Origin of the sequence: Flavobacterium sp. 9, assembly GCF_002754195.1 — a bacterium.
Classification (GTDB): Bacteria; Bacteroidota; Bacteroidia; order Flavobacteriales; family Flavobacteriaceae; genus Flavobacterium.
Window position 1 is genome coordinate 519,043 of record NZ_PEEU01000001.1, and the last position, 57,671, is coordinate 576,713.

The window sequence follows — 57,671 nt, forward strand, 5'->3', positions numbered from 1 at the left end:
TAATTTAGAAAAATATAATGCTGCTCTAAAAGATGGCTTAAAGGGAAGTTGGTAAATATTATACTCAAAAAAGACAGAGAATCATAACGTTTTTAATCTTTCTGTTAATACTAAAATTTACTTTATCAAAAACCAAATCTTCTAATAAAACCCAATGCCCTAGCCCTGATGGGAGGGAAAATCCTTTTACTTTTTTCTTTAAAAAGTAAAAGATTTGGAAGGACAGCAGGAAATAGCTTCAAATTAAAATTCCAAACAATAAATTCCCAAATTCTAACCTTTTAATGTGTTTATTGCTATTATAATTTTAGTTCTATAAGCATTCTCCCGAAGTGTCGGGATCGCTCAGGATGACAATTTACCTTATATAAAACACTGTTATTTAATGTCTTTAGTAAATTATTTTTAAAAATAAATGTCAAAAAAATTGCGAAACCGAATAGTTGCATGTATATTTGCAACCGATTGGCTTCGTAATTAAAACCGGAATATTATGAGACGAGATATTTTTCAGGCAATTGCCGATCCGACAAGGCGGTCCATTATTGCCTTAATTGCAATGCAGGCAATGACTCCAAATGCCATTGCGGAGAACTTTAACACGACCCGACAGTCTGTTTCTAAACACCTGCGGATACTTGTAGAATGCGACCTGATCAAACAGGAACAACAAGGCAGAGAAATTTATTATTCACTTGAAATTGAAAAAATGAAAGAGATCGACAAATGGATTAACCAATTTAGAGCTATTTGGGAAACCAAATTTAATCAGCTTGACGAAATACTATTAACACTTAAAGAACAGAAAAAATGAAAAAAGATTTGCAATTTGATTTTACCGTTGACAAAGCCATAAAAACGGTATTTATTACGAGAGAATTTGCTGCAGAACTTCCGTTGGTTTGGGACGCTTTTACTAAACCGGAACTTCTGGATCAATGGGTTGCGCCAAAACCATGGTCGTCTAAAACAAAATACATGAATTTTGAAGTTGGCGGACGAAGATTCTATGCCATGGTAAGCCCCGAAGGATTGGAGCGTTGGGCGATTCAGGAATATACATCGATTACGCCAAAAACAAATTTTAAAATGTTCAACACTTTTGCTGATAAAGAGGAAAATCGCGAATTGCCTGGTTCTAATTGGGATCATACTTTTAGCGAAGAAAATGGCATCACAAAAGTGAATATTGCCATTTTTAATGAATCTCTTGAACGTCTGGAAAAAATGATTGAAATGGGCTTTTCAGAAGGCTTTAAAATGAGTATCGATAACTTAGAAAAGTTATTGGAAACGTTGTCTCAGAAGTGATTTTAAAAAATATAGACAAGAATAAAAAAAAACATTTTTTTTTCAAAAAAAACAGCTATATACAACCTTAAAAATTCAGCTTATAAGACATTCAAAATGAATAATTATAATGTTTACCTTAAGATGACGGCAATATAAAATACCGTCATTTTTTATGATATAAAATGAGATAAAAAAAAAATAACCCTATAAAGATTTTAAAATTTAACATTAGAAAAACACAACAAAAAAATTAAACCTTTAGTCAAATTGCTATTTTAATTACTATATTCGTTTGTCAGAAAATTATCTACGACAAGATTCTAGATCTTTTCAAAACAACGAAACATTTATAATACCATTAAAAGACTAAATGAAATACAACTTTACTCTCATCCTTATTATCACCCTTTTTAATTTAGCACATTCACAATCGATCGATGCAAGTTTAGTAGAGCTAAATTTCCATGAAGACAGTGATCCTCAAAACTTTACAGCTACTAAATCCGGCTTCTATTTTTCAGCCACAGATGGTTACAATAAAAAAAACGGTCAGGAATTATGGTACTCTGATGGCACAAAACAAGGAACGCAAATGATTAAGGATATTAAAACCGGTCTAAATTCTTCAAACCCAAGTTCATTAGTTGTCATCAATGACATTTTATATTTCACAGCTTCTGATGATTTACATGGTACTGAATTATGGAAAAGTGATGGAACTGAGCCTGGAACTAAAATCATTAAAGACATAAGACCAAACAATAGTGATGATTATTACGGTCCATCAGGTTTATTAAATTGTAATGGTAAATTATATTTTATTGCCACGAATGAAACTAATGGCTTTGAATTATGGACAAGTGACGGGACTGAATCCGGAACTCATATGGTCAAAGATATAAATCCTAATGGAAACAGTAACCCCAATAGTTTATTTGTTTTTAAAAATAATCTATATTTTGTAGCTGACGATGGGGTAAATGGAACTCAACTATGGAAAACTGACGGAACAGAATCTGGAACTTTAATGGTTAATAAAATTAATCCAAAATATTCTGCATTCCAGTTTGGAAATCAATTTCTAGTTATGAATAATAATTTTTATTTTTTCGCAAATGATGGTGCAAAAGGTTTTGAATTATGGAAAAGTGATGGCACTGAATCTGGAACGACCATCGTAAAGGATATCATGCCGGGTTCTAATTCCAGTTCATATGTTATAAAAGGAGCAGTATTAAATAATTTAATAGTTTTTGAAGCTTATGATGGAATTAATGGATCTGAAATATGGAAAAGTGATGGAACAGAATCTGGAACTTCACTGATTCGTAATATTAACAACACAACAGCTAACAGCATAAAGTATAATAATAAGTTCATTGAATTTAATAATGAAGTATATTTTATTGCAGACGACAATATTCATGGTTTCGAAATATGGAAAACTGATGGAACATTGAATGGTACAATTTTATTAAAAGATATTAATAATGGAGATGCATCGTCATATGTAGAAAATTTTTATGTCGATAAAATAAATAATAAACTTCTATTTTATGCTACCACCACCAATTACTCAGAAAGAAAACTTTGGTCTAGTGATGGTACATTAAATGGTACATTTGAATTAGCAAATATTAAAGCCAAAAACATTTCAGGATTCATACCAAGCTTCGTTACTGTTAATAATGTTACCATTTTAACAGGTGAAAATGAAACAAATGGAAATGAATTATGGAGTACAGACGGAACAGTGGCTGGAACTTCTTTTTTTGCAGATCTAAATTATTCAAATAGCAGTAGTCCTTCTAAATTTACAGATGTTAATGGAAATATGTTTTTTAAAGCACAAGGAAAAGAATATGGAAAACAATTATTTAAAAGCGACGGAACTATTACTGGAACTCAATTAGTTAAAGATATAAATCCAGGCTATGATGCTATCGATGATCTCTCTGAAATGAAAGTAATAAATGGTACTTTATTTTTTAGTGCAATTGATGGTACCCATGGTTATGAATTATGGAAAAGTGATGGAACGGAAAATGGTACTGTTATAGTAAAAGACATAAATCCTGGTAATAACAGCAGCATGCAAAATTACAATAACAAACAGTCATTTACTGTAATCAATAATATTTTGTATTTCAATGCTACTGATGGAGTAAATGGTTTTGAATTATGGAGAAGTGATGGAACGGAGTCCGGAACTTATATGATCAAAGATATAAAAGCTGAAACAGGCATTTCTTTTGATGGTAGTTATCCTCGAGAATTTACTTTACTAAATAATACAATTTATTTTATTGCTAATGATAATGTTGGTACTGGAATATGGAGTACAAATGGAACTGCGTCAGGAACAGTTAAAATAATAGATTTAAACGATATCAGAATCTTAAAGACAGTAAATAATAAATTAATGATTTTTGCTTCAACAGGAAATTCTGGACCAGATGCTTTATGGATATCAGATGGAACTACAGCTGGAACAAAACATATAAAAACGTTTGCAACTAATGTAGATAGTGTTATTCAATATAGTACAATTTTCAATAATGAATTATATTTTGTAGCTACGAGCCCTGATAGCTTTTTTAAAGCCCTTTATAGAACTGATGGAACTGTTGCTGGTACAATTTTATTATTTGATGGAGCAACTCTTCCAACATTGCCAAATCTTAGCATCAAGCATATTTTAACATGTGGTAATTATGTATATTTCACTATTCAGGATTTCTATAATACTGATAAAGAATTATGGAGGACGAATGGTAAAATAACCGAAAAAATAGCAGGATCCGACACTACAGATTTTATATATATAAGGAACTTGACTTGTTACAACGACAATCTATTATTTCTAGCTGAAATGTTTCCTCATAAAATATGGCTGATAAATGATAATATGAATAAACCCGTGGATCTAGACATAAATGTCTTAAATGGTTCAAATCTTACCGGATATAATTCAATATTGGACTTAGGAGCAACAGCCAATAATTTATATCTCCAAGCTAACAATGATTTCAGTGGTAATGAACTTTACATTGCTAAAATAAATAACTCCTCATTGGGTATTGAAGATCATTTAAATCCTAAAAGTGCCGATCTAAAACGAATAAATGTATATCCTAATCCTGCAAATAAAGCAGTAAATATTAAATCTCTTGATAATTCAGAAATAAGTAAATTTGAAGTATGGGATTTAGTAGGTAAAAAAATTCACGCACAATTAAATGAAGACTTAAAAAGTGAAATAAAATACGATGTGAGTAAATTACCTACTGGAATCTATTTCATTAAAGCAACATTCTCAGATGGAAAAATAAGTAATTCAAAATTGATTGTTAAACATTAAAATAACAATGTAAAGTTCATAATATCTCCTAATCCGTAAGGTCAAAAGACTTTACGGATTTTAAAAAAAAAATAGATCACACACTTAACTTCGGCAAAGCAAGGATATCTTCTTCACAACTTAAATAGAAGACTTTTCAAAAGTAACATTAAAATACCAACCTTTTAGATTGACAAAAATTTTCCTAAATTTGAAATAAACTTTCTCTACAAATGATTGATATAAAAACATTTGATCAGGCAACAGATTTAGAAAATCCGAGACGTGTTTTAAAATACATTCTCCTTTTTTGTACTTCAGGATCCGCTACGATTTCGGTAGATGAAAATGAATTTCTATTGACTGAAAATTGCGTTATTACGATAACTTCGGGACAAATTCATTATTTAAGGGATTTGCAAAATGCAACCGGATTTGTTTTGGAATTTACTTATGATTTCTTTTGTAAAGATGATACTGATATGGAATTGATTTTCCATAATGGTTTGTTTTGTCATTTTGCAATGAACGAAATGATTCAAGTTGAGAATCCTAAAGTTATTATGCGGGAATTAGAAGAAATCAAGAAAGAACTGATTGAAACTCCATATCAATATCAGATTTCAATTCACAGCCGAATCGAATTGATCTTAATTGAAATCAACCGCACCAAAATCAATCGTGGCGACGAAATCTACAAACCCGATGCTTTATTTCTTCATTTTCTGGAAACAGTTTTAAAGAATTTCGACAAGAATCTTTCTGTAAACGAAATTGCTGCTTTAATCAATACAACGGAATCAAAACTAAACGAACTTTCGAAATTACACACCAATAAAACTGCTCAAAATGTAATTTTTGGATTAATTATTTCCGAAGCTAAACGTCTTTTTACGTATGAAAAACTATCTGTAAAAGAAGTCGCTTATGCATTGGGGTTTAATGATCCGTTTTATTTTTCAAATTTCTTCAAGAAACACACCAATATCTCTCCAAAATCTTATAAAGAAAAACTTGTTCTTTCTTAATTACATGCTTTTTCCAAGATTCTCTATTCTTTAGCAAGCGTACTTGCAACATCTTTGTATCAGTAATAATTACTTATAAAATAGTATATGAAAAGATATCAGGATTATGCAGTTTTGCTTTTGCGAATTGCCTTAGCAACAGGGTTTTTATCTGCCGTTTCGAGTCGGTTAGGATTTTGGGGGAATTATTCTTCGGGTTGGGAAAGCTTTTTAGTTTATACGGAAAAAGTAAATTCTTTTGCTCCAAAAAATTTTATTCTCCCAATTGCGATTGCAGCAACTATTGCCGAATCGGTTTTGGGTTTACTCCTACTAATTGGTTATCAGACAAAATATGTTTCGATTGCTGCGGCACTTTTAACTTTTCTATTTGCGCTCGCAATGACGTATTCTTTTGGTGTAAAAGATCCTTTAGATTATTCGGTATTTGTATTTTCTATGGCCGCTTTTCTTTTATCAACTGTGGAAAAATACAGATGGAGTTTAGATGAAATTATTTCGAAAAATAAAACAAATTAAAAATTATTAAAATGGAAAAACAAATCACAAAAAGCAGCGAAATAGATTGGAAACCGCTTGCTGAAGAAGGTATTAAAACAGACGGTATTTATATAAAATTTTTACGTTTTGATGCTGTAACAAAAAGGCCTCCAACATTTTTATTAAAATTTGATACAGGCGCTTCGTATCCAAATCATATTCATCCTGCGGGAGAAGAAATCTATGTTCTTGAAGGTGAAGTTCGCTCTGGAAAAGACGAATTAAAAGCCGGAGATTATTTATACATGCCACCCGGAAGTACACATTCGGTATTTTCAAGAACTGGTTGTACTTTATTATTTAATGTTCCGGAAGAAGTGGTTATTTTAAAATAAATCGATTTGAATTAGAAACAAAAAAGCAAGCTTAATTAGCTTGCTTTTTGTTTTATTAATTGCTTAGAATCTAATAGCAATTTTACCAATTGTTTTTCCGGATTCTAATAGTTGATGTGCTTCTTTGAAGTTTGCAACCGTCAAACCATTCAAAGTTGTTTTTAAAGTAGACTGAATAGTTCCGTTATCTAATAAATTCGCCAGTTTATTTAAAATATGATGTTGTTGAATGATATCTTCTGTTTGAAACATAGAACGCGTAAACATTAATTCCCAATGAAAACTGGCGCTTTTGCCTTTTAACTGACGAAGATTTACTGACTCTACAGGATCACTAATTGAACCAATATGTCCCTGAGGTTTTATCAACTCCACAAATGCATCCCAATATTGGTTTACATCGACAAAGTCTAAAATAAAATCAACATTTTGGAAACCTGCATTACGAACTTCTTCTACCAAATTTCTATGGTTTACCACAAAATCTGCGCCTTGTTCTTTACACCAATCAATTGATTCAGAACGAGAAGCTGTAGCGATTACAGTCAATCCGGCAATCTTTTTTGCCAACTGAATCGCGATCGATCCAACTCCGCCTGCTCCGCCAATTATTAAAATAGTTTTGCCTTTATCTTTTTCCGGATCAATACGAATTCTGTCAAATAAAATTTCCCAAGCTGTTAATCCGGTTAATGGCATTACAGTGGCTTGTTCTATAGAAATTGATTTTGGTTTATGACCAACAATTCGTTCGTCGATTATTTGATATTCGGCATTACTTCCTTGTTTATTAAGATCTCCGGCATAATAAACTTCGTCGCCAACTTTAAACAAACTTACTTTATCGCCAATCGCTTCTACAATTCCAACCGCATCCCAACCAATAATTTTTGGCGTTTCGAGAACAGTATCTTTTGCACTATTTTGACGTATCTTAAAATCTACCGGATTTACAGAAACTGCTTCAATTTTGACTAATAAATCGTGTGATCCCGGAACTGGTTTTGAAGTTTCAAATTCAATAAAACTATCTTCCTTTTCCATTGATAATGAGGTTTTAAATCCTATTGCTTTCATATTATTTGTCTTTTTATTTAAACTTATATTACAAAGATACATACAAAGAAACGTCTTGAAATTGTACAAATGCACTATGATTCTGTACATCTTTATCGTTAATTAGCTTTGCTGGATTTTAATAAAATAATGAAGTTTAAACAGCTTCTTTTCTTACAAAATTCAATTTTAACAACGATTGCCATAATTAAATCCTATTTTTGATATTCCTTTCAGGCAATTTGTCAAGCAACTTCATCTTTTAAATTAAATGAATTAAACGCATTATTGCCATATAAAACTATTGTAACCTTATATTTTTAAGTATGAATGTTCTACTCATTGAAGATGATAAACGCATTAGCGAATTTATTGTAAAGGGTTTAGAAGAAAACAATTTTACGGTACATCTGGCAGAAACTGGCGAAATTGCCCGAGAACTTGTCCAAAATGATACGTGGGATATTATTTTAATGGATATTATGCTTCCGGGAATTGATGGCATTCAGCTGACTAAATTAATGCGTTTCAAGAAAATTCATACACCAATATTAATGCTCAGCGCGCTTAGTGATACTGATGATAAAGTAAATGCACTCGATTCTGGTGCCGATGATTATTTGGTTAAACCTTTCCATTTTAAAGAGTTAATTTCGAGAGTAAACGCATTAACGCGAAGAACTAAATTTAATTACGACAAGGAAGAAACTTTATACACTTTAGGAAGTTTAACCATAAATCCCGAAGAACATAAGGTTGCCGAAAATGACGAATTGATCGATTTATCTCCAAGGGAATATAAATTGCTATTGTTTTTATTAGAAAACAGAAATAAAGTAATGTCCAGAACGCAAATCTTAAATGCCGTTTGGGCATTAATTATGATAATAATACCAATGTTGTTGATGTTTATATTTCTTATTTGAGAAACAAAATTGAGCAAAACCATAAATTTATCCATACCATAAAAGGAACCGGATATATGCTTAAAGAACAATCATGAAAATACGCAATCGGTTTACATTAATATCCTCTTTCACTTTTAGCATTGTATTTGTCATTGCTTCAATCATCACGTACTTTTCATTCTATAGTTATTCTGAGAAAATTGTTTATAATGAACTACAAAAAACCTGTTTGTTAACTGGTATTTTTTACCTCGAAAAAGACGAATTACCTCAAAATCAACATTTGATAATTGGTCAGCAATTCCGCGAAAATTCACTCGAAATTATAACACGCGTTTACAACAAAAAAAATCAGATTGTATATGGCGATAAAGAAACAGATAAAAACATAAATGCAGAAAAACTGGATTATATTCGAAAGAATAGAAAACTGAGTTTTAAGTCTAATCATCATTTTTACTTTGGAAGTTTTTATCATGATAATCAAGGTGATTTTGTTGTTTTTGTAAAGAAAAACGATGTCGAATTTAAAACCATTACAAACAGATTATTAATCATTATGATTCTGGTTTTAATTACCGGATTAATTACCATTTATATTGTAAGTCGCGTGCTTTCGAATCTTGCCTATAGTCCAATAAAAAACATTATCAATCAGGTAAATGATATCGAAGCTTCGTCTCTTGATCGGCATATTGTTTCGCCAAATACCAAAGATGATATTCAGGAATTAATCGAAACATACAACAATCTGTTTAAGCGACTTTCGGACACATTTATCATTCAGAAGAATTTTATAAACTATGTTTCGCACGAATTCAAAACACCTTTAACTGCAATCTCTGGAAATCTCGAAGTATTTGCTCAAAAAGACAGAACGAGCGCAGAATACAAAGAAATGTCTGAAAAAGTATTAGAAAACGTGTATCAAATCGAAGATACAATGAACACGCTTATGTTACTTTCTGGATTGAAAGGCAACACTGAATTGAACGAAATTTTTAGGGTTGATGAATTGGTTTGGGATATTAACGATCAATTACCCGAAGTTCATAAACTGAAAGATGCGCAGATACAAATTGCCATTGAAATTGTAAACGATAAACTTCTCTCGATAAAAGGAAACAGCAACGAAATCAAAATTGCTTTATACAATATCATAGAAAATGCCGTGAAATATTCGAACGGAAATCCTATAAAAATAAGTCTATTACAAGAGAATAATCAGCTTAAAATTGTAATCGAAGACCACGGAACCGGTATTAACGAAGACGACTTAAAATTCATCAAACAAACCTTTTACAGAGGTAAAAATGTTAATGATATAAAAGGAAGCGGCGTTGGACTTTCTCTGGCAAACATTATCTTCAAACAGAACAATATCGATTTTACAATTACTTCAAAAAAAGATGTAGGAACTACTGTAATACTATTATTTCCGCCACTCTAATCGTTTTCTAATGTAGTTGCAACTCCTTTCTAACTGACCTCAAATTAGGGTTTAATATGCCGCAGATAGCTTTGCACCATATTAAAAACAACTTAATTTGAAACGTATACTTCTAACCCTGCTCGTTATTGTATCGCACAAAAGTGTGGCACAAATTGCTACAATAAACGATACAATTGTTCTTTCCCGAACTCAAGCTGAGGCTTTGTTTTTGGAAAAAAACATTTCTCTTATTTCCGAAAAACTAAACATCGACATTGCTGATGCACAAGTTATTCAGGCTAAATTATGGCCGAATCCTACTCTTACAATTGGTGAAATCAATCTTTGGCACAATGCCACAGCTGCTGAAGTTCCTCCGCTTTGGGGAAATTTCGGAAAAACATCTCAAGTTACAGCAGAATTAGAACAACTGATTCAAACTGCAGGAAAACGCAAAAAGATGATTGCCATGGAAAAAGTTGGCGTTGATATCGCCAAAGAATACTTTAAAACTTTTTTACGAAATCTAAAAATTGAGTTTAGAGGTAATCTTACTGAACTGCAATATACGCAAGCACAGGAAGCCATTTATACAAAGCAACTTTCGTCGATGCAAACTTTAATCAAAGCTTATAGCAATCAGGTTGCACAAGGCAATGTTGGCAGAGGCGAATACATTAGACTAAAAGCTTCCGAATTACAATTCGTAAAAGAAATCGCTGATCTCAAAAAAGAAAACAATTCATTGCAAAAAGAACTTAAAGTCTTAATGAATCTTCCTGCGACAAGCTTTATCAAACTTACAGATGAAGGTTTTGTTCCTGATAATAAAAATATCGACAACATAAATCTGGGCAATCTTATGGCTTCCGCAGTAGAAAATCGTCCTGATATGAAGGTTATTAAACTTGGAAACGATTACAACGATAATAAATATAAATATGAAAAGGCAATGCGAACGCCAGACGTTACACTTGGTATTAGTTACGACCGTGGTGCAAGTACGATGAATGATTTTGTGGGACTTGGTTTTGCGCTCGATCTTCCGTTTTTTAATAGAAATCAAGGAAATATCAAAGCGGCTAAAATAGCAATCGATCAAGGTAAATTACTTGCCGAAGAAAAAACTATAAGTGTTAAAGCAGAAGTTTTACAAGCTTATGAAGATTTAATTGTGACAAAAAAATTATACGAAAGTGTCGATGCTAATTACGAAGCAGATTTAGACAAACTTCTGGAAAGCTATCGCAAAAACTTCATGCAACGAAACACAAGCATGTTAGAATATCTTGATTTTGTTGATGCTTATTTAGACAACAAATCGATTCTGTTAAACTCTAAAAAAGATCTTAATAAAAATCTTGAAGAACTGCGTTATATCGCCGGTCAGGAAATCAATTAAATCTAATTCTCTAAAAAAATAATAACAAACATAATGAAGAAACTTATTTTACTCCCGATACTTGGGTTAATGCTCGTTTACGGATGTGGCAAAAAAGAAGAAATCAAAGATACAAAAGAGGAAAAATTTTGTATTGACAAAAACTTAAAAGAAAAAATCACAATCGAACCTGTAGAAAAACGTGCGGTTACGGAATCTATAAACCTTACCGGAAATATAACTTATAATGGCGATCACGTAGTTCAGTTTAATAGTCTTGTTGAAGGTATTATTACCAAAACTACTTTCTCATTGGGCGATTATGTGAGAAAAGGACAAGTTTTGGCAGAAATAAAAAGTACGGAATTAAACAATATGCAATCTGAGAGTAAATCATTTCAATCTCAAATAGCAGTCGCACAACGCAATTTGCAAGCCACAAAATCAATGTTTGATGACGGAATCTCTTCACAAAAAGATTTAATGCAAGCACAAAGCGAATTGGATGTTTTAAAATCTTCTCTTGAAAACGTAAAAGCAAATCTTGCCATGTTTAGTGCAAGCAGCGAAAGAGCCGTTTTCCAAATAAAAGCGCCAACTGAAGGATATATCGTAGCAAAAAATATTAGTCCGGGAATGCAAATTACAGATTCCAGCGAACCTCTTTTTACTATTTCTGATCTTAAAGAAATCTGGGTTTTGGTAAATGTATATACCAGTAATCTGAAAAACGTAAGCGAAAATATGTTGGTTGATGTTACAACTCCCGCATATCCCGGAGAAGTTTTTAAAGGGAAAATAAAAATGATGGCCAAAGTTTTTGATGCTGAAGAACATGTTCTAAAAGCAAGAATTGTAATGGAAAACCAGAACTTAAAATTAAAACCCGGAATGACCGCTGATATTATTATCGATAAAAGTAAAGGTGGCGAAATGTTAGCTTCGGTTCCTGCAAAAGCTGTCATTTTTGATAATAATCGCGATCATATTTTGATCTACAAAGACGATTGTACAATCGAAACCAGAGAAATTAATCCTGTTATAAAAAACAACAACTGGGTTTATTTTGATAAAGGAGTTAATGAAGGTGAAATGGTGATTACTAAAAATCAACTGTTAATTCACGAACGATTAAAAAACTAATTATCCCTAAAAACGGATAAATACCATACAAGACATGAAAAAATTTGTACAAGGTCTGGTTGCTTTCTCGCTAAAAAACTCCCTTATAGTTTTTTTCCTGACAGCCATACTACTAGTCGCCGGAATAGTTAGCTATATCCACACGCCCATCGAAGCTTTTCCCGATGTAACGAATACAAGAGCAAGAATCATTACGCAATGGCCTGGAAGAAGTGCCGAAGAAGTAGAGAAATTTATCACGCTTCCGATTTCGAAACAAATGAATACAATTCCTAAAAAAGCTGAAGTACGCTCTATTTCGCTTTTTGGATTATCAGTTGTAACGGTTTTATTTGATGATGATGTTGAGGATTTTTACGCACAACAATATGCTTCAAATCGCCTTAGCGGATTGGATTTACCGGAAGGTGCAGATGTTGATATTGAACCACCATCCGGAGCAACGGGTGAGATATTTAGATATGTAATCAAAAGTGATTTACCTATTAAGGAAATCAAAGCCATTCAGGATTGGGTAATCGAAAGAGAACTAATCGCTGTTCCTGGAGTTGCCGATGTAGTGAGTTTTGGTGGAGAAGAAAAAAACTTCGAAATCAAAATTAATCCAACGCAACTTGAAAATTATAATTTATCGGCACTTGATGTTTACGAAGCTGTTTCTAAAAGTAATGTAAACGTTGGTGGAGATGTTATTCAACGTGGCGATCAGGCTTACGTGGTAAGAGGTGTTGGTTTGATTAATAAAGTAGAAGATATTGGAAATATTTTGATCGAAACCAAAGGTTCATCGCCAATATTAGTAAAACACGTTGCCGAAGTTTCAATATCTGCCAAACCAAGATTAGGACAAGTTGGTTTAGATGGTGATGATGATGTTGTAGAAGGTATTGTCGTGATGTTGCGTGGAGAAAATCCGGGTGAAGTTATCAAGAGACTTAAAGACCGTTTGGCTGAAATTAACGAAAGAGTTTTGCCGGATAATGTAAAAATAGTTCCGTTTATTGATCGTACAAAATTGGTAGATACAACGGTAAAAACGGTTACAAAAAACCTTGTAGAAGGGATTTTATTGGTTTCGTTAATCGTATTTATTTTCCTTTATAACTGGAGAACTTCATTGATTGTGGCTTCTGTGATTCCGCTTTCGTTTTTGTTTGCAATTGTAATGTTGCGAATTCAGGGATTACCAGCGAACTTAATTTCTATGGGAGCTCTGGATTTTGGATTGCTCCTCGAAGGAACATTGGTCATCGTCGAGCAAGTATTTGTATCACTCGAGAAAAAAGCACATAAAGTAGGAATGGAACGCTTTAATAGTATGAGCAAAATGGGGCTTATCAAAAAAAGTGTTGGTAGTGTTGCTACTTATATTTTCTTTGCCTTGATCATTTTGATTGTTGCTTTGATGCCAATTTTCTCTTTCACTAAAGTGGAAGGAAAAATGTTCTCTCCCCTAGCCTTTACGTTAAGTTATGCGCTTTTAGGATCGTTGATTTTATCTCTTACGTATGTTCCTGCAATGTGTAAAGTCATGTTGACGAAAAACATTGTAGAGAAAGAAAATATGATTTCGCGCTTCTTTAGAGAAAATCTGTATAAGTTATTTCAATGGAGTACGAGACATCGCAAAACAACATTATATGCTTTCTTAGGTTTACTGGCAATATGTTGTGCTAAGTTCGCTTTTTATGGTTCAGAATTTATTCCGAAATTGAATGAAGGAGCAATTTATGTACGAGCAACTTTGCCTAATAGTATCAATCTTGATGAAGCCGTTCGACTTACAAAAGAAATGAAAGGCAAAATCAGGAAGTTTGAAGAAGTAAAATTCGTTCTGACACAAACCGGACGACCAAATGACGGAACGGATCCAACCGGATTTTTTAATATTGAATTACACATCGAATTAAAACATCAGGACGAATGGAAACGTGACATTAGTAAAGAAGAACTGATAGCCGAGATCAAGAAAGAACTTGATGTATATCCCGGAATTGGTTTTGGATTTAGTCAACCGATTCAGGATAATGTTGAAGAATATGTTGCGGGAGTAAAAAGCCCGTTGGTGATAAAGATTTTCGGAAATGATCTTTTTCAATTGGAAGAAATGGCTGCAAAAGTTGCCAAATCTATCAAAGATGTAAAAGGAATTGAAGATATAAATGTCTATAAAAATATCGGTTTGCCTGAATTAAGAATTCAGCTTGACGACGAAAAAATGGCGCGTTACGCGATTACAACCGCCGATGCGCAAGCCGTAATACGAATGACAATTGGAGGACAAGCAGCAACTAAATTCTATGACGACGAAAAGATTTTTGATATCACTTTACGTTTTGAAAAAGAATATCGTGACTCAAAAGAAAAAATTGAAGATATTTTGATTCCAACCATGAATGGTAAAAAAGTTCCGCTAAAAGAAATTGCTACCGTAGAATATAAAACGGGACCAACTTTTATTTATCGTGAAGGAAACAGTCGATATATTGCCGTAGGTTTTAGTATTGAAGGACGAGATTTAGGAAGTACAATTGATGAAGCACAGAAAAAAGTAGCTGCCGAAGTAAAACTTCCAAAAGAAAATACAATGAAATGGGCAGGAGAATTTGAAAGTAAAGAAAGAGCTTCTAAACAATTGGCAATGATTGTTCCTGTAGTTTTAGTATTGATTTTATGCTTGTTATATTTCAACTTTGGGAATTTCAAAGATACTTTAGTTGCCATTAGCGCAATGCCTTATGCTTTTATTGGAGGATTCTTGTCGCTTTGGGTAACAGGAACCGTATTTGGAATCTCGGCAGGAATTGGTTTTATTATTCTGTTTGGAGTCAGTGCAATTGATAGTATTGTCCTCATCGGAATGATTAGAGAAAATATGCGAGCCGGAATGCACCTTAAAGATGCAATTTCAAACGGAATTTACAGCAGAATTCGTCCTATTGTCATGATTGCTCTTATGGGATCTTTAGGATTATTGCCCGCAGCATTATCAACCGGAATGGGTTCTGAGGTTCAAAAACCATTAGCCATAATGATTGTTGGCGGATTGATAACCTGTATGTTTTTATCATTGACGGTATTGCCTCAAGTATTCTACTTGGTATATCGCAAAAAAGACGCTGGTTATAGTGATTCAAAATCTTAATCAAATCTAAATACACCTTTGAACAATATGTTTAAAGGTGTATTTTTTTATTATGCCAATAACTACTCATCATGAAATACAGCTATTATTTTGCGATAATTTCTTTCTTATTAATTTCTTGCGAATCAAAAATTCCCATTGAAATTAAACAAAATGAATCTAAGGAAATGGTACAAATTATTCCAAGTTCAGTAAAAGACAGCGTTCTTATAGCTATCCCAACAGAATTTGAAATAAAAATAAATTCTTCTGTTAAATATATTACCTGGCATTATGTAGGCGATGGAAAAACCTTGTGGAATGATGCTTTTGACTATCAGATTTATGAAGCATCACCATTATATCAATTGGATGTTTATGAAATATTCACGCAGAAAAAGACTCGGATTATTAAAAAAGAAAGAAAACATCTTATTGCTCTAAAAGAAGCTTTATCGTTATTAAAAAAATACAATGCTCAATCTTTGGATAATTTAAAGTTTGGAGAAATCATAAAACTGAGCTCTTACGATAAATTCAAAAAAGAAAATAAAGTGTTGGTTGATGATTTCAGAAAAATTAATGACTCGATTAAATTTAGGGTTATGAAAGGAGATGGAAGTTTTTTTTATTTGCGTAAAAAAATCGATTGGTAATTTCTTCAAATATTTAGAGCGACAATCTATATAAATAAATCTTAAAATTTAAATTTCGTTTTGAATATATGTAGTTAACTACATATATTTGTCAAAAAATATTCTCACGGCTTGATATAACTTAAATCGGCGGTGCTTGAAATACAAAAAACGAATGAAAAACAATACACCTCAAACCACTTCAGAAAATACCATTAAAATTGAAAAAGTTCAAGATCACAATCTAATTGAAACTGCATTTGCCATTAGAAGACAAGTTTTTGTAGAAGAACAAAACGTGTCGCCAGAACGTGAATCAATGGATGATGATGAAGCAATTCATTATTTAGCAACAGTAAACGGAGAACCAGCCGGAGCTGCAAGATATCGAAAAATGGAAAAAGGCGCAAAAATTGAAAGAATTGCGGTTCTAAATACCTTCCGTGGAAAGCGAATTGGGGAAGCTATTTTATTAAAAATTCTAGACGATTTAAAAAACGAAGAGAAAGTATATTTATACGCTCAGGTAAATGCAAGTCAGTTTTATATTAAAAACGGATTCAAACAAACTGATAATTATTTTCTGGATGCCGGAATTGAGCACGTTGAAATGGATTTTATAAAATAATTTTTATTAAAAGCTCCGGAGGAGCAACATATTTATAGCAAATATAAAATATTCAAAACAGAGCCCCAGCGGAGCGATACCGAATACAATATATATCACCCGCCGCCGCGGATTCTGAAAAACACAATACATGAATTCTATAAATATGTTGTCCCTCTGGGACTTACTATATTAATAATAATCTAACACATATTGTTCAGATACTCAAAGATTTTTTAAATTCTGATGGTGATGTTCCTGTGCTTCGCATAATGAATTTATTAAAATGACTACTGTCAATAAATCCTAAGTCATTGCTGATTTCTGAAAAAGTCAGATTGCTTTTGCTCAGTTTTTCTGTTACAACTTTAAGTTTAGTTTGTTCGATATAATCTCTTAAAGTAATATTTAAGTGAGTTTTAAAATATTCGCCAATGTAATTAATCGAAACATTAAAATGATTGGCCATTTCTTTTTTCTTCAGCAGATGCGGGTTCGCAATATTCGATCTGATATAACTTAAAATAGTATCAATCTTTAAAACTTCGGTGGTTTGAAACTCTAGATTGCTTTCATTTATAATTGCATTTCTTCGGATTATTTGAATTAATGACATCATCAAACTCTTGATTATGATTTCGTTTTGACCTTTTGGTTTAGCTACTTCATCCAGAATTTTTAGAATAACAATTTCGCAAAACGTTTTATCTTCTTCCAGGAAAATTAGATTTCCATTGGTTTGATTGTGATAATAAAACAACTTTTCGATTTCTTCAATTTCTTTTTTATTCGAAAAAAAACTAGGCAAAAAACGCAGACAATGAAACTTTGTTGGTTCAAGTGTTTTGAAAGAATGATAATCCTTTGGCGTAAGCAAATAAATATCATGCTTTTGATAATTATGAGGAATCGAATTTAGTATATGATTTCCGGTTCCGTATTCTATATATAATAGTTCGAAAAAATTATGTCGGTGGACTTCCTTTTTCCAGGTAAGTTCTTCGACCGAATAAATTTCGAAATCTTTGTATATAAAAAACGTGTCTTTCATAATCCTATATTTTTACAAATATAACCTATATTTTTACATCAATTAATGATCTTGAACCTATTTACTTTGCATCAGAAATTAAAACCTAAAATACTACAATATGAACTCAGATACAATAAAAATAGGAATTCTTGGAATTGGTGGAATCGGCGGATTTGTTGGCGCACCTTTAGCCAAAAAATATAAAAACACTTCGACAAATATTATATTTATATGTCGAGGCGAAACTAAAAAAGCGATTCAAAATGATGGTTTATTATTTGAATCTAAAGGTATAACAGAAACTATATTTCCAGATTTAACATCAGATAATCCAACAGAAATTGGTGTTCTGAATGTACTGATTCTTACTTGTAAATCTTATTCTATAAACAATATATTAGAAACTTATAAAGATTGCATAAACGATGAAACAATTATAATCACTTTGCAAAATGTGGTCAATGCCAAAGAAATAATTCAGAAAACTTTACCAGAAGCTAATCATATTATGGAAGGTTGTATTTATGTAGCTTCGAATGTAAAGAAACCAGGGCACATTCAGCATGTTGGCGGACCTGGAAAAATTTTCGTTGGAGGAAAAGAAAACAAAGCATTGATTGATTTATTAATTGCCGGAGGTTTAGACATTACATATGTTGCCAATATCAACGAAATTTTATGGAAGAAATATTTATTTGTTGCGCCAGTTGCTGCAATAACGTCGGCATATAAAGTTACGTTTGGTCAACTTCTCGAAGATCAAAATCTAATGCACATTCTGGAAAACATGATGATCGAAATTCAGTCACTTGCCGCAAAAAACAATATCATTTTGACGAATGAAGATATTCAAATTTCTAAAGATTTATTGACTAAATTTCCGTTTGAATCTAAATCGTCTCTTCAATTGGATTTTGAAAATCATAATCAAACCGAGAAACAATTTTTAGTGGATTATGTTATTGAAAATGCTGTTAAATACGGAATTGAAACTCCTTATTATAATGGCGTGAATGAAAAAATAAATACTCTTTATGGGGTTTCTTAACATGAGAGTAAGAGTTTTATCTTAACTTTGTTGATCAACTTTAGTAAATTAACATCATGCAAGCAATTAACATCACAGCATATATGGAAGACGCTTCTCAAATAGAAGCTGTAAAAGCTTTTATGAAAGCGCTAAAGATAAAGTTTGAAATAGCGAATGTAAAATCCTATGAATTATCTGCTGAACAACAGGAAATTTTAGATAGTCAAATTAATTCAGACAAAAATTTATATACAGATGCTGAATCTATATATACTGATCTAAAAAAGAAATATGAATTATAAGATTATCGTTTCTCCAATTGCATTAAAAAACATTGAAGAAGCTATTGAATATTATATTTTAAAATCAACTAAAAAGGTAGCTCTAGACTTTCTTAATGACTATAAAAGTATTTATAAAGCTTTAAAGATAAATCCCTTCTATCAATTTCACGACAACAATTATCGATTTTTACCTTTTAAAAAGTTTCCATACGTAGCTTTTTTCATTGTTGACGAATTATCAAAAACTGTTTTTCTAAATGCAATTTTTCATACTTCTCAACATCCTGAAAAATATCCCTCAAAATAAAAAAGTATAGACGGGTTAAAACTAGAAATCTTATAAAAAAAGATATTTTCTCGCTTAGCCCTGATCGAAACGGCATCCTTTTATCCGCCGCGGCGGATAAAAGATATAGTGTAGAGCAGGAAAAGAAGTCTTGAAATATCAAAAATGTTCTGCTCCTCAAAAAAAATAAAATTAAAAAAACCTTATAATTAAAGGCTTTTAGAAGTTTTTAATACTTGTCTATACAACAATAAGAAAATATTATGACAAAATTATTTCATTATTAGAAAAACCGTCATACATTTGCTTAACGGTGTTAAACAATTTAATACTCATTAAAAATGGCAAGTAAAGATCGAATTTTAAGACAAAAAGAAGAAACAAGAACTAACATTCTTGAGGCTGCTTATGCTATCGTTAAAGAAGAAGGATGGCAAGGTCTGAGCATGAGAAAAATTGCTGACAAAATTGAATATACGGCTCCTATTATTTATGAATACTTTTCAAATAAAGATGCCATATTAAATGAACTAACCGGAAAAGGTTTTCTTAAGCTGGCGAAAGAACTTCAGCAAGCTCGAGATAAATTTGAAAAACCCGAAGATCAATTAGAAGCCATGTGGATGGCTTATTGGGATTTTGCTTTTACAGATACCGAAATGTATCAGGTAATGTTTGGTGTGCAAATGAACTGTTGTTCTCAAAGATGTTCTGCTGCCGAAGCACCATATAAACTGTTTACTGCAGTTATTGGTGAAATAATGAAAAACAGTAATCCAAGCGAAGATATAATCAAACAAAAGTACTTTACTTTCTTCTCTGTTATTCATGGTTTAATTGCAATCAATATCATTAACAAAAGTGATATTATGGCAACTATAAATGCTCAAATCTTAAAAGATGCCATTAGTGGTATCATAAAATCAATACAATAAAAAAAATTTCATTTTTACTTAACAGTGATAAATGATTTAATTAAGTAATATAAAGTACTTTTGCACATACTACTTAACAACGTTAGATAATTTAATAGAGTAATATGGAGAGTTTTTTTCTCGTTTTACTTAACAGTGATAAATAATTTAATACCAATTACAGAATAGAATTGGAAGGCATCATCGTATGAATTTCTGTACCAATTCACTTAACAACGTTAGAAAATTTAATAGACTTAAATATGAATGCCGAAAATGTCAGAATACCACAAAATTTAAATAATAAGAATGTCCAACAAATTAAAACCAATATGAAAATGAAAAATGTAATTATAACCAGTTTTATTCTGGCACTTGTGTTAAGCAGTTGTGCAGATAAGTCGCAAGCTCCAGCAGCTCCAGCGCCACCATTATTACCTGTTTTAGCAATATCAAGCGAGAACACTACTACAGATGCTGAATATCCTGCTTCGATACAAGGAACTGTTGACGTAGAAATTCGCCCACAAGTAAGCGGAAACCTTGAAAGAGTTTTTGTAGACGAAGGGGCTTACGTAAATAAAGGTCAAACTTTATTCAAAATAAACGAACGTCCTTTCCGTGAGCAATTAAACAATGCTTTAGCAAATCTCCATGCTGCCGAAGCTGCTTTAATAAACGCAAACTTAGAAGTTGATAAATTAACTCCTTTAGTTCAAAACAAAGTAGTTTCTGATTATCAATTAAAAACTGCTAAAGCTTCTCAAAAAATTGCCGCTGCAAATATCGAACAAGCAAAAGCAATGGTAGGATCTGCCAAAATTAATTTAGGATATACAAACGTAACAGCCCCTGTTAGTGGTTACATTGGGAGATTACCTAAAAAACAAGGAAGTTTAGTTTCTGCAACAGATGTTGAACCTCTAACAAATTTATCTGATGTTCATGAAGTATTTGCTTACTTCTCTTTAGGAGAAACAGATTTCATCAACTTTAAAGCACAATATGCTGGAAGCAGCCTTGGCGATAAAATCAAAAAATTACCTCCTGTTACTTTAATATTAGCAGATAACAACGCATATCCTCAAACCGGAAAAATTGATATGGTTGACGGTCAATTTGACAAAACTACCGGAGCGATTACAATTAGAGCAACTTTCCCTAATGCTGGCGGAACTTTACGTTCAGGAAACACAGGAAGAATTCGCTTAGGTCTTCAACATGACGATGCTATTTTAGTTCCACAATCGGCTACGGTTGAAATGCAGGATAAAGTATTTGTTTTCACCGTAGGAAAAGAGAATAAAGTAAACAAAATGCCTATTACAGTTATTGGTAAAAGTGGTACAAACTACCTTATCAAAGACGGTGTAAAATCTGGTGATCAAATTGTTTTAAGCGGTATCGATAAACTTCAGGAAGGACAAGTAATTCAGCCTGAAAAAGCATCTACTGCAAAAGTTGCCCAAATAATTAATAAAAAATAATTTTTACGAAAATGTTCAAAATATTTATACAAAGACCTGTACTGGCAACCGTAATCTCCATTTTGTTGGTGATCCTGGGTGTACTTGGACTTACGAAATTGCCCTTACAACAGTTTCCTGATATTGCGCCGCCATCGGTTTTGGTAACAGCGGTTTATCCGGGAGCTAACGCAGAAACGGTTCTACGTTCTGTGGCACCATCTCTGGAAGAATCTATAAATGGTGTTGAGAACATGACTTATATGAGTTCTACAGCCAGTAATGACGGATCTCTTGCTATTACAGTTTTCTTTAAATTAGGAACTAACGCAGATCAGGCAGCGGTAAACGTACAAAACAGAGTTGCTCAGGCAACAAGTCAATTGCCTACAGAGGTTGTACAACAAGGTGTAACGACTGCAAAACAACAAAACAGTTTCATCATGGCGATTGGTATGTATACCGATGATGAGTCAAAATACGATCAGACTTTTGTTGCCAATTATGCTCAAATCAATATTATTCCAGAGATCAAACGTATTCCAGGAGTTGGTTCTGCAAGTATTTTTGGAGGTGTAAAAGATTACTCTATGCGTGTTTGGTTGAATCCAACACAAATGTCAACTTACAAAGTGACGCCAAACGAAATCATGAGCGCTATTCAGGATAAAAGTTTGGAAGCTGCTCCGGGTAAATTTGGAGAAAGAAGTAAAGAAGTTTTTGAATACGTTATTAAATACAAAGGAAAATTAACCAAACCAGAAGAATATGAAAATATTGCTATACGTTCTAATGCAGATGGTTCAGTACTTCGCTTAAAAGACGTTGCGAGAGTAGAACTTGGCGCTTATTCATACAACAGTTTAACCCGATTAAATGGGAAAAAAGGAGTTGTAATTGGTATTATTCAGTTAGCAGGTTCTAACTCAAATGATATTCAGGTTGCGATTAACAAATTGATGGTGAAAGCCTCAAAAGATTTCCCAAAAGGAATTAAACATAACATTTTCTATAGTACAAAAGTATCTCTGGATCAATCTATAGAACAAGTTGAACATACTTTAATCGAAGCATTTATATTAGTATTTATTGTAGTATTTATATTCCTGCAAGATTTTAGATCAACATTAATCCCGGCTATTGCTGTACCTGTAGCAATTTTAGGAACGTTCTTCTTCATGCAGTTATTCGGATTTTCGATCAACCTTCTTACGCTTTTCGCTTTAATTCTGGCGATTGGTATTGTGGTAGATGATGCGATTGTGGTCGTCGAAGCCGTGCATGCTAAAATGGAGCACAAACATTTGTCTCCAAAAGTAGCAACTCATGAAGCAATGCACGAAATAACGGGTGCTATTATCTCGATTACGCTGGTAATGGCTGCTGTATTCCTGCCGGTTGGTTTTATGGAAGGCTCAACAGGAGTTTTCTATCGTCAGTTTGCCTTTACGATGGCGATTGCAATTGTAATCTCAGCAGTAAACGCTTTAACTTTAAGTCCTGCACTTGCTGCTTTATTCTTAAAAGACAATCACGGAACAAATGGTGATGGATCTCATGAGAAAAAAGGATTTAAAGAGAAATTCTTTAACGGATTCAACAAAAGTTTTGATTCCCTAACCAACCGTTATGTTGGAGGTTTGAAATTCTTAATTCGTAACAAATGGGTTAGTTTAGGAGGTTTAGCTTTAATTACATTTGCAACTATTGTAATGGTTAAAACAACTCCAGCAGGATTTATTCCAACAGAAGATCAAGGATTTATTGCAATTGCAGTAAACACACCTTCAGGAACATCACTTGACGGAACTCAAAAAGTAATGACTCAGGCAGAAAATACTTTAAGAGGTTTAGACGCATCACGATTTGTAACAGCAATTTCAGGTTTCAACTTATTGACCAACTCTACAAGTCCATCTTCAGCAGTAGTTTTTGTATTGCTTAAACCAAATGAAGAGCGTGGAGAAATCAAAGACATCAACAAAATTATGGCTGATGTTCAAGGAAAATTAGGAGCAATTACTGGAGGAAGTTTCTTCGTATTTAGTTTCCCAACCGTTCCTGGATTTAGTAACGTAGAAGCTTTAGATTTAGTTCTGCAAGATAAAACTGGAGGAAAACTGGATAAGTTTAGTGGAATTTCTCAAACCTTCATCGGAGAATTGATGAAACGTCCTGAAATTGCAGTAGCATTTACCTCTTTCAAAGCCGATTATCCTCAATTACAATTGGATATCAATGACGAAAAAGCAAATCAATTAGGTGTGAATGTAAAAGATATTTTACAAACCATGCAAACCTATTTTGGTAGCGCGCAAGCCTCTGACTTTAACAGATTTGGTAAATATTACAGAGTTGTTGTTCAGGCCGATATTGCTGACAGAGCAGATCCGTCATCAATTGACAGAGTTTTTGTGAAAAACAAAACTGGCGAAATGGTGCCAATAAATACTTTAGTAAAACTAAGCCGTATTTATGGTTCAGAAACCGCTTCGAGATACAACTTGTTTAATTCGATTTCGATTAATGCAATCCCGAAACCTGGATTTAGTTCCGGAGACGCCATTAAAGCAATTGAAGAAGTTGCAGCACAACAATTACCTGCAGGTTATAGCTATGAATTCTCAGGACAAACCCGAGAAGAAATTGCATCAGGAGGTCAATCAGCAACAATTTTCTTACTGTGTTTGATATTCGTCTATTTCCTACTTGCTGCACAGTATGAAAGTTACATATTGCCATTGGCTGTAATCTTATCAATTCCTGCAGGTATTTTTGGAGTATTTGTTGCCATCGGATTAACAGGAATCGAAAACAACATTTATGTACAAGTTGCATTAGTAATGCTTATTGGACTGCTCGCCAAAAACGCGATTCTAATCGTCGAGTTTGCCGTCCAAAAGCGAAAATCAGGTCAGGCATTAGTTAAAGCTTCAATAGATGCTGCCAAACTACGTTTGCGACCAATTATCATGACGTCACTAGCTTTTGTTGTGGGATTAATCCCGATGATGAGCGCCACAGGACCGTCAGCACAAGGTAACCACTCTATTAGTATTGGTGCCGCCGGAGGTATGGTTTCCGGAGTAATCCTTGGGTTGTTAATCATCCCTGTTTTATTCATCGTATTCCAATATCTACAAGAAAAGGTTTCTGGAAAACCAGTAGCCGTAACTCATAACGAAGAAAAATAAAAATGGAAAACTATATAACGACAATCCTAATAGCCATAATTGCCGGCATTGGATACATATCCTATAAAATCTCAAAAGATCTTGATAATAGAAAAGATACTTGTACAGAAATTTAATGACAAAACATAAAATGAAAAATTATATAACCAAAATCGTGATGATCGCCATTTTGATCACGACTATAATATCCTGTAAAGTTTCGAAGGATATTGAAACTCCAAAAGATGCATTTCCTGAAAATTTCAGGAATGCATCGGTTTCAAAAGATACAACAAGTATTGGAGATGTGGAGTGGAAAAACTTCTATACCGAAAAAGATATTATTCAATTGATTGATAGCGCCGTTGCAAGAAACAATGACTTGCAGATTGCTGTTAAAAACATCGAAATTGCACAATACAGATTCACACAATCAAAATGGGGAAATGTTCCTCAGGTTAATTTATCTGTAACTGCAAGCACAAGCAATCCGTCAGACAATAGTTTTACAGGAAAGAATTTAGGTCAGGCTTTAGGCCAAAACCATATTGACGATTATTCTGCAGGAGCAACACTTTCGTGGGAAGCTGATATTTGGGGAAAAATCAAAAATCAGAAAAAAGGAGCTTATGCAGGTTACCTTCAATCAGAAGAAGTAAAAAAAGCATTGCAAACTACAATCGTAGCCAATGTTTCTAAAGGATATTACAATCTTTTGATGTTGGACGCACAATTAGAAATCGCCAAACAAAACTTTAAATTAAATGATAGTACAACAAATATCATTAAATTAAAATACGATGCTGGTCAGGTAACTACATTAGCAATTCAACAATCTGAAGCACAAAAATTAGTTTCAGCACAATTGATTCCTCAATTAGAGCAAAATATTGCGATTCAGGAAAATGCACTAAGTGTTTTGACAGGAGCTTTTCCAAATTCAAAAACAAGAAGCATTCGTTTGGCAACTTTAGAAGTTAAAAATAACAATGCAATCGGAATTCCGTCTTCATTAGTAAGCAGAAGACCAGATGTAAAAAGCGCCGAATTAGCTTTGAAAGCAGCAAATGCAAATGTTGGAATTACAAAAGCCGACTTATATCCGTCGCTTAAAATTACCGCTCAAGGCGGAGTAAACTCGTTCGAAACCAGTAATTGGTTCAACATTCCGGCTTCATTATTCGGAACCGTTGCAGGAGGTTTAACACAACCTTTGTTGAACAATAAAAAGGTAAGAACACAATATAATATTGCCGTTGCCGAAAGAGAAAAAGCAGTTTTAAGTTTCAGACAATCTGTTTTGGTTGCTGTTAGCGAAGTTTCTGATGCTTTAGTAAAAGTTGAGAAATTACAACAACAAGAATCATTTCTAAAAGAGCGTGTAAAAACTTTGCAACAAGCTATTAAAAATGCCAATTTGTTATTCAAAAACGGTATGGCCGAATATCTGGAAGTTCTTTCAGCGCAAGAAAATTTATTGCAAAGCGAACTAGAACTGGCAAACATAAAAAGAGAGCAACTTTCTGCCAATACAGATTTGTATCGCGCATTAGGCGGTGGTTGGAAATAATACCCGTTAATTATTTATTTTTTGAGATGAAAACGCTGTGAGACTTTTAGTTTCATGGCGTTTTTTTTGTTGTTGAGATATGGCACGCGGATGATACGGATTCGCTATCGCGAAGACGCGGATTTTTATTTTTATTTTTATTAATGTGATAATGATTGTCGATATACTTTGTGCTCCTTCGACTTCGCTCAGGATGACACACGTGATTATTTAAAGTTTCCTATTGTCAGTCTGAGCGAAGTCGAAGACCCGCAACGTAAACAACCTGTATTAAATAAAAAATCAGTAAAAATCCGCGTCTTCGCGATAGCGAATCCGTGTCATCCGCGTCCCATCTCTTCACTTTATTTCTTTAATTTTCATATTTAAGTAAAAATGAATTTCAAATTATAAAAAAAAGGAATACTTTTAAAATAAAATTCCTACTATCAATACATTCAAACTATGAAAAAAATTGCATGCATCGCTCTCTTCGCTTTACTATTCACAAACTGTAAAAAAAGCATTTCCGATGAAGAATTAAAATCAGAAAAAAAACCAGTAACAACCAATATTACTGCAAAAGAAGAAAAAGAGGAAAAAGAAGATTGCAAAGATATTGAAGTAGAAATGGGATCCGGAAAAGAGTGTATCATAACAAATACAGATCTTGAAAAAGCTTACGGAAATATTATCAAAAAGAAAGAAGTAGAAGAAACAGAATATTTTCTAAGTGCAATTCCAAGTAAAAACGAATCTGTTGATGTAAATAAAAAAGGATTAATCTCAATTGATTATGAAATCACTTCAGGCAAAAAAGTTGCTATTACGATGAATTATGAAGGCGGAGTAACAGAAGTTACTCTTGAAAAAATAAATGATACTATTAAAAAAAGTATCTATCATTACGCTGACTAAAATAAATTATACAAAAAAGTATAAAAACCTTTTGAATGAAACTGCTATATAACTTTTACGTTTTTAGCAGTTTTTTTATAATAATTAAATACTTTTGATAGTATATAATATTCCGTAAATGTCAATCAATCAAACCAAATATCTCCACGATTTAAAACTAAAATTCGAAAGCTACGCTCCTATTTCTGAACAATCCTGGCAATTGATTGAAAATATTATTGAATTTCAATCAATAAAAAAAGGAGAAATACTTTTGAGAAATGGTCAAATCGCAAAAGAAATTCATTTTATAGCCAAAGGTGCTTTGCGAGCTTTTATCACCGATGCTGCGGGAAATATTTATAACAAAAACATTTTTCTTGAAGGCGATTTTGCAGGTTCTAAAGCTTCATTATTGCAACTAACTCCTTCTGAATTTACGATAGAAGCACTTGAAGATTCTACTTTGATAAACCTCAATTATAAAAAGTACAGAACATTAATTGACCAAAATGATGATCTGAAAAACTATTATATCGCCTATTTAGAAAAAAACTGGGTAATAGAAAAAGAACAACGCGAAATTTCGTTAGTGATGGAAAACGCAACCGAAAGATATCTGCATCTTTTATCTAAACATCCGGATATTTCAGAGCGAATTCCGTTACTTCATATTGCATCACATTTAGGAATTACACCAACACAATTAAGCCGAATTAGAAAAAGTCTCGAAAAAGATTTGTAAATCAACATATGTAAAGATTTCGCTCGAAATCACAACTTATCTTTGTCTTATATTTTTATAATTAGTATCAAAATGAAAGATCTAAACTTAATCGAAGATAACATAAACAATCTTACCGGATTATGGAAAACCGTTGGCGCTCCTTTCCTATCCTATCATAAAAATGAAACTTTCGAATATTGCAAAATCGAAAATTCAGGCTGGCCAAATAAATTGTGGTTTCGTAAAGATATTTCTAAAAAAGACCTTCCACAAATTATCAAAACTATGCAAACAAATTCAGGCTTAGTTTTACCCTATTGGAATATCTTCGGAACAAAATCCTATGAAATATTGGAAGCCTATGGTTTTGAAATAAAAACCGAACAAGTAGCAATGGCGCTTAAATTAGATCAAAAATTTACACTAGAAAATAAGCTAAGTTTTAAAAGAGTTTCTACTGAAAAAGATGCTAAAATTTGGGCAGATTTATATCCAAATGCTTTTGGTTACGTGATCAGCAAAGAAATCCTGATTCACAATCATGATGATGTTCATTTTTATTTGGTTTCCATAGAAAATCAGCCAATTGGTACTTTCATGCTTTATCAAACCCAAAACAATATCGGAATTCATGGCGTTGGCGTAATCCCCGAAATGCGCAGAAAAGGCTTTGCCGAAGAAATCATGAAATTCGCCCTTAATCTTTCTATAGATTTAAAAGCAGATTATGCTTTGTTGCAAGCTTCTGCAATGGGAAAAGATATTTATACCAGATTAGGTTTTGAGGATTTGTTTGTGATTAAGAATTATGTTTTGAAAGAGTAATAAATGGCACGCGGATGACGCGGATTCGCTATCGCGAAAACACGGATTTAAAACGGATTTTTCTTTTTTTATGTGCCTTTTTATACGCTCATTTTTATGTCATCCTGAGCGTAGTCGAAGGACACGTGAGAAGCTCGACAATCAAAATCACCAATCTTTGTAGAGTTACTTGTGCGTCCTTCGACTACGCTCAGGATGACAAACCATGTGGTTACAGAATCAAAAAAAATCTTTACTCTATAATCTTTATCCTTTACTCTTTCCTCTAAAATCTAAAATCTAAAATTCCCCAACTTGTCCAAAATGCCCCTAAAATAGTCGTAAATAAGTATTCTATCAGAAAAATAAGATTTGTAAGTTTGTAATACATTAACTGATAACCATTTAAAAATAACAAATTATGAAGAAAGCAAAAATTATTTTTTGGATTACAACTATTATTATTTTCTTATTTGAAGGCGTTATGCCAGCATTATTTTCCCAAAGTCAGGAAGCAAAAGAAGGAATCAGACATTTGGGATATCCTGAATATTTTGGAAATGCATTAGTTGTTTTTAAAATATTGGGAGTTTTAGTGCTAGTGATTCCGTCAATTCCTAAAAACATAAAAGAATGGGCTTACGCCGGATTTGGTTTCGATTTCATATTCGCATCAATAAGTCATGCTGCAGTTGACGGCGTTAATTTTCAGTCGTTTTTTCCATTAATATTTTTAGTGATACTGGCGATTTCATACCATTATTATCATAGAATTGAGCGATACAAGAATATCGCTCTGTAAACTTTTAAAGTGATGATAGAAGTTTTCAAAACAAATGTTCAGGAAGTTGAGCAATCCATTATGATTGTGGGTAAACTTCTTGAACATCTCCCAAATAGCGCGATCAATTTTGATTTAGAAGATTGCGACAAAATTCTGCGAATCAATGCTGCTTCTATCTCCAATCAAAAAATAATAGAACTTCTGGGTTCTTACGGTTACCATTGTGAGGTACTTTTATAATTCATAAAAAAACACAATATACTGATTATCAAAATTTTAAATTTTTATTGTACTTTTGAAATACTATCAATCTTCAAATTTCAAAAAATGAATTTACCAATCAATCATCAAACAATAATGCCTTATCTAATCTTAGATGGCGCTTCTGAATTTATTGATTTTACTCAGAAAGTTTTCGATTCAGAAAAATCTAGTACAAACGTTTTACGCAATGACGGAACTATTATACACGCTGAAATTATCCTTCACGGAAGTACAATAATGGTTGCTGATCAAACAAAAGACTGGACAAAACATAATTCTAACTTGTTTGTCTATGTTCCTAATGCAGACGAAACTTACCAAAAAGCATTAGATCACGGTGCCACAAATTTAATGGGTTTGAGCAATCAGGATTATGGCAGAACATGTGGTGTAACAGATCCTTTTGGAAATGTTTGGTGGATAACATCCATTATCGAATAAAAAACACAACCTCTAAATCACAAAAAATGGATGCAGCAATTCAAAAAGATACAGTTGAAACATTTAAAAACCTAAATGCGATACTTTCTTTATTTTCGCAAGAAGAATTTAATATTGTTCCTGCCAAAGATAGTTGGACTGCCGGACAAACGGCTCAACATCTTGTACTTGCCTGCTCCGGTTATCCTCAATTATTTCTGGGGAAAACCGAAGAAACCGACCGACCTTATCATGAAAAAGTCAAAGATATTGAAGCATTATTTTTAAACTTCGATATAAAGATGGATGCGCCGGAATTTTTAAAGCCGGAACTTATTGATTACGACAAAGATTCAATATCAGCTATCTTTCTTAATACCGAAGCGGATCTATTACTTGCTACAGAAACTTTAGATTTATCACAAACGTGTCTTGATTTTGAACTTCCCGGTTTTGGAAAATTTACTATTTTTGAATGGATTAGTTTTGCTTTGACTCATATTCAAAGACATACAAAACAGTTGAATGACATTTATAAACAAGTTTCCAAATCTTAAATCATTATATGAAGTCTAAATCAGGAAGTATATTTTTAGCAGGTTTAATTGCGGGAACACTAGATATTCTCGCAGCAATCTTTTTCTATGCCGTTCTATTTCAAAAAACAACTGCCATAAAAATTTTGCAATCTATTGCAAGTGGAATTTTCAAAAAAGAAGCTTATAGCGGCGGCTCACAAATGGCGTTATACGGATTGTTATTACACTATTTTATAGCTTTTGTTTTTGCCTGGTTTTACTTTACGATATATCCATATTTCACATTCTTAAAAAAGAATACGCTTTTATCCGGAATCGTTTATGGAATCTTCGTTTGGATTGCAATGAACTTAGTTGTATTACCGGTTGTATTTCCAGTTTTACCAGAGAAACATTTAGACTTTCCATTAATATTATCAATCCTGATTCTGATTTTCTGTATCGGAATACCGATTGCCTTTCTAAACAAAAAATACCATTCTTTACAGAAATAATTTTCAAACTTAAATTTTTCGTTCCAGACAACAACCTGAAACGTGAAACCTGAAACAAAACAAAAAAAGCGAAACCTAATAATCTTGGTTTCGCTTTTTTTTAGCTGATTAAAACTTATTGCTAAACTTTTGTTCTTCCTGTTACTAGTGAAATAACAAATAATACTAAAAATATAAAGAATAAAACTTTTGCAATGCTAGCGGCTCCGGCGGCAATTCCTCCAAAACCAAAAATTCCGGCTACTATAGCCAAAATTATAAATGTGACTGTCCAACGTAACATAATCCTGAATTTTAAATTTATAATAAAGACTTTTAAAGTCTGATTTGTTTGTTACTCAAAGTTCCTTCATTCGATACAAAACCTTTAACTCAAAACGTTAATTTTTTATCGCAATCAACTATAAATCAAATTTTTGAGTTAATTTTATAATTCCCCCTTTTCGTTTCAAAATTCCCACATAAATGCTTTTGAGTTAACTTTTTGATCGATTGGATTAATCGTCACTTGATTGATAAAGTAATTTTAGATAAAAATTTTAGCAGTATAGAAATAGCCATAATAGAGACATAATTTACATGTCATATTAAAACTAAACGACTTATTAAACGAACTAAAACAACATCCCCATGAAAGCGATATCAAATAAATCTAAAATAGTTTTTCTTTCTACATTTCCTCCAACGCAATGTGGAATAGCAACTTATACACAAGACACAATAAAAGGAATTAATGATGTATTTGGTAAATCCGTTACTTGTCAAATTTGTGAATTGGTCGATAAACCAAAAGCAAATCCAACACAAGCCTACACTTTAAACACAAGAAATAAAGAAGAATATACTAAAGTTGCGCATGAAATCAACAAAGACAAATCAGTAAAATTGATTCATATTCAGCATGAATTTGGTTTATTTGGAGGTAATTATGGAGACTATTTATTAGATTTTTTAAATGAAGTCAAAAAGCCGCTTACTTATACTTTTCACAGCGTAATCCCAAACCCGAATGACGAATTAAAAACTTTCGTGAAATTGCTGCTTTCTTATAGCAATTCGGTTTTTGTGATGACCAATCAATCAAAAGAAATTTTAATGAGAGATTATGGCATCAAAGAAGACATAATTACTTGCGTACCACACGGAACTCATATTGTAATTTATGAAACTCCGCTACAAGCCAAAGAAAAATTTGATATTCAGGATAGAAAAGTATTATCAACTTTTGGGCTTTTAGGAGAAGGAAAAAATATAGAAACAGGTTTACAAGCTTTGCCAAAAATTGTCGAAAATACTCCAAATGTTCTTTATTTAATTATTGGAAAAACACATCCAAATTTAATAACAGATGGCGTTGATGCTTATCGCGATAAATTGGAAGGTATTGTTAAAGAATTAAAACTGGAAAATAATGTTCGTTTTATAAATGAATATCTCGATACAGACGAACTTTTGGATTATCTAAAAGCTACAGATATTTATCTGTTTACGTCAAAAGATCCAAATCAGGCTGTAAGCGGCACTTTCTCTTATGCAATGAGTTGCGCTTGTCCAATTGTAGCTTCAAAAATTCCGCATACATTAGAAGTTCTAACTCCGGATTCTGGAATTCTGGTTGATATTGGAAACGTAGATCAGTTTTCTGAAGCTGCCATTAAATTACTTTCAGATGAAAATCTAAGAGAAGAAATGGGGAAAAATGCATTTAGAAAAACGCGCGCTTCTTCATGGGAAAATGCAGCAATCACACACATGAATACTTATAAAGAGCTTTTCGAAAGTCCTTCTGAAATAAAATATACCTATCCTTCAATTCAGTTGAAGCATATCAAAAAAATGACAACCGATTTAGGTATCATTCAATTTAGCAAAATCTCAATTCCAGATCTTGATTCAGGTTATACATTAGACGATAATGCGCGTGCTTTGATTGCTCTTTGCATGCATTATAAATTGACGCAAGACAAAGACGATTTAGCTTATATCTTGATTTATTTAGATTTTATTGAACGTTGTCAACAACCAAAAGGTGATTTTATCAATTATATAGATCAGGAAAACCGCGAACATGTGGAGCAAAATGCCGAAGTAAATTTAGAAGATTCAAATGCAAGAGCAATTTGGGCTTTAGGAACAGTGGTTTCAAATGCTGCTATTTTACCTGAAGCTATCACCAAAAAAGCTACAAAATGTTTACTGAATTCTTTAAAATGGGCCGAAAATATTCAATCGCCACGCTCTATTGGTTTTGCAACAAAAGGTTTGTATTTATATCACACCGCAGTTCCTAACTTATATGTTGCCGCGATTATTAATAAATTGAACGCTAAATTGCTTTCTAATTATGAAATTCACGCTTCAAGCGATTGGAAATGGTTCGAAAATTATATGACTTACGGAAATGGAATTTTACCGGAATCAATGCTTTATGCTTTTTTAACAACGAATAAACCAATCTATAAAAAAGTAGCTTTGGATTCTCTTGACTTTTTAATGTCGAAAATGTTTAAGGACAAAAACTTTAAAGTAATTTCTAACAACGGATGGTTACACAGAGATTCAGAAGCAGATGTAAACGAATATGGAGAACAGCCAATTGATGTTGCTTACACAATTCAAACCCTAAATTCGTTCTATAATGCATTTGGCACAGCCGAATATAAAAACAAAATGAAAATCGCTTTTAACTGGTTTTTAGGCAAAAATCATCTTAACCAGATTATGTATAATCCTGTAAGCGGCGGTGGTTATGACGGACTGGAAAAAGAAAATGTCAATTTAAATCAAGGTGCAGAATCTACAGTATGTTATCTTACTGCAAGATTAATCATGGAAAACCTTAAATTAGCAGAAATAAAAGTAATTCCGTTAATGAAAAACAGAAGCGGCGTTGCAATAAATTCATAAAAAATCAAATAATAATAATAATAATAATAATAATAATAATAGACTGACCAAAATTGCTATTAAACCCAGAAAATCCCTTTTAACGAAGGGATTTTTTGTTTTTGCCAATCCCGATACCTATCGTTAAAAAGAATCTAAAAGAGTTTTTAGTTTTTCAGCCTTGTATATATTTATACAAAGTCCCAGCGGGACATCATATTTATAGAAATTTATAAATCATTTGAAAGAACCCCATCGGGGTGAAATAACAATTTATTACATTATAAAAATATATCGCTCCGATGGAGCTTTTAATCCTCCTGATCTTTGTGTTTCTATAAATACGATGCTCCGCTGGAGCATTAAATAAAAAATCTACTTTGTGAAGTTTTTGTTTTTATTCCTAATTAAATCTCCTGGATTATCCTCTATTTAAAAACCGTTTTCTTTTAATCGTTTAAAAAATAAGTCGCAAATAATTTGCCTATCTACTAATAGGTAGTATATTTGATAAAAATTTATTGCGATGACAACAAGAGAAGTAATCATAGACAAAGCCGACCAATTTATTAGAGATAAAGGTTATAATGCTTTTAGTTTTAAAGACATTTCTAATGATATTGGAATCAAAACAGCTTCAATTCATTATCATTTCCCGACCAAATCAGATCTTGGCGTAGCAACAATTAAAGAACATATTGCCAGATATGAAGGTTTAAAGGAACACGTCGCAAATGAATCTCCCTTAACAAAACTTGAATCTTTCCTGGCCGTTCATACTCAAATTGAATTTGAAAATAAAGTCTGTATTGTTGGTTCTCTGGCAACAGATTTAAATACGCTGGATGAATCCATAAAAGACGAATTAAAAATATTTGCTCATTTGGTAATAACCTGGATAACTGAAATATTAACCGAAGGATTGGAGAAAAAAATATTCGATTTTAAAATGGAGCCAAGAACAAAAGCAATAATGATAATAACAAATATGGTTGCTATTGTACAATTGTCAAGACTTACAGACCGAAATGATTTTGAACTTGTAAAACAAACAATATTAACAGAATTAAGACCGCAGAAATAATGAAAAGAGTAGTAATAACAGGATTAGGAGCTGTAACGCCTATTGGAAATAATGTGTCGGAATACTGGCATTCTTTAATTAATGGAGTTAGCGGAGCAGCGCCAATAACGAGATTTGACACGTCACAATTCAAAACCAAATTTGCGTGCGAGGTTAAAAATTTTGATCCTCAAGGCATTTTCGAAAAAAACGAAATTAGAAAATATGATCTCTTTACACAATATGCAATGTATGTGACTGACGAAGCCATAAAAAATGCAAACATTGATTTTGATACTTTAAACAAAGACAGAATTGGAGTTATTTGGGGTTCTGGCGATGGTGGAGTTTCTACATTTGAAGAGCAAATTGGAGAATACAAATTAGGAAACGGAACGCCAAGATTTAGTCCATTCTTCATTCCTAAAAGGATTATAAATATTGCTTCAGGCGCTATTTCAATTAAATATGGACTTCGCGGAGTTAATTATACCACAGTTTCTGCCTGTTCAGCCAGTAATACCGCAATTATTGACGCTTTTAATTATATCCGTTGGGGAAAAGCTGATATGATTATTAGCGGTGGTTCTGAAGCTTCGATTACAGAATCTTCTATTGGCGGTTTTAATGCTTCAAAAGCATTGTCAACTTTAAATGAGGATTACACTAAAGCATCTCGCCCTTTTGATATTACGAGAGATGGATTTGTTTTAGGCGAAGGTGCCGGAGCAATAATATTAGAAAGCTACGAACACGCCATAAAAAGAAATGCTGTAATTATTGCCGAAGTTGTTGGCGGCGGACTTGCCGGTGATGCTTACCATTTAACAGGAACTCATCCAGATGGCGAAGGCGCGATTCTTGGAATGCGACTTGCTCTTGAAGAAGCTGAAATTACTCCAGACAAAATCGATTATATCAATGCACATGCAACTTCTACTCCAACTGGAGATTTGAGTGAACTTAAAGCCATGGAAACAGTATTTGGCATAAACCCAAATGCAAATATTAGTGCGACAAAATCAATGACAGGACATTTACTTGGTGGCGCCGGAGCAATTGAAGCAATTGCTTGTATAAAAGCCATTCAGGAAAATATTGTTCCGCCAACAATAAATACTCAAACTGTCGAACAAGACTTTGCAAACAAATTCAATCTGACACTAGAAAAAGCACAACCCAAAATCGTTAATTATGCGATGAGCAATACATTTGGTTTTGGCGGACATATTGCCAGTTCAATCTTTAAAAAATTTACAGATTAATTTCATCTAAATTAAAATCAAAACTTCGATAATTCTAAAAATCCTTTTCAAAAGGGATTTTTTGTTTTTTTTACTTCTATCCCATTTCAATAATAATAATAATAATAATAATAATAATAATACACCCTTTTTATTACTCCCAGAAATAGAAAAAAATCAGTGCAAATCCGTTTAAACCCGCGTCATCCGCGTGCCATTTAACAACAACCAAATTTTAACATTTTCCACCAAACGATACAATAATCTATTTATTGTGCACTACTATGTTAATTATATAAACTTCCTAAAAAGTTGTGTAAGATTTCTTCTGTATTAACAGAGTAATTTTATACTTAACAATCAGAAGATGTAAAGCTATTTAAAGAACTGGTTTTCAATCATTAGATTTAACTTAAAACATAGTATTTTGATTTTCACTATAAAAAATACATTCACAGAAATTGGAAATGCAACCTTGTTTGCAAAGCAGTTTTTTAAGGAAGTTTTTGTACCTCCTTATGAGGCAAAAGAGTTCTTGAAACAATGTTATGTGATAGGTTATAAATCGCTGCCATTGGTAGCTATAACCGGTTTTATAATGGGTTTGGTACTTACGCTTCAATCGCGACCAACACTTGTAAAATTTGGTGCCGAATCATGGTTACCAGGAATGGTTGCACTTTCTTTAATTAGAGAAATTGCGCCGGTAATTACTGCTTTGATCTGCGCTGGAAAAATTTCGTCAGGAATTGGTGCCGAATTAGGTTCTATGAAAGTAACGGAACAAATTGATGCAATGGAAGTTTCAGCTATAAATCCTTATAACTATTTGGTCGTAACGCGAATTTTAGCCTGTACATTAATGGTTCCTATTTTAGTAATTTTTGCAGATGCAATAGGAATCGTTGGCGGATATGTTGGTATCAATATTCATGGCGATGTTAACTTTTATCGTTATCTGACTCAGATTCTGCAATCGTTGGAATTTCTGGATTTGATTCCGGCGACAATTAAAACATTTTTCTTCGGATTTTTTATCGGAATGATTGGATGTTTTAAAGGATTTAATGCCTCAAATGGAACCGAAAGTGTGGGTAAAGCAGCAAACTCAGCAGTTGTAACAGCTTCTTTGACCATCTTTATTCTGGATATGGTCGCAGTTCAAATAACCGATTTATTCTTTTAAAAATGATTAAAGAGAAAGAAAATACAGAACCTAAAACAAAGGAAAAAAGCAAAACTCCAATCATTGAGATCAAAGATTTGCACAAAACTTTTGGTGCCAATAATCAAATCTTAAAAGGTGTAAATCTTACCGTAAACAAAGGTGAAGATTTAGTGATTTTAGGACGTTCTGGCTCAGGAAAATCAGTTACAATAAAATGTATTGTAGGTTTAATTGAACCGGATAAAGGCGAAATAAAAGTTTTTGACGAAAATGTCCTTAATATAACAAAACCTGAACTGAACGAAATCAGAGTTCGAATTGGATTTTTGTTCCAAAGTGGTGCTTTGTATGATTCAATGTCAGTTAGAGAAAATTTGGCATTTACTTTAAAAAAACATAAAAAAGAATTAACCGCCGAAGAAGTTGAAAGTGAAGTCATCGAAGCTTTGGATAACGTAGGATTGGGTGATGCAATTGATAAAATGCCTTCTGAATTATCTGGCGGAATGCAGAAAAGAATTGGCTTAGCCAGAACTTTAATCCTTAAACCGGAAATCATTTTATACGATGAACCAACGACAGGATTGGACACGATTACCTCAAGAGAAATAAGCGAATTGATTCTCGATATCAAACACAAACGCAAAACAACTTCGATCATTATTACGCACGATATGGCTTGCGCCAAATTAACTGCCGACCGAATCATGGTTTTGAAAGATGGAGTGATACACGCTGAAGGCACATATGAAGAATTAGAAAAAGACGAAGACGAATGGGTTCGCTCATTCTTTGAATAAAGCAAAATAAAAACTAGAAATCATGGAGAAGCAATCTGGATATACTTGGAAATTAGGAATGTTTGTAACAATAGGTTTACTGCTTTTTATTATGGCAGTTTACTTTATTGGGAAACAAAAAAATCTATTTGGGTCAACATTTCACATTTCATCCCGATTTAAAACCGTCAGTGGTTTAGAAGTGGGAAATAATGTTCGGTTTTCAGGAATCAACATCGGAACGGTCGAAGAAATCAGATTAATTAATGATTCTTCTGTCGTTGTGTCTATGGTCGTAAAAGATGAAGTTCGCAAATTTATTAAAACAGATGCGCGCGCCAGCATTGGTTCTGACGGATTAATGGGCGACAAAGTTCTGACTATTACGCCTGGAATAAAATCTACAAAAATTATCGAAAACAACGGTGCAATTGCTTCTATTGACGGAATCGAAATGAATGATATTATGAAAAGCGTCAAAAAAAGTGTTGATAATGTTGGCGTTATTTCTGATGAACTTGCCATTTTCAGTCATTCTATGAATAACGGAAACGGTGCTTTGGCAAGATTAGTTCGCGATGATAAAATGGCAAACAGCGTTTCGAATACTTTATCAAATTTAGAATCCGGAACCAAAGGTTTTAGTGATAATATGGAAGCTGCCAAAAATAACTTTTTGTTGAGAGGATATTTCAAGAAAAAAGAGAAAGAAAAAGAAAAAGCTAAAGAGGAAATGAAGGAGAAAAAGGAAGAAAAAGAAAAAGAGAAACAAAAAGCTAAAGAAGAAAAGGCTAAGGAGGAAAAAGAAGCAAAAGCTAAGGAAGACAAAGCCAAAGAAGATAAAAAACAGGAAAAACAAAAAGAAGAAGACGCTAAAAAAGAAGCTGAAAAAACTAAATCATAATTTGTAAAATGTGATTTGTGAAATGTAAAATGGTTTAAAAGATTTCTATATGCCAGTATCTTATAAAAATATAACCCTAAAAATTCTAAAAATAACCGGAATTACAATTGCCAGTATCTTGCTGTTAATGTTTTTGATTCCGCTGTTATTTCCTGGAACAGTTGCGTCTGAAGTAAAGAAAATTGCCAATGAACGTTTAGATACCAAAATGGATTTTACGAAATCAAGGTTGTCATTTTTTACGCATTTTCCGTCGCTTACAGTTTCGCTTGACGATTTATCACTTACAGGTTCGGCGCCATTTCGCAATGATACTTTATTAAAAGCAGAACAAGTTGCTTTTGGGATTAATTTAAAAAGATTGCTTTTTGACAATGAAGTAAAAATCAATAAACTATATGTTTCTAAAGCTTTAATAAATATAATGGTCAACCAAAAAGGAGAAGCCAATTATAATATTTATGTTGCTCCTGAAGATCGTGACAAAAAACCAAACGATCCAAATGAACCTGAAGAAGGAACTGCAATTCGCTTAGAAAGAATTGATTTGAAAGATTGTCACGTAAAATATAACGATCGATCTGCAAAAATTTTGGTTGATGCAAAAGGCTTTAATTATATTGGAAAAGGAAATCTAAGCGAAGATATTTTCGACTTAAATACAGATGCCAGAATCGATAATGTGGATTTCTATTATGACAGAACCGCTTATCTTCGAAAAAAAGCTGTTCGAGCTGATTTGATTACAAGAATTAATACGCACGCACTTTCGTTTATTCTTCAAAAAAATGAGTTAAGAATCAATAAATTACCATTGAAATTTACTGGTTTATTTACCATTTTAAGAGACGGATATAAAATCAATATCAAAGCAGCATCAGAAAATACAACCGTAAAAGATTTGTTATCAGTAATGCCTCCGGAATATTTAAAGTGGATGGATGAAACTGAAATCTCAGGAAATAGTGATTTGCTTTTTACTTTTAAAGGAGATTATAATGTTGCTAAAAAACAAAAACCGGATTTAGCTTTTAATCTCAAAATTGATAAAGGCGCTATAAATTATCAAAATGCTCCTGCCCCATTAACGGATTTTCAGATGGATTTAAATGCGATCTTGCCTTCGCTTGACGTAGAAAAACTTTTAATTAATCTAAAGACTTTTAAATTTAAAGTAGGCGAAAAAGATTATTTCACGGCTTATTTACATAGTAAAGGTTTTAATGAAATGACGGTCGATGCAAGCGTAAAAGGTGCATTAGATCTCGCCACAGTTGATGCCGCGCTAGGTTTAACTTCTATAGAATTAAAAGGAATTCTGAAAACTAATATTCAGGCAAAAGGAGTTTTTAGTACTTCAAAAAAATTATTCCCTAAAACTATTGGCGGAATTGCGTTGCATAATGGCTGGTTAAAAACCGACTCCTATCCTAACCCAATTACAGACATAACTTTTGTCGCCAATGTATTGAATAAAGCAGGAACATTCAAAGATTTGATTGTTGCCGTTGCTCCGGCTTCTTTTGTTTTTGAAGGAAATCCAATGTATGTAAACGCCGCTTTATCTGATTTTAGTGATTTGGCTTATAATGCAAAAATAAAAGGAGAATTGAATGTTGGTCGCATTTATCAGGTTTTCTCCCGCAAAGGACTTGACGTAACCGGTTATGCAAAAGCAGATCTTTCGCTTAAAGGAAAACAAAGTTATGCCACAAAAGGAGAATACAATAAGCTCGATAATAAAGGCACCATTATGTTAAAAAATATCAAAGCAACTTCTGAACTTTTTCCGAAATCCTTTTTTATCAAACAAGGAAATTTCCGTTTTCAAAATGAGAAAATGTGGTTCGAAAAATTCGATGCTTCTTATGGAAAATCTGATTTTGCGATTAACGGATATTTACTCAATACGATAAATTACTTTCTGGAATCGCACGGAACTTTAAGCGGAAACTTTAATATGCATTCTAAACTTATCAATGTCAATGAATTTATGGCGCTTAAAAAAGGCGAAAACACCGATCGAAATCTTGAAGTTGAATATGCCAAAGAAGATCATCCAAAAATGAGCGGCGTTGTAATTGTACCCAAAAACTTAAATGTTGCGCTTACTGCAAATGCAGATAAAGTCGAATATAACGGTTTGGTCTTAAACAAACTCAACGGAAAAGTTGGTATCACAAAAGAAGGTTTTTATTTAGATAATGCCACTTTCAATATTATCGATTGCCTCTTGGGAATAAACGCAACTTATAAAGATGAATCGCCAACAGCGGCACATTTTGATGCCCATTTTACAGCAAAAGATTTCAGCGTTCAAAGAGCTTACAAAGAAATTCCGATGTTTCATGATATGGTTACCGTTGCTGAAAAAGCACAAGGAATTATCTCTGTAGATTATAAAATAAAAGGAGATCTAAACGGAAATATGGGGCCAATTTATGAATCTCTTGAAGGCGGAGGAACTCTAAACTTACGTGACGTAAAAGTAAAAGGATTGAAATTATTTGACGGAATTAGTTCAAAAACCGGGCAAAAAGGTCTTGACGATCCGGGTCTGAAAGGAATCGAAATCAAATCGTCTATAGATAATAATTTAATTCACATAGAACCTTTCACATTTAGTGTTGCAAGTTTTAAACCAACAATAAAAGGAACTACAAGTTTTGACGGACTTCTTGATTTAAGAATGCGATTAGGATTACCTCCATTTGGAATCATTGGTTTCCCGATTGTTATTACCGGAACTCATGAAGATCCAAAAATCAAAATCTTTAGTAAAACAGGGCAAAAAATTGATGATGCCGTATATGATGAAAAACACAATAAAGTCATAAAGGAAGAAAAAGTAAGCAAACGAAAAAGTTAAATTCAAATGAAAACTAAAAAAACAAAACAAAGCAGTGCTTTCGAAAAATTTGCTACCAATGTTTCAAAAGCTGCCGGAAGCACACCAGCTTTTATAGGCGCTTTTTTGATTGTTGTAGCGTGGGCGGCTTCTGGTCCAATTTTCGATTATTCAGAAACCTGGCAATTGGTCATCAATACAGGAACTACAATTATTACTTTTCTGATGGTTTTTTTGATTCAGAAAGCGCAAAACAAAGATTCTCTAGCAATTCAGCTTAAGCTAAATGAGTTGGTTGCTTCAAACGAATATTCGAGTAATAGTCTTGTCGATATCGAAAGTATGACGGAGGAAGAAATGATTATTGTTCAGAAATACTATCACAGACTAAGTGAACTCGCTAAGAAAGACGAAAGCATCAGAAACTCACATTCTATTGCTGAAGCGCATGAACAACATGAACGCAAGGACAAAAACAGAACGAAATCACGTACCAGAAATATTACAAAAAAATGAAACTACGCTCGACCGAAACTTTCTGGCCTTTAAAAAACGCCATGCTAAACAGTTATCCATCAATAACCAAAGATATTGATACGGAAATTTTAATCATTGGCGGAGGAATAACGGGAGCATTAATCGCCTATAAATTAATAAATGAAGGAAAAAAAATAGTTCTCGTTGATCGTCGTGATGTCTGCAACGGAAGCACGGCGGCAAGTACAGCTTTACTTCAATATGAAATTGATGTACCGTTACATAAATTAATGGAATTAAGAGGTTTAGAATGTGCTGTTGACAGTTATAAGAACGGAAAAAAAGCTATTTTTGATTTAAGAAATATCATTGATACCATAAAAAGTGACTGTCATTTTGAGTTCAAAAAAAGCATATATTTTACTTCCTTAAAAAAAGATATTCCGTTTTTGAAACGAGAATTTGATACCCGAAAAAACTCTGGATTTGATGTAACCTGGTTAAGCAAATTTAATTTGAAAGAAATGGGCTTAAATGCTCTTGCAGCAATCGAATCGAAAACGGCGGCAGTTATGGATCCGTATAAATTGGCTCAGGATCTATTGGTTTATTGCCAAGAAAATGGAATGCAGATTTTTGACCGCACAAATATTACGGGTATTCAAAACCTAAAAGAAAAATCTATTGCTCGTACTGAAAACAAATTTACCATTACGGCAGATCACGTTATACATTGCAGCGGTTACGAAAGCGTAGAAACATTGAAAGAGAAAGTAGTTGATCTAAAAAGTACTTATGTAATAGCTTCAGAAAATTTACCTGATTTACCAGTGGCTTTCAAAAACGCAATATTCTGGAATACAGCAGATCCATATCTCTATTTTAGAGCAACAGCCGACAATCGGATTATTATTGGCGGTGGTGATGAAGACTTCAAAGACGCTCAAAAACGCGATAAATTATTGCCGAAAAAAGAAGCGTATTTACTGAAACAATTCCGAAGAAAATTTCCCCTTATCGATTTCAAAATTGATTATTCCTGGGCAGGAACTTTTGGAGAAACAAAAGATGGTTTACCTTATTTTGGAAAACCAGATCCCAAAAAAAACGAACATTACGTCCTCGGATTTGGAGGAAACGGAATCACTTTTAGCGTTCTGGGCATGAATTCTATCCTTGATTCTATTGATGATAAAGAAAATCAGGATTTGAAGTATTATAGGTTTGGAAGGTGATTTTTTTAAGGTACTGAGTTGCTAAGGTTCTGAGTTTCTAAGGTTTTTTTCTTAGTAGCTTAGCAACTCAGAACCTTAGTAACTTGATTATGGATAATCCTGTCTTAATGCTGTAAACACATCAACTATTTCGTTCTGCTTCGGGGAAGTTATATAAAATATCGAAAGTTTAGAGGAACTGAATTTCCTTTATTTGAGATAAATAAAATCGTGAATTGCTAAGGTTCTGAGGTACTAAGTTTTTTTTCTTAGTAGCTTAGTAGCTTAGCAACTCAGAACCTTAGAACCTAAATTTTCAACTCCATCTGAATATTACAACGTTTATAAGGCGTCGTTAATCCATATACTTTTTGGAAACCGAGTTTGTAATACAAATTAATTGCTGGTTTTAAGATGGTGTTACTTTCGAGATATATCTTTTTTGCTCCCGCTTCTTTAGCACTTTTTACAATTTCCTGACCAAGCAAAAAGCCAATATTCTTGCCTTGCGCTTTTGGTGAAACTGCCATTTTTGCCATTTCGAAATCATAATCAGAATCTTTCATTTTAATTAAGGCACAAACGCCAACAGGTTCGTTGTGATACAAAGCGACGAAAATTTTACCTCCTTTATCCAAGATATATTCTTGAGGATTATCCAACGCTTTATAATCTGCTTCTTCCATTTCGAAATAAGCTGAAATCCATTCTACGTTTAATTGTTTGAAAGCATCAAGATATTGAGGTTCAAATGGTACAATTTTCACATCCTGGCTTTCACGCAGTTTCTTTTGTTCGTTTACTCTTTTAAACAAACTCTTTTGGTCCAGTAAAAATTCCCATTCTTCAAGAGCTGCCCAAAGATTATGACTTGATTCGGCAATTAAACCATCAACGGCAGCTTCGACATCTTTAAGTTGCTGTTTTAATTCTTTCGAAAATTCCCTGCCTTTTTCTGTTAAGCCAACAATGTTTCGGCGTTTATCATTGCTTTTCAAACTTTCTTCGACCAAACCTACCGCAATCATTTCCTGAACTATCTTACTCACTGATGGTTGCGAATGTCCTATTTCATTGGCGATTTCTGTAATCGTGATTTCGCGTTCTTCTATAAGCGTATAAAAAACCGGAAACCATTTTGGCATAAAATTCATGCCATAAGACTCATATATTTTTGCAGCATCATCGGTTATCATTGCTGTCATCAAACGTAATCGGCTTCCTAAAGCCACTTTACCAACTTTATTAAAAAATTCCATATATAATTAATTACATAACTAGTTATGCAAATGTATATCTTTTTTTAGGAACTGAGGTTCTAAGTTGCTAAGAATCTAAGTTTTTTTTCTAAACTCGCTAAAATTCGAAAATGTCTGATGAAATTGGAATTCTAGCCCTGATAGAAGCGGTATCCTTTTTCTGGTTTCTTTAACCAGGAAAAGATACAAGCGGATAGCAGGAAATAGCTCCTTATATAAATTCTAAACACAAAAAAAGACGTATTTTCTGTACGTCCAATCTTTGTCAAGACGCACTGCTGTGCGCCTCTACGTTAAAACCTATTTGTCTTTAATTCTAAAAAACCTTAGCAACTCAGAACCTTAGATACTTAGAACCTTTTTCTAAGCTGTAATCGCTAACGGATTTAAATTAAATTTATATTCTTTTGGGCTGCAGTTGAATTTTTGTTTGAAGATTTTTGAGAAGTAACTTCTGCTTGTGAAACCAATGCAATACACTATTTCGGAGATATTTAAGTCTGAAGTTCTGATTAGAATTTCGGCTTTCAGAACTCGCATATGTGTGATATAATCGTTTACGGTTCTGTTGTGAATCATTTTAAAACCTTCTTGCAATTTATTTGGAGACAAACCTGATTTTTTACTTAGTGATTTGATTGTAAAAGCTTCTTCGGGATTGGCTTTTATGATTTCTGAAAGCTCTTTTATTTCTTCCATTTCTTTGAGAGTCAAACAATTTGTATCTTTTGATAAAGCATTTAAATCGTCTGTATGTTGCTGAATTTCCATTGCGAGAATGATTCTCAAAATTCCTTCTTTAAGTAAATTTCTAACGATTCCGGTTTGTGTAACGGCGTTTAATTGTTCTATTTTTTCTGAAATTTTCAAGTTATAAGAACCTATATAAAAGAAATCCTGAACTGCATTATTTTCAAAGAAAGTTTCTTTTACCTTTTGATTCAAAGAATACATTTCGTTTTGTTCTTCATTTTCAGTTCCCACAATGATTAAAGTAAATTTTGTTTTCTTGTCTTTTTCGAAAAATAAAACATTATCCTGACTTTCTTTTGAAGTAACAATTGCGGTTTGAAAAGTCTTAAATTTTCTTTCTTCACCTGTAAAACCAAAGCTGTGCGAAAGGCTTCCTTTTGAACAATATGCAAAATAAACCGGCGATGATTTAACGTTTAAAATATCCATGCGAACATTTGTCGAAAAGGTCATATCAAATTGCACATATGAAATATTATCGTTGAAAGACGCGCCAATAATCGATCCTTTTGCAAAACTATTATCCACTTCAAGTGTATATTCATCTAAATCATAAGTCACTTTTCCGTCAAAGTTTTTATTTAATGCTTCAAATATATTTTGAATTTTCTCTGTATTTATAGTAACTGTTTTCATTTTGTTCCGATTTAAAATTCTATAATGTCTTGTGATGGATTTGCGCTCAAGAAATAGTATTCTTGTGTAGTAAAATCATATTTCAAAGTTCGTCTTTACCTGTGCGAATAATGTTATATAATTTTCTGCTTTTGTTTTATAATTACTTATAAATGATTATTTTAACTCAAACAAAATATTTCTTAATTCAAAACATGAAAAGTTTCTCCTTTCAACCTATAAGTAATAATGACGCTAACATTTTGATTCTAGGCACAATGCCCGGAACAAAATCATTAGAAATCAATCAGTATTATGGACACAATCAAAATAATTTCTGGAAGTTTATGTTTACGATTCTAAAAGAGGATTTCTCGACGGATTATGAAACCAGAAAGGCGCTTTTGCAGAAAAACAAAATTGCGCTTTGGGATGTTCTTCAATATTGTGATCGTGTTGGAAGTCTTGACAGCGCAATCAAAAACGAAATTGCAAATGATTTCGAGACGTTTTTAAAACAACATCCTAACATAAAAACTATTTTGTTTAATGGACAAAAAGCGGCGGCATTTTTTAAGAAGTACGTTCATTTAGAAAAATCATATCAACTTATTACGCTTCCTTCGACAAGTCCGGCAAATGCTAGTCAATCTTTCCAATCTAAACTAGATGAGTGGAAAATTATTGAGACTTTTTAAATTCATTTTAAAAAGTCAATATTGAAATCATGTAACATTTCTCATTTAAAATATAACAACAAACGTTCCTTTCTATAATAATTTTACAATAACGAAATAAAGCCATAGAATGGATTACAGCAGAAGAAAATGAGGCTTTTCGAATTATAGATATTACTAAGAAAACTGTAAAAAGTTTAATTATAGAGGAAACATTGGTTATGTTAGTTTATTTTTGGGAAAAGCTATTCTATTTTAGGGTAGCTTTGTTTTTTTAAGTACAAACCAAAAACAAAATATTTATGAAAATTCAAACCTACTACAATCACATACGGTTTTATCCCCCACATCATTTTGTTTATTATCCAGTGTTGACGTTGTTTTTAATCGCCAGTATTTATTTTGCAATCACGACAAACGACACTCTTATTTGGTCGTTTATTAGCGTTGGCTTTGTATTTTTATTCTGCTTAGCGTTTATGTTGCGCCAACATTATGCTCTTATTCTACAAAACCGAATCGTAAGGTTAGAAATCCGTTATCGTTATTTTACTTTAACCGGAAAACGATTTGAAGAAATTGAATATAAATTAACTGACGATCAAATATTTGCTTTGAGATTTGCTCCAGACGATGAGTTTTTACCACTTCTTGAAGATGCCATAAAAAATAACCTTTCCGGAGATTCTATAAAAAAAGCAATCGTACACTGGAAAGCGGATTATAATAGAGTTTAGTTTTTTTTTAAGGTTCTTAGGTTCCGAGATACTAAGATTCTAAGACTTTTCTTTTTAGATTGAACAAAATATAAATCAAAAAAAGAATCAACCAAACGGCTATAATAACACCGAAAAAAATCGCAATAATCGACGAATGAAGGTAATTTGGTTCATAAAATAATCTTTCTAAAGTGTCGAATTTTTCCGCTAATGTTTTTCGATCAAAATTGTTTCTGATTGCATTTAATGGTTCATCGTTATGATTTTTATAATACTCAACATCTTTGACAAGATTATTGGAAACGATCTGACTTTCGACCTTATATTTTTTAAATAAAGTATCTAACTTTTGGAAATTAGATTGTAGTGAATCTTTCTTGTATTTATAGATTAGCTTATATCTTTTGACTGCGGCATCAAATTGCTGCTGCTCAATCGGGATCCCGTTTACAGGTTTATAGAGTGATTTATTTTCAATAAAAATACAAATATCTTCATCATACTTTGGGTTTACTTCTCTGCCTTTGTAGATAATTTCAGTGCTGACTTTGATGCTTTTTTTCGATATAATTCTTTTCGAAATTTCGTCTTTATCAAAACCAATTTTATCCAAAATTGTATTCGTTGCAGCCGAAACTTTATCAAAATCTGCTGTAAGTACTTTCAGCGTGTCGATACTATAATAAGTACTTTCCGTATTATAATATTGATCCGAGATTAAAGTGCTGTCAACAACTTCAATAACCGGATAAGGTTTTGGATATAAAATATTAACCGGATTAAATAATTTCTCAGAACTATACGATGTATAATTATACAAAAACGGATTCAATACATTCAGTAAATCTTTGTCTTTATTAAAATTGGTTTCGGACAATTCAGTTTTCAATTTTGCATTCAGTCCAAAACTATAACTTACAAAAAATGAAAAACTTAAAAAGGAAACCAACAGCAATAAAAAGCCAATTTGAATTAGTTTAGCAAAAGGATAACGCGGTTGTGAATGATTTTTAATTAAAAAAATCAGAAAGAAAAGCAAGAATAAACCACTTATAAAAAAGTGCGAAATAGAGACATCATCATAAAACTTAAACCTATAAAACTCAAAGTAAATATTGATATCTCCAATACCTGCAAACTTAAAATAACCGTATAAAAAATACGCCAAATGTATCAGCAATAATACTCCAAAAGACTTTATAAAGAATTGTTTTATTTTTTTGTCCATATTTTTTTTCAGATTATACTTTCAAATATAGAGAATCAAATTTAAATATCACTTATAAAGTTACAGACACAATATCATTAAAAAACGACAAAAAAAAGACGCACAACTGTGCGCCTCTACAGAAAACCTTCGAACGTTTTCAAAAATATCATAATTAATGACAGACAAAAAAATTCACAGAAACACAAAGAAGTTTACGTTTACATAGATGAGACGCACTGCTGTGCGCCTCTACGGTAAAAAAAAACTTAGAACCTCAGCATCTCAGAACCTCAGAACCTTTTTTCACTTAACCTCAAATCCTTCTTTCGTAATCTCCTTCTCTACCTTATCAATCAATTTATTAGTTTTTCCGGTAAGTCTTTCTTTTTTCCAATCGCCTTTAGCATAAATTGAAACTGTAATTAAAGCTGTTACAACTGTTGAAATAGGAAAAGCCCACCAAATTCCAATTTTCCCAAGTGAAGTATTATGAGATAAAATATAAGCTAGCGGAAATTGCAAAACCCATTGCGAAACTAATGTCAAAATCATTGGAAGTGTTGTATTACCAACCGCTCTAAAAACACCAAGCAAACACATTTGAAGTCCCAGAAATCCCCATGAAAGGCATGTAATTCTTAAAAAAGTCGTTCCACCTTCAATAACTGCTGGTTCGTTTGGCACGAAAAAAGCAATAAAATGTGGAGCAAAAGCATAGGCAATCACACCAATTCCGGTTAATAATCCGAAACCTAAATAAGCGCCCAACTTGGCAATTTTTCCGGCGCGAAGCATATTTCCCGCACCAATATTTTGTCCAACTAAAGTTGCGATTGCCATCGAAAGTCCCAATGCCGGAATCATAATAAGCTGAATTAAATTTGATCCCGCTCCGTATGAAGCCACTGTTGTGGTTCCAAAATGCACAATTAAAAAAGTGATTGCCGTTAAGCCAATCGCACGCATGGATTGTTCAATCGAAGATGGAAAACCAATTTTAAACGCTTTTTTGATATGTTTATAATCGGGTTTAAAATCTTTTAGTTGTAGATGAATACCGTGTTTTCCTCTGAATAAAATAGCAAAACCAATAATAATCGCCAGACTTTGAGTTGATAATGTTGCCAAAGCTGCTCCTTTTACGCCCATTGCAGGAATAAAATTCCACCCGAAAATAAACAACGGATCTAGAGCAAAATTTAGAATAACGGTTCCTAAGACGATATAAACCGGCAAAGTAACGCGCCCAACACCTCGCATTACGGATTGAAATATCATAAAACTGAAACTAAAAACCAGTCCGATAAAGGCGATTTGCATAAAACCCAACGCGTCTTTATAAACTTCTGGCGTGACTTTTAAAAGCGTTAGAAAATAGGGACTCAAAAAATAGCCAATAATTGATAATCCTATCGAAACTGTAACTACCATTAATAAGGTTTGAGCTGCGACATGATTGACCATTTCCTGTTGTCCGGCGCCAAAATATTGTGCAATCAAAATTGATCCTGCAATGGCTAAACCTGTTCCCAAAGCAATTGTCAAAAAGATTACGGGCGTACTTACAGAAACTGCTGCAACGGCATCTCCGCCCAAACGCCCAACCCAGAAAGCGTCTACTAATTGATAAGCGGCTTGTAATAAATTGGCAATCATAATAGGAACTGCCAGTTTTAATAATGAAGAAAGTATAGGTCCTTCTAATAATTCGTTTTTATTCATTTTTTATTTTATAATGTTTGTTTTGTTTTTGCCCACTGATGTCGCGGATTTAACGGATTTTCGCGGATTTTTTTTCCTTTAAAAATTGAAACTTACTTATTTACCAATTTTAAAAATTCGTCCAATTCGTAGCTAAATTTTCTTTGATAATAAAACAGTAAAAATCCGTTTTATCCGTAAAATCCGTGGGCTATTTTTAAGGTGTATCTAATTTATCTGCATAACCTTTAATAGTTTCCAGGGCTTCTATTCTTTCTTCGGCAGAAAAAACAGAGAGAACCTCATCTTCGGATTTTTTCATTAAAGTCCGAATGTTTTTTGCCAATTTAATTCCTTCTTCGGTAAGACTTACGATGTTCTTTCGTTTGTCGTCTTCGTCTTTTTGAACCTCAACCAAATTCTTTTTTTCTAAAGCATTGATACTTCTTAAAATTGATGATTTATCACGCATTGTCATGTCCGAAAGTTCTCTTTGCGAAAGATTCTTTCGCTGCAAAATCATAATTAACGGAAGTTGTTCGAGTTGCAAAGTAATTCCCGCCTCATTCATAAGTGCATTTGTACGACGAAAAATAGTTCGTTTCATTCGATGAATCTGAAAGAAGAAACTATCTGATATTTCGTCTTTAAAAGCATCAAAATCTGTTGTTGATTTTTCCATTTGACAAAATTACAAAAAAGAGTGACATGTCAACTAATTTTAACTAAAAACACATATCATACTGACTATCAGATTAATTATAGAAATAATAAATCCAAAAAAATGAAATGAATGATTTTTTTCGCTAACTTTAAGTGTTAAAAATCTTATTAACTAAATCTAAAAATAATCCAATGAAAAAATTACTTTATTTTTTGATAGTTTTTGCTTTTTGGTTTTCTGTTAAGGCACAAAACACAGCTGAAATCCCCACCGAAAACGCTTTACAAACGATACAAAACGATAATTCTGATAAATTCCAGAACTACGATGCCGAAGATCTTCCTTGGCACGCAAGACGTTTTAAAGTTACAGCCGGAGCATTTTTTCCGATTAACAATACCGAAGTTGAAGTAGGAAGCAACAATGGAAATTTTGGAAATCTAATTGATTTTGAAAAAGATTTAGGCTTTAATAAAAATAGTCAATCTTTTACAGCAACATTTGAATGGAGAATTTCAAGAAGATCCAGACTTGGTTCTGAATATTTTTATTTGAACAGATCTTCGACAAAAGTCCTTCAAAAAGATATTGAATTTGGCGATCATACTTATCCAGTGGATGCAAGCGTTTCTGCTTTTATGGACAATCAGATTATACGAATTTATTACGGTTATGCATTTGTGTCTAAGCCAAAGTATGAAATAGGCGCATTAATAGGTGCACACGTCATGTTAATTGATGTAGGTTTAAGGCTGGAAGCCCAAACACAACAGGCCGAATATCGTGATAATTTTAGTGTAACCGCACCACTACCGGATATTGGAGTTTGGGGAGAGTTTGTACTGGGAAAAAAATGGGGATTATATGCTAATTTCAATTATTTTGCTTTAAAAATAAATGATATTGACGGCCGTATTTTGAGTTACAACTTATCTGTTTTATATAATGTTTACAAAAACTTCAGTTTAACAGCAGGATACACAGGTTTAAACATTAGAGTTGATGCCCAAAAAGAAAGACTTAACGGATTCTTTAAATGGGGTTATAATGGACCTACTATTGCAGCAACGTACTCATTTGGTAATCATGTTAAACTTTATAAACACTGAGAATTAATTGTGAATTGTTAATTGTAAATTGTGAATTAATGTCGGTGAATTAATTTTGTGAATTAAATAAACAATTGTCTACAATATTGTCATTTCGAGGAACGAGAAATCACACTAGAAGCTCGACATAGATTGGCGATTTTGTTTACGGAGTTTCGTGTGTGATTTCTCCCTTCGCTCGAAATGACAAGCTTGCGCAGACAAACATTATCATTCATTACAAAGTGACCACAATATTGTCATTTCGAGGAACGAGAAATCTTCGTTAGTAACTCGACAATTTATGCAATACTTTGTGTTAGCTTCTTGTGGGGATCCCTCGTTCCTCGGGATGACAAGACAAAACTTATAATCTCTTCCATGAACTTATATGGTTTAATACAAAATAACAAACCCGATACCTTTCTCAAGATATCGGGTTCATTGCTCAAACCAAACTTAACTCAAAATAAAATTTACTAACTTATTTCTCGATTGGAGAGAATTTTATTGCTGTTCCTCCACCAGCTGCCAATTTAATATTCAGTATTGTTTTACTATTTACTTTCTGTTTTGAAATCGTAACTGGATAAGGATTTGTTTTATAGTTTGCTCCTGCTCCATCGGCATAAATTTCGGCTTCGTAATCTTTTCCTGCATCTAGAAATGGCAAGGCAACTTTAAGATCTCTTGCGTCTCTATTTGTGATAGATCCCAAATACCAGTTTTTTCCATCCCAGTCTTTACGCACAATTGTAGTGTATTCTCCAATTTTAGAATCCAAAACTTTGGTATCTGACCAATTGCACGGAACTTCTTTTACAAATTCAAATTCAGGTTTTCCTTCGTAGTTTTCCGGTAAATCAGAAGCCATTTGCAACGGGCTATAAATGATTACATATAATGCCAATTGGTTTGCCAAAGTCGTTTGAACTCGCGCTCCAGATGGTGTTTTATAATCAAAATTGAAATTCCCAGGCGTGTAATCAAATGGTCCAGAAAGCATTCTTGTAAACGGCAAAGTCGTTAGATGTTCCGGTGTATTTCCGCCATCAACAGACCAAGCGTTGTATTCCTGTCCGCGTCCGCCTTCCTGAGACATAAAGTTTGGATATGTACGTTGTAATCCTGTTCCTTTTATAGGTTCGTGATTATCGATCATGATATGATATTTGGCTGCAGTTTCCATTACTTTTCTGTAATGACGTGCTCCGTATTGGCTATCATGCCATTCTTTTTTATCCAAATATTTATTTACATAACCTGTTTTTACGGTATTCACACCCATTTTCTGATACAGTTTAAAAGCATCTTCCAATTGGCTTTCATAATGTTTTGTAGCTCCCGCCGTTTCATGATGTCCTATTAAGCGAACATTTTTAATCGCAGCATATTTTGTAATTTCTTCCAAATTAAAATCGGGATATGCTTTAGTAAAACTAAATGCAGATCCATCGGCAGTCCAGTCGCCGTCCCAGCCCTCGTTCCAGCCTTCTACCAGAACGCCGTCAAAATTGTTTTTCGCAGCAAAATCAATGTATTCTTTTGTATTCTTAGTTGTCGCCCCATGTTTTGGTCCTTGTCCCCAAGTATATTTCTCTAAGTGCATTCCCCACCAGATTCCAATATATTTTGAAGGTGTAATCCAGGAAAGATCTTCAATTTTCGAAGGATCATTCAGATTTAGCATTATAGTCGAAGTTGCAACTTCTCCAGCCGTTTTACCTACAACAATAGTTCTCCAAGGTGTATTAAAAGGTGTTTCGGCATATACTTTTACTCCGTCTGCCCAAGGCACCAATTCGCTTTTGTATTGTTTGTCACTTGTTTTTAAAAGTGTCATTGAAGCAAAATCAGTCAAATTTGCTTCGTGAATTGCAACGTACAACTTCTCTTTTGTTTCAAAAGTTGCCGGTGTGTTTATTGTATCTGTTTTACTAATTGGTGTTTTGCGATACGTACTTTCGTAATAGCTGTTTTCGCGGTGCACCGGAATCCACCAAACATCATTATCTGATTTGAATGTAAATTGTGTGATTTCATTAGCGATTTTTACTTTACCCAAATGTGGTTGTTTCGGGAAAAAGTATCTAAAACCAACTCCATCATCAAACACTCTGAAAATGATATCTACTAAACGTTCTTCGCCTTTTGCTTCTTTCAGGTGAACAATTAGTTCATTGTGGTGATCTCTCACTTTTCTGAATTCTCCCCAAGGTTGTTCCCAGGTTTCATCAGCAGCTTTTTCTTCGGTGGAAACCACTTCAAAACCTTCTGTCATTTTTTGGATTCCCTGAAATTCAAATCCCATTAAAGAGGGTTCTATAACTGATTTTCCGCCTGACGTAAAACTATATTCGGGCTGACCTGAAGCGGTTAATTCAAAAACTAATTCGACGTTTTTTCCCGGAGAACTTATTCTGTATGTTTTTTTAGTACCAGCACTGCAGGCGTAAATTAATATTGACGCTAAAGCAATGAGACAGTATCTATATTTTATGTTTTTCATTATTTAATTGTATTAATTACAACTCTTATTTAATTTCATTTATTAACTGTTTTGCTTTTGCGGGCTGCATTGAAACAAAGTAATTAAAAGCCTGATCTAATTTTTTCTGGGCATCGGCGTCACCCTTTTTTTCTACTCTCAGATTATAAAGTTTACTGATATCTGGGAAAACCGTTTCGGTATTTTTTACACCGGCAAATGCTTTTACTTTTTCGATGTAACTGTAACCAAATTCTGCTGTAGGTTCGAACATTGTTCCTTCGCCAAAGTCATTCCAGGTGATCAATTGCAGATAGTTTAAATTTGCATTTTTAGCCAAAGAAAGTGTTTCATCAAGTGTGGCTCCATTGTTTGGTTCTATTGTCCAGCCAATTGCTGCTCCACCACCACCTTCGGCATAAAAATCTTTAAAACCGGGATAAGCACTTCCCATTGCAACAGAAAGTTTTGGTTTTGTATTGGTATAAAAATTGGTCAGATAAGTGCTGTTTTTAAATACCCAGGCATATTCGCCCGAAGCATTATCTCCTGCTTCTACTGATTGATCCCAAAGGGTTAAAAAAGTAGGTTTTGTGGTTAAGGTATTAAAAACGTTTGTCCACTCGGCAGGCGTTTGCAATACTATTGGACCAAAATTTAGCAACAATGGTTTTCCGTTTATTTTGATATAACTTGCATCGTCAAAATAATTGTTTTGCAGGTATGCCAAATCTGTTTTTGCAGCTGCGGTTACAGAAATTGCTTTCTGGGCATCTACCACATTTTTTGTTGTTCTGTCTTCATAAACAATCGCATATTGAAGTCCTACTTTGTCTAACATTGCAATTAATTGCTCTGTATTTTCTTTTACCATTCGGTAATCATTGACATCGTAAGTTCCGTACCAATCGATTAAAAGTCCATCAATTCCAGAATATTTCATCAATAATAAATGATTTTCAATCACATTTTTATCGCCAGAATGGTATGGACCAATTAGTGGATAATAATAGGACGCTATTTCTCTACGACCGTTTGCTCCTACATTGTTTGGATTCTTGTTTGCCATTGTCCAGTGATATCCCCATTTTTTATCGGCACTACTTTCATTGGTTTCAAACCAAGGCATATAATGAACGTAAATCTTGGTGCTATTTGTTTTTTCGATTGCAACTGGCGCAAATGTTTCTGGTTCTGTAGGTTTTTCTGAACCTTTATCATCACTGCTGCAACCGGCGACAACCAAAATATTCAGGACTCCAAAAAACAATAATGTGATGTATCTTTTCATATTGATTTTATTTTTGATTTTTTATAGAAGTATGGAATTGCTTCATATATATTCTGGTCATAATTATTTAAAAACATAGAAACTTATTTTAATTTTTAATTCCCAATTTTTAATTTAAATAAGTTTCTACGCATTATAAATATGTCAGCCTTCCACGACTAACCAACATGGAAGACTGACACTCTAGAACCTAATTTACAGGATAACCAGGATTCTGTACCAGATTTTTATTTGTTGTCATAACTGTACTTGGAATTGGGAATATTGCTCTGTACTTTTCAGTTGGACCTTTTTCCCACCATGAATCGAAGAATGTTCCAAAACGGATATTATCTGTTCTTCTTCTTCCTTCAAATGTGAATTCTTTTAGCAATTCCTGATCGATAAAATGAAGATCAATTACTGCTGGCATTTCTTCTCCGGCACGTGCTGTTACTTGTTGCAAAAATGGTTTTGCTAAATCCGGAGCTCCTAAACGAACGTAACATTCGGCTTGCATCATTAAGATTTCGGCATAACGAATTAAAACAAAATCATGATCGCGTTCCCATTGTTCTCCGGCTTTCATTTCGTATTTTCCTAAACGAACTCCTTGATTTTCTTTAGCATCAGCTACACTTGTAACTTCTTCTGTGTAAGTCAATGGTTCTCCGTTATCCATTATAATAACTTGTCCAGTTGCTACACTAATCTGATCTCCGGCAACCATACATTTCTTTCTTTTGTCTGTATCTGCAAATGCTGAATAAACTCCAGGTTGTGCACACATTCCGTTTGCGCTCCACGGATAATCATTTCCAGATGCTGAGATTGTCAATTTGTGTAAGTAGTGACAAGACATTGAGTTCATATAATTACCTAATGTTCCTGCTTTTGAATCGTAAGGAATAGCAAAAATAATCTCTGGTGATTTTTGATTTTCTGTAGCAAAATTGGCGAAGAAATCCGGTGTCAAAGTATAACCTGTAATCTTCTGACACATATTAATACAATCTTGCCAACGTGCTGTTCCAATAAAAGCTTCTGAATTTAAATACAATCTCGCCAATATAGAATAAGCCACATTTTTTGTCATTTTAGAATAAACCACGTTTCCAGTCAAATGCGGAATTGCGTCTGTTAATTCTTTTTCAACAA

51 protein-coding genes and 1 pseudogene (2 of these 52 only partly in view) are annotated in these 57,671 nt (G+C 33.0%); 41 read left to right on the forward strand and 11 right to left on the reverse strand.

Annotated elements, in window-relative coordinates; translation table 11 throughout:
- From CLU81_RS01860 to CLU81_RS01890, 7 genes are all read left to right on the forward strand, one after another.
- Positions 1-55: the end of an NUDIX domain-containing protein gene (locus tag CLU81_RS01860; RefSeq protein WP_099708277.1), read on the forward strand. The gene continues 692 nt to the left of window position 1, outside the view; 55 of the gene's 747 nt are visible here — the last part of the coding sequence; the start codon falls outside the window, past its left edge; its stop codon occupies positions 53-55.
- A gap of 438 nt (positions 56-493) precedes the next feature.
- Complete coding sequence (locus CLU81_RS01865; protein WP_099708278.1) at positions 494-814, forward strand: helix-turn-helix transcriptional regulator; 321 nt, start codon at positions 494-496, stop codon at positions 812-814.
- The gene (locus CLU81_RS01870; RefSeq protein ID WP_099708279.1) at positions 811-1,311 is read left to right on the forward strand and encodes an SRPBCC domain-containing protein; all 501 of its coding nucleotides are present in this window, start codon (positions 811-813) and stop codon (positions 1,309-1,311) included. Before CLU81_RS01865 ends, CLU81_RS01870 begins: the two co-directional genes overlap by 4 nt.
- Before the next feature lie 352 nt (positions 1,312-1,663).
- Complete coding sequence (locus CLU81_RS01875) at positions 1,664-4,654, forward strand: ELWxxDGT repeat protein (protein ID WP_099708280.1); 2,991 nt, start codon at positions 1,664-1,666, stop codon at positions 4,652-4,654.
- A 212-nt stretch (positions 4,655-4,866) separates the two neighbouring features.
- Positions 4,867-5,661 carry an AraC family transcriptional regulator gene (locus tag CLU81_RS01880; RefSeq protein ID WP_099708281.1) on the forward strand — a complete coding sequence of 265 codons (795 nt, stop codon included), beginning with the start codon at positions 4,867-4,869 and terminating at the stop codon, positions 5,659-5,661.
- A gap of 87 nt (positions 5,662-5,748) precedes the next feature.
- Positions 5,749-6,180, forward strand: coding sequence for a DoxX family protein (locus CLU81_RS01885; protein ID WP_099708282.1), 432 nt, complete (start codon positions 5,749-5,751; stop codon positions 6,178-6,180).
- An 11-nt stretch (positions 6,181-6,191) separates the two neighbouring features.
- Positions 6,192-6,536 (forward strand): cupin domain-containing protein, encoded by a 345-nt coding sequence (locus CLU81_RS01890; RefSeq protein WP_099708283.1) that lies wholly within the window; start codon positions 6,192-6,194, stop codon positions 6,534-6,536.
- Positions 6,537-6,599: 63 nt separating this feature from the next.
- On the opposite strand, the gene CLU81_RS01895 is transcribed toward CLU81_RS01890, so the two are convergent.
- Positions 6,600-7,613 carry a zinc-binding alcohol dehydrogenase family protein gene (locus tag CLU81_RS01895; protein WP_099708284.1) on the reverse strand — a complete coding sequence of 338 codons (1,014 nt, stop codon included), beginning with the start codon at positions 7,611-7,613 and terminating at the stop codon, positions 6,600-6,602.
- Between the two features lie 305 nt (positions 7,614-7,918).
- On the opposite strand from CLU81_RS01895, the pseudogene CLU81_RS01900 reads away from it, so the two are divergent.
- The 7 genes and pseudogenes from CLU81_RS01900 to CLU81_RS01930 all read left to right on the forward strand — a co-directional run bounded on the left by CLU81_RS01900 (position 7,919) and on the right by CLU81_RS01930 (position 16,843).
- Positions 7,919-8,595 (forward strand): annotated as a pseudogene (locus CLU81_RS01900) (response regulator transcription factor).
- Entirely contained in the window at positions 8,592-9,950 is a 1,359-nt protein-coding gene (locus CLU81_RS01905) for a HAMP domain-containing sensor histidine kinase (protein ID WP_099708285.1), read from the forward strand. Before CLU81_RS01900 ends, CLU81_RS01905 begins: the two are co-directional and overlap by 4 nt.
- Before the next feature lie 97 nt (positions 9,951-10,047).
- Positions 10,048-11,334 (forward strand): TolC family protein, encoded by a 1,287-nt coding sequence (locus CLU81_RS01910; protein WP_099708286.1) that lies wholly within the window; start codon positions 10,048-10,050, stop codon positions 11,332-11,334.
- A gap of 33 nt (positions 11,335-11,367) precedes the next feature.
- Entirely contained in the window at positions 11,368-12,456 is a 1,089-nt protein-coding gene (locus tag CLU81_RS01915) for an efflux RND transporter periplasmic adaptor subunit (protein ID WP_099708287.1), read from the forward strand.
- A gap of 34 nt (positions 12,457-12,490) precedes the next feature.
- A complete protein-coding gene (locus CLU81_RS01920; protein WP_099708288.1) occupies positions 12,491-15,601 on the forward strand; it encodes an efflux RND transporter permease subunit in 3,111 nt (1,036 codons plus the stop codon).
- Between the two features lie 71 nt (positions 15,602-15,672).
- The gene (locus CLU81_RS01925; RefSeq protein WP_099708289.1) at positions 15,673-16,236 is read left to right on the forward strand and encodes a hypothetical protein; all 564 of its coding nucleotides are present in this window, start codon (positions 15,673-15,675) and stop codon (positions 16,234-16,236) included.
- Between the two features lie 154 nt (positions 16,237-16,390).
- Entirely contained in the window at positions 16,391-16,843 is a 453-nt protein-coding gene (locus CLU81_RS01930; protein ID WP_099708290.1) for a GNAT family N-acetyltransferase, read from the forward strand.
- Between the two features lie 196 nt (positions 16,844-17,039).
- Here CLU81_RS01930 and CLU81_RS01935 read toward each other — a convergent pair whose 3' ends face one another.
- A complete protein-coding gene (locus CLU81_RS01935; protein ID WP_099708291.1) occupies positions 17,040-17,873 on the reverse strand; it encodes an AraC family transcriptional regulator in 834 nt (277 codons plus the stop codon).
- Positions 17,874-17,973: 100 nt separating this feature from the next.
- Between CLU81_RS01935 and CLU81_RS01940 the strand changes: the two genes are divergently transcribed.
- The 15 genes from CLU81_RS01940 to CLU81_RS02010 all read left to right on the forward strand — a co-directional run bounded on the left by CLU81_RS01940 (position 17,974) and on the right by CLU81_RS02010 (position 31,486).
- Positions 17,974-18,903, forward strand: coding sequence for a ketopantoate reductase family protein (locus tag CLU81_RS01940; protein ID WP_099708292.1), 930 nt, complete (start codon positions 17,974-17,976; stop codon positions 18,901-18,903).
- 56 nt (positions 18,904-18,959) lie between these two features.
- The gene (locus tag CLU81_RS01945) at positions 18,960-19,187 is read left to right on the forward strand and encodes a hypothetical protein (RefSeq protein ID WP_099708293.1); all 228 of its coding nucleotides are present in this window, start codon (positions 18,960-18,962) and stop codon (positions 19,185-19,187) included.
- On the forward strand, positions 19,177-19,476 hold the full coding sequence (locus CLU81_RS01950) for a type II toxin-antitoxin system RelE/ParE family toxin (RefSeq protein ID WP_099708294.1): 300 nt from the start codon (positions 19,177-19,179) through the stop codon (positions 19,474-19,476). Before CLU81_RS01945 ends, CLU81_RS01950 begins: the two co-directional genes overlap by 11 nt.
- 320 nt (positions 19,477-19,796) lie before the next feature.
- On the forward strand, positions 19,797-20,390 hold the full coding sequence (locus CLU81_RS01955) for a TetR/AcrR family transcriptional regulator (RefSeq protein WP_099708295.1): 594 nt from the start codon (positions 19,797-19,799) through the stop codon (positions 20,388-20,390).
- 242 nt (positions 20,391-20,632) lie between these two features.
- Positions 20,633-21,856 (forward strand): efflux RND transporter periplasmic adaptor subunit, encoded by a 1,224-nt coding sequence (locus tag CLU81_RS01960; protein ID WP_099708296.1) that lies wholly within the window; start codon positions 20,633-20,635, stop codon positions 21,854-21,856.
- Between the two features lie 11 nt (positions 21,857-21,867).
- The gene (locus CLU81_RS01965; protein WP_099708297.1) at positions 21,868-25,029 is read left to right on the forward strand and encodes an efflux RND transporter permease subunit; all 3,162 of its coding nucleotides are present in this window, start codon (positions 21,868-21,870) and stop codon (positions 25,027-25,029) included.
- A gap of 130 nt (positions 25,030-25,159) precedes the next feature.
- A complete protein-coding gene (locus CLU81_RS01970) occupies positions 25,160-26,578 on the forward strand; it encodes a TolC family protein (protein ID WP_099712639.1) in 1,419 nt (472 codons plus the stop codon).
- Between the two features lie 444 nt (positions 26,579-27,022).
- Entirely contained in the window at positions 27,023-27,475 is a 453-nt protein-coding gene (locus tag CLU81_RS01975; protein ID WP_099708298.1) for a hypothetical protein, read from the forward strand.
- Between the two features lie 118 nt (positions 27,476-27,593).
- Positions 27,594-28,199 (forward strand): Crp/Fnr family transcriptional regulator, encoded by a 606-nt coding sequence (locus CLU81_RS01980; RefSeq protein WP_099708299.1) that lies wholly within the window; start codon positions 27,594-27,596, stop codon positions 28,197-28,199.
- A 72-nt stretch (positions 28,200-28,271) separates the two neighbouring features.
- A complete protein-coding gene (locus tag CLU81_RS01985) occupies positions 28,272-29,006 on the forward strand; it encodes a GNAT family N-acetyltransferase (protein ID WP_099708300.1) in 735 nt (244 codons plus the stop codon).
- Positions 29,007-29,406: 400 nt separating this feature from the next.
- Positions 29,407-29,787, forward strand: a complete 381-nt coding sequence (locus tag CLU81_RS01990) for a DoxX family protein (RefSeq protein WP_099708301.1) — start codon at positions 29,407-29,409, stop codon at positions 29,785-29,787.
- Between the two features lie 12 nt (positions 29,788-29,799).
- Complete coding sequence (locus CLU81_RS01995; RefSeq protein WP_099708302.1) at positions 29,800-30,009, forward strand: hypothetical protein; 210 nt, start codon at positions 29,800-29,802, stop codon at positions 30,007-30,009.
- Between the two features lie 87 nt (positions 30,010-30,096).
- On the forward strand, positions 30,097-30,474 hold the full coding sequence (locus CLU81_RS02000; protein WP_099708303.1) for a VOC family protein: 378 nt from the start codon (positions 30,097-30,099) through the stop codon (positions 30,472-30,474).
- A 26-nt stretch (positions 30,475-30,500) separates the two neighbouring features.
- Positions 30,501-31,010, forward strand: a complete 510-nt coding sequence (locus CLU81_RS02005) for a DinB family protein (protein WP_099708304.1) — start codon at positions 30,501-30,503, stop codon at positions 31,008-31,010.
- An 8-nt stretch (positions 31,011-31,018) separates the two neighbouring features.
- Positions 31,019-31,486 carry a DUF1440 domain-containing protein gene (locus CLU81_RS02010; protein WP_099708305.1) on the forward strand — a complete coding sequence of 156 codons (468 nt, stop codon included), beginning with the start codon at positions 31,019-31,021 and terminating at the stop codon, positions 31,484-31,486.
- A gap of 121 nt (positions 31,487-31,607) precedes the next feature.
- Here CLU81_RS02010 and CLU81_RS02015 read toward each other — a convergent pair whose 3' ends face one another.
- Positions 31,608-31,769, reverse strand: a complete 162-nt coding sequence (locus CLU81_RS02015; protein WP_099708306.1) for a DUF1328 domain-containing protein — start codon at positions 31,767-31,769, stop codon at positions 31,608-31,610.
- Positions 31,770-32,116: 347 nt separating this feature from the next.
- Between CLU81_RS02015 and CLU81_RS02020 the strand changes: the two genes are divergently transcribed.
- The 9 genes from CLU81_RS02020 (at position 32,117) to CLU81_RS02060 (ending at position 44,090) form a co-directional block, all read left to right on the forward strand.
- Positions 32,117-34,393 (forward strand): glycosyltransferase, encoded by a 2,277-nt coding sequence (locus tag CLU81_RS02020; RefSeq protein WP_099708307.1) that lies wholly within the window; start codon positions 32,117-32,119, stop codon positions 34,391-34,393.
- Positions 34,394-34,898: 505 nt separating this feature from the next.
- Positions 34,899-35,456, forward strand: coding sequence for a TetR/AcrR family transcriptional regulator (locus CLU81_RS02025; protein ID WP_099708308.1), 558 nt, complete (start codon positions 34,899-34,901; stop codon positions 35,454-35,456).
- Positions 35,456-36,700 (forward strand): beta-ketoacyl-ACP synthase II, encoded by a 1,245-nt coding sequence (gene fabF / locus CLU81_RS02030; RefSeq protein ID WP_099708309.1) that lies wholly within the window; start codon positions 35,456-35,458, stop codon positions 36,698-36,700. Before CLU81_RS02025 ends, fabF begins: the two co-directional genes overlap by 1 nt.
- Positions 36,701-37,106: 406 nt before the next feature.
- Complete coding sequence (locus CLU81_RS02035) at positions 37,107-37,865, forward strand: ABC transporter permease (RefSeq protein ID WP_099708310.1); 759 nt, start codon at positions 37,107-37,109, stop codon at positions 37,863-37,865.
- A 2-nt stretch (positions 37,866-37,867) separates the two neighbouring features.
- Positions 37,868-38,647: an ABC transporter ATP-binding protein gene (locus CLU81_RS02040; protein ID WP_099708311.1), complete on the forward strand. Its 780-nt coding sequence runs from the start codon at positions 37,868-37,870 to the stop codon at positions 38,645-38,647.
- Between the two features lie 22 nt (positions 38,648-38,669).
- Entirely contained in the window at positions 38,670-39,530 is an 861-nt protein-coding gene (locus CLU81_RS02045; RefSeq protein ID WP_099708312.1) for an MlaD family protein, read from the forward strand.
- Between the two features lie 49 nt (positions 39,531-39,579).
- Positions 39,580-42,399 carry an AsmA family protein gene (locus CLU81_RS02050; RefSeq protein WP_099708313.1) on the forward strand — a complete coding sequence of 940 codons (2,820 nt, stop codon included), beginning with the start codon at positions 39,580-39,582 and terminating at the stop codon, positions 42,397-42,399.
- A gap of 6 nt (positions 42,400-42,405) precedes the next feature.
- A complete protein-coding gene (locus CLU81_RS02055; RefSeq protein ID WP_099708314.1) occupies positions 42,406-42,894 on the forward strand; it encodes a low affinity iron permease family protein in 489 nt (162 codons plus the stop codon).
- A complete protein-coding gene (locus CLU81_RS02060; RefSeq protein WP_099708315.1) occupies positions 42,891-44,090 on the forward strand; it encodes an FAD-binding oxidoreductase in 1,200 nt (399 codons plus the stop codon). The genes CLU81_RS02055 and CLU81_RS02060 overlap by 4 nt, the downstream gene beginning before the upstream one ends.
- Before the next feature lie 287 nt (positions 44,091-44,377).
- Here the strand turns inward: CLU81_RS02060 and CLU81_RS02065 are convergent, their stop codons facing one another.
- On the reverse strand, positions 44,378-45,328 hold the full coding sequence (locus tag CLU81_RS02065) for a helix-turn-helix domain-containing GNAT family N-acetyltransferase (protein WP_099708316.1): 951 nt from the start codon (positions 45,326-45,328) through the stop codon (positions 44,378-44,380).
- A gap of 363 nt (positions 45,329-45,691) precedes the next feature.
- The gene (locus CLU81_RS02070; RefSeq protein ID WP_099708317.1) at positions 45,692-46,717 is read right to left on the reverse strand and encodes an AraC family transcriptional regulator; all 1,026 of its coding nucleotides are present in this window, start codon (positions 46,715-46,717) and stop codon (positions 45,692-45,694) included.
- A 194-nt stretch (positions 46,718-46,911) separates the two neighbouring features.
- On the opposite strand from CLU81_RS02070, the gene CLU81_RS02075 reads away from it, so the two are divergent.
- Positions 46,912-47,394, forward strand: coding sequence for a DNA-deoxyinosine glycosylase (locus CLU81_RS02075; RefSeq protein ID WP_099712640.1), 483 nt, complete (start codon positions 46,912-46,914; stop codon positions 47,392-47,394).
- Positions 47,395-47,675: 281 nt separating this feature from the next.
- Entirely contained in the window at positions 47,676-48,110 is a 435-nt protein-coding gene (locus tag CLU81_RS02080; RefSeq protein ID WP_099708318.1) for a DUF6526 family protein, read from the forward strand.
- A gap of 31 nt (positions 48,111-48,141) precedes the next feature.
- On the opposite strand, the gene CLU81_RS02085 is transcribed toward CLU81_RS02080, so the two are convergent.
- The 3 genes from CLU81_RS02085 to CLU81_RS02095 all read right to left on the reverse strand — a co-directional run bounded on the left by CLU81_RS02085 (position 48,142) and on the right by CLU81_RS02095 (position 51,685).
- The gene (locus CLU81_RS02085) at positions 48,142-49,320 is read right to left on the reverse strand and encodes a hypothetical protein (protein WP_099708319.1); all 1,179 of its coding nucleotides are present in this window, start codon (positions 49,318-49,320) and stop codon (positions 48,142-48,144) included.
- A 285-nt stretch (positions 49,321-49,605) separates the two neighbouring features.
- Entirely contained in the window at positions 49,606-51,024 is a 1,419-nt protein-coding gene (locus CLU81_RS02090) for an MATE family efflux transporter (RefSeq protein ID WP_099708320.1), read from the reverse strand.
- Between the two features lie 196 nt (positions 51,025-51,220).
- Positions 51,221-51,685 (reverse strand): MarR family winged helix-turn-helix transcriptional regulator, encoded by a 465-nt coding sequence (locus CLU81_RS02095; RefSeq protein ID WP_099708321.1) that lies wholly within the window; start codon positions 51,683-51,685, stop codon positions 51,221-51,223.
- 173 nt (positions 51,686-51,858) lie between these two features.
- Between CLU81_RS02095 and CLU81_RS02100 the strand changes: the two genes are divergently transcribed.
- On the forward strand, positions 51,859-52,776 hold the full coding sequence (locus CLU81_RS02100; protein WP_099712641.1) for a hypothetical protein: 918 nt from the start codon (positions 51,859-51,861) through the stop codon (positions 52,774-52,776).
- Positions 52,777-53,239: 463 nt separating this feature from the next.
- Here CLU81_RS02100 and CLU81_RS02105 read toward each other — a convergent pair whose 3' ends face one another.
- The 3 genes from CLU81_RS02105 to CLU81_RS02115 form a co-directional block, all read right to left on the reverse strand.
- Positions 53,240-55,264: a glycoside hydrolase family 97 protein gene (locus CLU81_RS02105; protein ID WP_099708322.1), complete on the reverse strand. Its 2,025-nt coding sequence runs from the start codon at positions 55,262-55,264 to the stop codon at positions 53,240-53,242.
- A 25-nt stretch (positions 55,265-55,289) separates the two neighbouring features.
- The gene (locus CLU81_RS02110) at positions 55,290-56,534 is read right to left on the reverse strand and encodes a glycoside hydrolase family 71/99-like protein (protein WP_099708323.1); all 1,245 of its coding nucleotides are present in this window, start codon (positions 56,532-56,534) and stop codon (positions 55,290-55,292) included.
- Positions 56,535-56,724: 190 nt separating this feature from the next.
- Positions 56,725-57,671, reverse strand: the 3' portion of a protein-coding gene (locus CLU81_RS02115) for a RagB/SusD family nutrient uptake outer membrane protein (protein ID WP_099708324.1). 568 nt of this gene lie beyond the right edge of the window; the window shows 947 of its 1,515 coding nt (coding positions 569-1,515); its start codon lies beyond the right edge, outside the window — the gene reads right to left on this strand; its stop codon occupies positions 56,725-56,727.

Bases quoted from the DNA above. Each gene is read 5' to 3' on its own strand.
- CLU81_RS02075 (WP_099712640.1), top strand. From the start codon at position 46,912: ATGAAAAGTTTCTCCTTTCAACCTATAAGTAATAATGACGCTAACATT.
- CLU81_RS01995 (WP_099708302.1), top strand. From the start codon at position 29,800: ATGATAGAAGTTTTCAAAACAAATGTTCAGGAAGTTGAGCAATCCATT.
- CLU81_RS02015 (WP_099708306.1), bottom strand. From the start codon at position 31,769: ATGTTACGTTGGACAGTCACATTTATAATTTTGGCTATAGTAGCCGGA.
- CLU81_RS01905 (WP_099708285.1), top strand. From the start codon at position 8,592: ATGAAAATACGCAATCGGTTTACATTAATATCCTCTTTCACTTTTAGC.
- CLU81_RS01950 (WP_099708294.1), top strand. From the start codon at position 19,177: ATGAATTATAAGATTATCGTTTCTCCAATTGCATTAAAAAACATTGAA.
- CLU81_RS02000 (WP_099708303.1), top strand. From the start codon at position 30,097: ATGAATTTACCAATCAATCATCAAACAATAATGCCTTATCTAATCTTA.
- CLU81_RS01975 (WP_099708298.1), top strand. From the start codon at position 27,023: ATGAAAAAAATTGCATGCATCGCTCTCTTCGCTTTACTATTCACAAAC.
- CLU81_RS01980 (WP_099708299.1), top strand. From the start codon at position 27,594: ATGTCAATCAATCAAACCAAATATCTCCACGATTTAAAACTAAAATTC.
- CLU81_RS02055 (WP_099708314.1), top strand. From the start codon at position 42,406: ATGAAAACTAAAAAAACAAAACAAAGCAGTGCTTTCGAAAAATTTGCT.
- CLU81_RS01945 (WP_099708293.1), top strand. From the start codon at position 18,960: ATGCAAGCAATTAACATCACAGCATATATGGAAGACGCTTCTCAAATA.
- CLU81_RS01960 (WP_099708296.1), top strand. From the start codon at position 20,633: ATGAATGCCGAAAATGTCAGAATACCACAAAATTTAAATAATAAGAAT.
- CLU81_RS01890 (WP_099708283.1), top strand. From the start codon at position 6,192: ATGGAAAAACAAATCACAAAAAGCAGCGAAATAGATTGGAAACCGCTT.
- CLU81_RS02060 (WP_099708315.1), top strand. From the start codon at position 42,891: ATGAAACTACGCTCGACCGAAACTTTCTGGCCTTTAAAAAACGCCATG.
- CLU81_RS01990 (WP_099708301.1), top strand. From the start codon at position 29,407: ATGAAGAAAGCAAAAATTATTTTTTGGATTACAACTATTATTATTTTC.
- CLU81_RS02050 (WP_099708313.1), top strand. From the start codon at position 39,580: ATGCCAGTATCTTATAAAAATATAACCCTAAAAATTCTAAAAATAACC.
- CLU81_RS01865 (WP_099708278.1), top strand. From the start codon at position 494: ATGAGACGAGATATTTTTCAGGCAATTGCCGATCCGACAAGGCGGTCC.
- CLU81_RS02065 (WP_099708316.1), bottom strand. From the start codon at position 45,328: ATGGAATTTTTTAATAAAGTTGGTAAAGTGGCTTTAGGAAGCCGATTA.
- CLU81_RS02100 (WP_099712641.1), top strand. From the start codon at position 51,859: ATGAAAAAATTACTTTATTTTTTGATAGTTTTTGCTTTTTGGTTTTCT.
- CLU81_RS01915 (WP_099708287.1), top strand. From the start codon at position 11,368: ATGAAGAAACTTATTTTACTCCCGATACTTGGGTTAATGCTCGTTTAC.
- CLU81_RS02105 (WP_099708322.1), bottom strand. From the start codon at position 55,264: ATGAAAAACATAAAATATAGATACTGTCTCATTGCTTTAGCGTCAATA.
- CLU81_RS02010 (WP_099708305.1), top strand. From the start codon at position 31,019: ATGAAGTCTAAATCAGGAAGTATATTTTTAGCAGGTTTAATTGCGGGA.
- fabF (WP_099708309.1), top strand. From the start codon at position 35,456: ATGAAAAGAGTAGTAATAACAGGATTAGGAGCTGTAACGCCTATTGGA.
- CLU81_RS02080 (WP_099708318.1), top strand. From the start codon at position 47,676: ATGAAAATTCAAACCTACTACAATCACATACGGTTTTATCCCCCACAT.
- CLU81_RS02045 (WP_099708312.1), top strand. From the start codon at position 38,670: ATGGAGAAGCAATCTGGATATACTTGGAAATTAGGAATGTTTGTAACA.
- CLU81_RS01940 (WP_099708292.1), top strand. From the start codon at position 17,974: ATGAACTCAGATACAATAAAAATAGGAATTCTTGGAATTGGTGGAATC.
- CLU81_RS01935 (WP_099708291.1), bottom strand. From the start codon at position 17,873: ATGAAAGACACGTTTTTTATATACAAAGATTTCGAAATTTATTCGGTC.
- CLU81_RS02095 (WP_099708321.1), bottom strand. From the start codon at position 51,685: ATGGAAAAATCAACAACAGATTTTGATGCTTTTAAAGACGAAATATCA.
- CLU81_RS01880 (WP_099708281.1), top strand. From the start codon at position 4,867: ATGATTGATATAAAAACATTTGATCAGGCAACAGATTTAGAAAATCCG.
- CLU81_RS01965 (WP_099708297.1), top strand. From the start codon at position 21,868: ATGTTCAAAATATTTATACAAAGACCTGTACTGGCAACCGTAATCTCC.
- CLU81_RS01985 (WP_099708300.1), top strand. From the start codon at position 28,272: ATGAAAGATCTAAACTTAATCGAAGATAACATAAACAATCTTACCGGA.
- CLU81_RS02025 (WP_099708308.1), top strand. From the start codon at position 34,899: ATGACAACAAGAGAAGTAATCATAGACAAAGCCGACCAATTTATTAGA.
- CLU81_RS02040 (WP_099708311.1), top strand. From the start codon at position 37,868: ATGATTAAAGAGAAAGAAAATACAGAACCTAAAACAAAGGAAAAAAGC.
- CLU81_RS01970 (WP_099712639.1), top strand. From the start codon at position 25,160: ATGAAAAATTATATAACCAAAATCGTGATGATCGCCATTTTGATCACG.
- CLU81_RS01885 (WP_099708282.1), top strand. From the start codon at position 5,749: ATGAAAAGATATCAGGATTATGCAGTTTTGCTTTTGCGAATTGCCTTA.
- CLU81_RS02085 (WP_099708319.1), bottom strand. From the start codon at position 49,320: ATGGACAAAAAAATAAAACAATTCTTTATAAAGTCTTTTGGAGTATTA.
- CLU81_RS02090 (WP_099708320.1), bottom strand. From the start codon at position 51,024: ATGAATAAAAACGAATTATTAGAAGGACCTATACTTTCTTCATTATTA.
- CLU81_RS02020 (WP_099708307.1), top strand. From the start codon at position 32,117: ATGAAAGCGATATCAAATAAATCTAAAATAGTTTTTCTTTCTACATTT.
- CLU81_RS01870 (WP_099708279.1), top strand. From the start codon at position 811: ATGAAAAAAGATTTGCAATTTGATTTTACCGTTGACAAAGCCATAAAA.
- CLU81_RS01875 (WP_099708280.1), top strand. From the start codon at position 1,664: ATGAAATACAACTTTACTCTCATCCTTATTATCACCCTTTTTAATTTA.
- CLU81_RS01920 (WP_099708288.1), top strand. From the start codon at position 12,491: ATGAAAAAATTTGTACAAGGTCTGGTTGCTTTCTCGCTAAAAAACTCC.
- CLU81_RS02070 (WP_099708317.1), bottom strand. From the start codon at position 46,717: ATGAAAACAGTTACTATAAATACAGAGAAAATTCAAAATATATTTGAA.
- CLU81_RS01930 (WP_099708290.1), top strand. From the start codon at position 16,391: ATGAAAAACAATACACCTCAAACCACTTCAGAAAATACCATTAAAATT.
- CLU81_RS02005 (WP_099708304.1), top strand. From the start codon at position 30,501: ATGGATGCAGCAATTCAAAAAGATACAGTTGAAACATTTAAAAACCTA.
- CLU81_RS01895 (WP_099708284.1), bottom strand. From the start codon at position 7,613: ATGAAAGCAATAGGATTTAAAACCTCATTATCAATGGAAAAGGAAGAT.
- CLU81_RS02110 (WP_099708323.1), bottom strand. From the start codon at position 56,534: ATGAAAAGATACATCACATTATTGTTTTTTGGAGTCCTGAATATTTTG.
- CLU81_RS01925 (WP_099708289.1), top strand. From the start codon at position 15,673: ATGAAATACAGCTATTATTTTGCGATAATTTCTTTCTTATTAATTTCT.
- CLU81_RS01955 (WP_099708295.1), top strand. From the start codon at position 19,797: ATGGCAAGTAAAGATCGAATTTTAAGACAAAAAGAAGAAACAAGAACT.